General features: G+C 63.9%; 50 protein-coding genes and 1 tRNA gene (1 of these 51 cut by a window edge). 24 read left to right on the top strand and 27 right to left on the bottom strand.

Annotated elements, in window-relative coordinates; genetic code table 11:
- Positions 1–676, bottom strand: partial view of an ABC transporter permease gene (locus FJW05_RS14320; protein ID WP_140633092.1) — the 5' portion only. It extends 146 nt beyond the left edge of the window; the window shows 676 of its 822 coding nt (coding positions 1–676); its start codon is at positions 674–676; its stop codon lies off the left edge, out of view.
- Positions 673–1,590 (bottom strand): ABC transporter permease, encoded by a 918-nt coding sequence (locus tag FJW05_RS14315; protein WP_140544275.1) that lies wholly within the window; start codon positions 1,588–1,590, stop codon positions 673–675. The genes FJW05_RS14320 and FJW05_RS14315 overlap by 4 nt, the downstream gene beginning before the upstream one ends.
- Before the next feature lie 290 nt (positions 1,591–1,880).
- Between FJW05_RS14315 and FJW05_RS14310 the strand changes: the two genes are divergently transcribed.
- A complete protein-coding gene (locus FJW05_RS14310; RefSeq protein ID WP_140633089.1) occupies positions 1,881–3,299 on the top strand; it encodes an aminotransferase in 1,419 nt (472 codons plus the stop codon).
- Positions 3,300–3,350: 51 nt separating this feature from the next.
- Here the strand turns inward: FJW05_RS14310 and FJW05_RS14305 are convergent, their stop codons facing one another.
- A complete protein-coding gene (locus FJW05_RS14305; RefSeq protein ID WP_140633086.1) occupies positions 3,351–4,553 on the bottom strand; it encodes an aromatic ring-hydroxylating dioxygenase subunit alpha in 1,203 nt (400 codons plus the stop codon).
- A gap of 476 nt (positions 4,554–5,029) precedes the next feature.
- Here FJW05_RS14305 and FJW05_RS14300 point away from each other — a divergent pair, with 476 nt between their 5' ends.
- The gene (locus FJW05_RS14300; protein ID WP_246673425.1) at positions 5,030–5,539 is read left to right on the top strand and encodes a hypothetical protein; all 510 of its coding nucleotides are present in this window, start codon (positions 5,030–5,032) and stop codon (positions 5,537–5,539) included.
- Positions 5,540–5,712: 173 nt separating this feature from the next.
- On the opposite strand, the gene FJW05_RS14295 is transcribed toward FJW05_RS14300, so the two are convergent.
- Entirely contained in the window at positions 5,713–7,815 is a 2,103-nt protein-coding gene (locus FJW05_RS14295; protein ID WP_181164946.1) for a sensor histidine kinase, read from the bottom strand.
- 153 nt (positions 7,816–7,968) lie between these two features.
- A complete protein-coding gene (locus tag FJW05_RS14290; RefSeq protein ID WP_246673423.1) occupies positions 7,969–8,697 on the bottom strand; it encodes a response regulator transcription factor in 729 nt (242 codons plus the stop codon).
- A gap of 93 nt (positions 8,698–8,790) precedes the next feature.
- Between FJW05_RS14290 and FJW05_RS14285 the strand changes: the two genes are divergently transcribed.
- Entirely contained in the window at positions 8,791–9,492 is a 702-nt protein-coding gene (locus tag FJW05_RS14285) for a response regulator transcription factor (RefSeq protein ID WP_140633083.1), read from the top strand.
- A 75-nt stretch (positions 9,493–9,567) separates the two neighbouring features.
- On the opposite strand, the gene FJW05_RS27440 is transcribed toward FJW05_RS14285, so the two are convergent.
- Positions 9,568–9,732 (bottom strand): hypothetical protein, encoded by a 165-nt coding sequence (locus FJW05_RS27440; protein WP_181164944.1) that lies wholly within the window; start codon positions 9,730–9,732, stop codon positions 9,568–9,570.
- A 35-nt stretch (positions 9,733–9,767) separates the two neighbouring features.
- Positions 9,768–10,130, bottom strand: a complete 363-nt coding sequence (locus FJW05_RS14280; protein ID WP_246673421.1) for a hypothetical protein — start codon at positions 10,128–10,130, stop codon at positions 9,768–9,770.
- A gap of 314 nt (positions 10,131–10,444) precedes the next feature.
- Between FJW05_RS14280 and FJW05_RS14275 the strand changes: the two genes are divergently transcribed.
- On the top strand, positions 10,445–10,900 hold the full coding sequence (locus FJW05_RS14275) for a L,D-transpeptidase (protein ID WP_140633080.1): 456 nt from the start codon (positions 10,445–10,447) through the stop codon (positions 10,898–10,900).
- A 139-nt stretch (positions 10,901–11,039) separates the two neighbouring features.
- Here FJW05_RS14275 and FJW05_RS14270 read toward each other — a convergent pair whose 3' ends face one another.
- Both FJW05_RS14270 and FJW05_RS14265 read right to left on the bottom strand, forming a co-directional pair.
- Positions 11,040–14,123, bottom strand: coding sequence for an efflux RND transporter permease subunit (locus FJW05_RS14270; protein ID WP_140633077.1), 3,084 nt, complete (start codon positions 14,121–14,123; stop codon positions 11,040–11,042).
- A complete protein-coding gene (locus tag FJW05_RS14265; RefSeq protein ID WP_246673420.1) occupies positions 14,120–15,421 on the bottom strand; it encodes an efflux RND transporter periplasmic adaptor subunit in 1,302 nt (433 codons plus the stop codon). Before FJW05_RS14265 ends, FJW05_RS14270 begins: the two co-directional genes overlap by 4 nt.
- Before the next feature lie 144 nt (positions 15,422–15,565).
- Between FJW05_RS14265 and FJW05_RS14260 the strand changes: the two genes are divergently transcribed.
- From FJW05_RS14260 to FJW05_RS14250, 3 genes are all read left to right on the top strand, one after another.
- Positions 15,566–16,099 carry a TetR family transcriptional regulator gene (locus FJW05_RS14260; RefSeq protein WP_140544291.1) on the top strand — a complete coding sequence of 178 codons (534 nt, stop codon included), beginning with the start codon at positions 15,566–15,568 and terminating at the stop codon, positions 16,097–16,099.
- 151 nt (positions 16,100–16,250) lie between these two features.
- The gene (locus FJW05_RS14255) at positions 16,251–17,861 is read left to right on the top strand and encodes an inorganic phosphate transporter (protein ID WP_140544293.1); all 1,611 of its coding nucleotides are present in this window, start codon (positions 16,251–16,253) and stop codon (positions 17,859–17,861) included.
- Positions 17,862–17,945: 84 nt separating this feature from the next.
- Positions 17,946–18,974 (top strand): transporter, encoded by a 1,029-nt coding sequence (locus FJW05_RS14250; protein WP_140633074.1) that lies wholly within the window; start codon positions 17,946–17,948, stop codon positions 18,972–18,974.
- A 180-nt stretch (positions 18,975–19,154) separates the two neighbouring features.
- On the opposite strand, the gene FJW05_RS14245 is transcribed toward FJW05_RS14250, so the two are convergent.
- Together FJW05_RS14245 and FJW05_RS14240 are read right to left on the bottom strand one after the other, a co-directional pair.
- Positions 19,155–20,315 carry a patatin-like phospholipase family protein gene (locus FJW05_RS14245; protein ID WP_140544297.1) on the bottom strand — a complete coding sequence of 387 codons (1,161 nt, stop codon included), beginning with the start codon at positions 20,313–20,315 and terminating at the stop codon, positions 19,155–19,157.
- Positions 20,308–21,096: an acetoacetate decarboxylase gene (locus FJW05_RS14240; RefSeq protein ID WP_140633071.1), complete on the bottom strand. Its 789-nt coding sequence runs from the start codon at positions 21,094–21,096 to the stop codon at positions 20,308–20,310. The genes FJW05_RS14245 and FJW05_RS14240 overlap by 8 nt, the downstream gene beginning before the upstream one ends.
- 241 nt (positions 21,097–21,337) lie before the next feature.
- Between FJW05_RS14240 and FJW05_RS14235 the strand changes: the two genes are divergently transcribed.
- The 6 genes from FJW05_RS14235 to FJW05_RS14210 all read left to right on the top strand — a co-directional run bounded on the left by FJW05_RS14235 (position 21,338) and on the right by FJW05_RS14210 (position 28,074).
- The gene (locus tag FJW05_RS14235; protein ID WP_140633068.1) at positions 21,338–22,126 is read left to right on the top strand and encodes a 3-hydroxybutyrate dehydrogenase; all 789 of its coding nucleotides are present in this window, start codon (positions 21,338–21,340) and stop codon (positions 22,124–22,126) included.
- Between the two features lie 175 nt (positions 22,127–22,301).
- Positions 22,302–23,117, top strand: coding sequence for a sulfurtransferase/chromate resistance protein (locus tag FJW05_RS14230; protein ID WP_140633065.1), 816 nt, complete (start codon positions 22,302–22,304; stop codon positions 23,115–23,117).
- Entirely contained in the window at positions 23,117–24,505 is a 1,389-nt protein-coding gene (gene chrA / locus FJW05_RS14225; protein WP_140633062.1) for a chromate efflux transporter, read from the top strand. The genes FJW05_RS14230 and chrA overlap by 1 nt, the downstream gene beginning before the upstream one ends.
- 469 nt (positions 24,506–24,974) lie before the next feature.
- Positions 24,975–25,544 carry a sigma-70 family RNA polymerase sigma factor gene (locus FJW05_RS14220; protein WP_140633059.1) on the top strand — a complete coding sequence of 190 codons (570 nt, stop codon included), beginning with the start codon at positions 24,975–24,977 and terminating at the stop codon, positions 25,542–25,544.
- Positions 25,531–26,460: an anti-sigma factor gene (locus FJW05_RS14215; RefSeq protein WP_140633056.1), complete on the top strand. Its 930-nt coding sequence runs from the start codon at positions 25,531–25,533 to the stop codon at positions 26,458–26,460. The genes FJW05_RS14220 and FJW05_RS14215 overlap by 14 nt, the downstream gene beginning before the upstream one ends.
- Positions 26,461–26,667: 207 nt before the next feature.
- Complete coding sequence (locus FJW05_RS14210) at positions 26,668–28,074, top strand: NAD(P)-dependent oxidoreductase (RefSeq protein ID WP_246673418.1); 1,407 nt, start codon at positions 26,668–26,670, stop codon at positions 28,072–28,074.
- A 43-nt stretch (positions 28,075–28,117) separates the two neighbouring features.
- On the opposite strand, the gene FJW05_RS14205 is transcribed toward FJW05_RS14210, so the two are convergent.
- Positions 28,118–28,194, bottom strand: a tRNA-Arg gene (locus FJW05_RS14205).
- Between the two features lie 86 nt (positions 28,195–28,280).
- Entirely contained in the window at positions 28,281–29,444 is a 1,164-nt protein-coding gene (locus tag FJW05_RS14200; RefSeq protein ID WP_140633050.1) for a M20 aminoacylase family protein, read from the bottom strand.
- Between the two features lie 220 nt (positions 29,445–29,664).
- On the opposite strand from FJW05_RS14200, the gene FJW05_RS14195 reads away from it, so the two are divergent.
- Together FJW05_RS14195 and FJW05_RS14190 are read left to right on the top strand one after the other, a co-directional pair.
- Positions 29,665–30,831, top strand: a complete 1,167-nt coding sequence (locus FJW05_RS14195) for a D-alanyl-D-alanine carboxypeptidase family protein (protein WP_140633048.1) — start codon at positions 29,665–29,667, stop codon at positions 30,829–30,831.
- Between the two features lie 8 nt (positions 30,832–30,839).
- Entirely contained in the window at positions 30,840–31,946 is a 1,107-nt protein-coding gene (locus FJW05_RS14190; RefSeq protein ID WP_140633045.1) for a GTP-binding protein, read from the top strand.
- Here the strand turns inward: FJW05_RS14190 and FJW05_RS14185 are convergent.
- From FJW05_RS14185 to FJW05_RS14165, 5 genes are all read right to left on the bottom strand, one after another.
- Positions 31,943–32,212 carry a sulfurtransferase TusA family protein gene (locus FJW05_RS14185; RefSeq protein ID WP_140633042.1) on the bottom strand — a complete coding sequence of 90 codons (270 nt, stop codon included), beginning with the start codon at positions 32,210–32,212 and terminating at the stop codon, positions 31,943–31,945. The two genes, FJW05_RS14190 and FJW05_RS14185, sit on opposite strands and share 4 nt — an antisense overlap.
- 50 nt (positions 32,213–32,262) lie before the next feature.
- Positions 32,263–33,561, bottom strand: coding sequence for a murein L,D-transpeptidase family protein (locus FJW05_RS14180; protein ID WP_140633039.1), 1,299 nt, complete (start codon positions 33,559–33,561; stop codon positions 32,263–32,265).
- A gap of 221 nt (positions 33,562–33,782) precedes the next feature.
- A complete protein-coding gene (locus FJW05_RS14175; RefSeq protein ID WP_140633036.1) occupies positions 33,783–34,733 on the bottom strand; it encodes an acetyl-CoA carboxylase carboxyltransferase subunit alpha in 951 nt (316 codons plus the stop codon).
- A gap of 99 nt (positions 34,734–34,832) precedes the next feature.
- Positions 34,833–35,747, bottom strand: coding sequence for a site-specific tyrosine recombinase XerD (locus FJW05_RS14170; protein ID WP_140633033.1), 915 nt, complete (start codon positions 35,745–35,747; stop codon positions 34,833–34,835).
- A 35-nt stretch (positions 35,748–35,782) separates the two neighbouring features.
- Complete coding sequence (locus tag FJW05_RS14165) at positions 35,783–35,935, bottom strand: hypothetical protein (RefSeq protein WP_042643428.1); 153 nt, start codon at positions 35,933–35,935, stop codon at positions 35,783–35,785.
- 190 nt (positions 35,936–36,125) lie between these two features.
- Between FJW05_RS14165 and FJW05_RS14160 the strand changes: the two genes are divergently transcribed.
- The 3 genes from FJW05_RS14160 to FJW05_RS14150 are packed head-to-tail and all read left to right on the top strand — an operon-like array spanning position 36,126 to position 38,784.
- Positions 36,126–36,755, top strand: coding sequence for a shikimate kinase (locus FJW05_RS14160; protein WP_140633030.1), 630 nt, complete (start codon positions 36,126–36,128; stop codon positions 36,753–36,755).
- Positions 36,752–37,891: a 3-dehydroquinate synthase gene (gene aroB, locus FJW05_RS14155; RefSeq protein ID WP_140633027.1), complete on the top strand. Its 1,140-nt coding sequence runs from the start codon at positions 36,752–36,754 to the stop codon at positions 37,889–37,891. Before FJW05_RS14160 ends, aroB begins: the two co-directional genes overlap by 4 nt.
- Entirely contained in the window at positions 37,888–38,784 is an 897-nt protein-coding gene (locus tag FJW05_RS14150; protein ID WP_140633024.1) for a transporter associated domain-containing protein, read from the top strand. Before aroB ends, FJW05_RS14150 begins: the two co-directional genes overlap by 4 nt.
- Positions 38,785–39,188: 404 nt before the next feature.
- Here FJW05_RS14150 and FJW05_RS14145 read toward each other — a convergent pair whose 3' ends face one another.
- The 3 genes from FJW05_RS14145 to FJW05_RS14135 are packed head-to-tail and all read right to left on the bottom strand — an operon-like array spanning position 39,189 to position 44,045.
- Positions 39,189–40,736: a SpoVR family protein gene (locus FJW05_RS14145; RefSeq protein WP_140633021.1), complete on the bottom strand. Its 1,548-nt coding sequence runs from the start codon at positions 40,734–40,736 to the stop codon at positions 39,189–39,191.
- 29 nt (positions 40,737–40,765) lie between these two features.
- Positions 40,766–42,076 (bottom strand): YeaH/YhbH family protein, encoded by a 1,311-nt coding sequence (locus FJW05_RS14140; protein ID WP_140633018.1) that lies wholly within the window; start codon positions 42,074–42,076, stop codon positions 40,766–40,768.
- A gap of 19 nt (positions 42,077–42,095) precedes the next feature.
- The gene (locus FJW05_RS14135) at positions 42,096–44,045 is read right to left on the bottom strand and encodes a PrkA family serine protein kinase (RefSeq protein WP_095767435.1); all 1,950 of its coding nucleotides are present in this window, start codon (positions 44,043–44,045) and stop codon (positions 42,096–42,098) included.
- A gap of 276 nt (positions 44,046–44,321) precedes the next feature.
- Here FJW05_RS14135 and FJW05_RS14130 point away from each other — a divergent pair, with 276 nt between their 5' ends.
- Positions 44,322–45,128, top strand: coding sequence for an alpha/beta hydrolase (locus FJW05_RS14130; RefSeq protein ID WP_140633015.1), 807 nt, complete (start codon positions 44,322–44,324; stop codon positions 45,126–45,128).
- A gap of 4 nt (positions 45,129–45,132) precedes the next feature.
- Here the strand turns inward: FJW05_RS14130 and FJW05_RS14125 are convergent, their stop codons facing one another.
- Positions 45,133–45,435: a BolA family protein gene (locus FJW05_RS14125; protein WP_095767436.1), complete on the bottom strand. Its 303-nt coding sequence runs from the start codon at positions 45,433–45,435 to the stop codon at positions 45,133–45,135.
- A gap of 157 nt (positions 45,436–45,592) precedes the next feature.
- On the opposite strand from FJW05_RS14125, the gene FJW05_RS14120 reads away from it, so the two are divergent.
- The 4 genes from FJW05_RS14120 to FJW05_RS14105 all read left to right on the top strand — a co-directional run bounded on the left by FJW05_RS14120 (position 45,593) and on the right by FJW05_RS14105 (position 50,295).
- Positions 45,593–46,216, top strand: coding sequence for a J domain-containing protein (locus tag FJW05_RS14120; RefSeq protein ID WP_140542547.1), 624 nt, complete (start codon positions 45,593–45,595; stop codon positions 46,214–46,216).
- Positions 46,217–46,341: 125 nt separating this feature from the next.
- Positions 46,342–47,328 carry a cobaltochelatase subunit CobS gene (cobS, locus tag FJW05_RS14115; protein ID WP_140633012.1) on the top strand — a complete coding sequence of 329 codons (987 nt, stop codon included), beginning with the start codon at positions 46,342–46,344 and terminating at the stop codon, positions 47,326–47,328.
- 55 nt (positions 47,329–47,383) lie between these two features.
- Positions 47,384–49,282: a cobaltochelatase subunit CobT gene (cobT, locus tag FJW05_RS14110; protein ID WP_140633009.1), complete on the top strand. Its 1,899-nt coding sequence runs from the start codon at positions 47,384–47,386 to the stop codon at positions 49,280–49,282.
- A complete protein-coding gene (locus FJW05_RS14105; protein ID WP_140633007.1) occupies positions 49,279–50,295 on the top strand; it encodes an esterase-like activity of phytase family protein in 1,017 nt (338 codons plus the stop codon). The genes cobT and FJW05_RS14105 overlap by 4 nt, the downstream gene beginning before the upstream one ends.
- Before the next feature lie 51 nt (positions 50,296–50,346).
- On the opposite strand, the gene FJW05_RS14100 is transcribed toward FJW05_RS14105, so the two are convergent.
- The 5 genes from FJW05_RS14100 to rpmB form a co-directional block, all read right to left on the bottom strand.
- Positions 50,347–51,150, bottom strand: coding sequence for a hypothetical protein (locus FJW05_RS14100; RefSeq protein WP_140633004.1), 804 nt, complete (start codon positions 51,148–51,150; stop codon positions 50,347–50,349).
- 220 nt (positions 51,151–51,370) lie between these two features.
- Positions 51,371–53,146 carry a GtrA family protein gene (locus FJW05_RS14095; RefSeq protein WP_140633001.1) on the bottom strand — a complete coding sequence of 592 codons (1,776 nt, stop codon included), beginning with the start codon at positions 53,144–53,146 and terminating at the stop codon, positions 51,371–51,373.
- Positions 53,147–53,260: 114 nt separating this feature from the next.
- Positions 53,261–53,935, bottom strand: a complete 675-nt coding sequence (locus FJW05_RS14090; RefSeq protein WP_140632998.1) for a hypothetical protein — start codon at positions 53,933–53,935, stop codon at positions 53,261–53,263.
- 29 nt (positions 53,936–53,964) lie between these two features.
- On the bottom strand, positions 53,965–54,645 hold the full coding sequence (locus FJW05_RS14085) for a queuosine precursor transporter (RefSeq protein WP_140632995.1): 681 nt from the start codon (positions 54,643–54,645) through the stop codon (positions 53,965–53,967).
- Between the two features lie 113 nt (positions 54,646–54,758).
- The gene (rpmB, locus tag FJW05_RS14080) at positions 54,759–55,055 is read right to left on the bottom strand and encodes a 50S ribosomal protein L28 (RefSeq protein ID WP_095767449.1); all 297 of its coding nucleotides are present in this window, start codon (positions 55,053–55,055) and stop codon (positions 54,759–54,761) included.
- Positions 55,056–55,311: 256 nt separating this feature from the next.
- On the opposite strand from rpmB, the gene FJW05_RS14075 reads away from it, so the two are divergent.
- Positions 55,312–56,100: a DUF3108 domain-containing protein gene (locus tag FJW05_RS14075; RefSeq protein ID WP_140632992.1), complete on the top strand. Its 789-nt coding sequence runs from the start codon at positions 55,312–55,314 to the stop codon at positions 56,098–56,100.
- Positions 56,101–56,115: the final 15 nt, after the last annotated feature.

The raw sequence follows: 56,115 nt of genomic DNA, 5'->3' as shown, positions 1-56,115 counted from the left end.
GGCCCCAGATGTAGATCGGCAGCGTCGCCTCGGTGCCGGTGAGGAAGAAGGCGATGATGAATTCGTCCAGCGAGATGGTGAAGCAGACGAGCAGGCTGGAGATGATCGCCGGCGCGACCATCGGCAACGTCACGCGCCGGAAGGTGCCGAACGCACTCTCGCCGAGATCGGCGGAGGCCTCCTCGAGGCTGCGGTCGAAACCCTCGAAGCCGGAGGTCAGCACGGTCATCGAATAGGGAATGCAGACCAGGACATGGCCGAGCACCACGGTGAACAGCGACAGGTTCAAGCCCAGCTGCAGCATGACCAGCAGCATCGAGATGGCGACGATCACCTCCGGCAGCACCAGCGGCGCCATAATCAGGCCGTTGATGGCGCGGCGGCCCGGGTAACGGTAGCGGGTGATCGAGCGGGCCGCGAGGATGCCGAGCACCGTCGACAGGATCGAGGCGGAGACGCCGACGATAAGGCTGTTCCAGGTAGCGTCGATCAGCGCCGGCGTGCGCGGCAGGTCCTCGTACCAGTGCAGCGTCACGCCCGAGAGCGGGAATTTGGGCGTTGCCGCGGTGTTGATCGAGAAGATCGGCAGGAAGATCACCGGCAGGTAAAGAAACAGCAGATAGAGAACGGCATAACTCGACAGCCAGTCGGGCAGGTAACGTCTGATCGCCGTCATCGTGCCAGCCTCTGCAGGGCGCGGAAGACCAGCACAGTGGCGCCGGCCATCAACGAGACGATGATCATCGTGGTTACGGAAAGTGCTGCACCCAGCGGCCAGTTCGACGCCTTGCCGAATTGCGCCTGGATGGCGTTGGCGATCATGACGCCGTCCTTGCCGCCGACGAGCTTCGGCGTGACGTAGTCGCCGACGGTCGGGATCATGACGATCAGCGCCGCCGAGATGACGCCGGGCGCCGACAGCGGCAGGGTGACGCGCAGGAAGGAGCGCAGCGGCCCGTCACCGAGATCGGTCGCCGCTTCGACCAGGGTCCGGTCGACCTTCTCCAGCGACACGAAGATCGGCAGGATCGCGAAGGTCGCCCAGGCATGGGTCAGCGTGATGATGACGGCGGTGGAATTGTAGAGTAGCGCCGTCGACGGCTCGTCGATGATGCCGAGGCCCATCAGGCCGGAGTTGAGCACGCCGTTGTAGCCGAGGATCACCTTCCACGACATCACGCGCAGCAGGTAGCTGGTCCAGAACGGGATGGTGATGAGGAACAGCCACAGGCTCTTGTGGCGGCCGCCATGGAAGGAAATGAAATAGGCGATCGGATAGGCCAGAGCCACGGTGAGCAGGCTGACGGTCAGCGAGATGTAGAGCGAGCGCCAGAGCAGGTCGCGGTAAATCGGCTCGGTCAGCGCGATCCGGTAATTCTCCAGCGTGAACGTGTGGTCGATGGTGAGGTAGTTCTGGGTCCAGAAGGAATGGGCGATGACGACCAGGATCGGCAGGACGAGGAGAATGAGGGCGTAGACGAAGGTGGGACTGATCAGGGCAAAGCCCTGGACGGCTTCCGACTGCAGAAGGGGACTTCGTCTCGATCCCGCCATGCGCAACGGGGGCGACCCTTCCGCGGCAACCGTCATTGCAACGCTCCGGGCGTGATTTCGGTAGCTGGCTCGGACTGTCCCGCCATGCGCCTTCCCATTCGTGGCGCCGGCTGCCTGTTCCCGAATTATGCTTGGAGCGCGATCGCTCCTTGGCTTGCCGGCTTTCTTTCATCATGAGCGCATCCGCCGATTGAAATCAAGCGCTATTTCTGCGATATTGATTGAACGGATATTCAAAATGAAGTGATGAAAAGCCGAATTTCCATGGTTTTCCATATCGTTGATATCCGACGAAAATCTGACAACCCTGGCGATGCGAGGCGAAAATGGCGGCTCAAAGCAAAATCAAGGCAAGCGAACTCATCGATGCCGGCGATGACGACGCGGTCGAGCTCGCCAAGCGCCATCTCTTGCAGCCCTGGCCCTATGCCGGCTCGGTCGGCAACGAGGCGCGCGCGCTGATCGGCGAGGGTCACGGCATCTACATCACCGACGCTTCCGGCAAGCGCCTCATCGACGGCCCGGCCGGCATGTGGTGCATCAATGTCGGCCATCGCCGCGAGGAGCTGGCCAAGGTCATGTACGACCAGGCGATGGCGCTCTCCTACAACACGCCTTGGTATACGATGAACGCGCCCTCGGCCGAGCTTGCCCGGCGCATCGCCGATGCGGCACCTGGCGACCTCAGCCACACCTTCTTCACCACCGGCGGCTCTTCGGCGGTGGAGACGGCGCTGCGCTTCATGCAGTTCTACAACAATGTGCGCGGACGGCCGGAGAAGAAGCTGATCCTCAGCCGTGGCGGCGCCTATCACGGCTCGACCTATCTGTCGGCCTCGCTCAACGGCCGGCCGCGTGACCGCGACTGGATGGACGGCGCCGACGATCTGGTGGTCAAATTGTCCTCGCCCGACCCGTTCCGGCGGCCGAAGGAGATGAGCATCGCCGCCTTCGCCGATTTCCTGGTCGACCAGTTCCGCGACACCGTCGCGCGCGTCGGCGCGGAGCGCATCGGCGCCTTTGTCGGCGAACCGGTGCAGGCTTCCGGAGGCGTCATCGTGCCTCCGGACGGGTACCTGAAGCGTATCCGCGAGATCTGCCGCGAGAACGACATCCTCTATGTCTCGGACGAGGTGGTGACCGGCTTCGGACGGCTCGGCCATGTCTTTGCCTCCGGCGACGTGTTCGGCATTGACCCGGACATGATCACCTTCGCCAAGGGCGTCACGTCGGGCTATTTCCCGCTCGGCGGCGTCATCATCTCCGAGCGCCTGCTCGAAGAGTTGCGCCGCTCCAACCATCCCGATGCGCTGTTCGGCCATGGGCTCACCTACACCAGCCATCCGATCGGCTGCGCGGTCGCGCTGAAGAATCTCGATCTGCTGGAAGAGGGCGTGCTCGCCCACACGCGTGAAATCGCGCCCTATTTCCAGGCGCGACTGAAGACGCTGGAAGAGCTGCCGCTGGTCGGCGAGGTGCGCGGCGTCGGGCTGATGGCTTGCGTCGAATGCGTCGCCGACCGCGACAGCAAGGATCCGCTGCAGCTCGACAAGAATGTGGGCAAACGCATCGATGCGCATTGCCACGAGCTAGGGCTTCTGGTGCGGCCGCTGATCAATATGTGCGTGATGTCGCCGCCGCTGATCATCAGCCGCGAGCAGGTCGACGACATGGTGGCGATCCTGCGCGAAGGCATTTCGCGGACTATGGATGACCTCAGGAAAGAGGGTGTTTGGCGGGGGTGATTGGCCAATCTCCCCCACAAGGGGGGAGATCAGCAGTTCCGGCGCCTCGCTCTACCCCCTCGACCGCAGCGCGTCGTTCAATCCCCAAATGTCCTTTTCCTCGGGCGCCGTCTCCAGGTTCAGAACCGGGATCTGCCTGCGCAGGTGGTCGTGGTGGGTGCGCACGCCGTATTCGAGGTCGGAGAGGTAAAAGCCCTCGAAAGCTTCCGACAGCATGGATTCGTTCGACCACACCGAGAGCTGCACGTCCTCGCTCATCGTGTCGCGGTCGATGCGATAAGCGAGGTAGCGGGCCGCTGCCTGTTGGCGCGTCTCGTTCTTGTAGCGGTAGATGGCGCCGCGCAGCAGCGTCTCGCCGGTCGACAGCGGGAACTCCTGATAGAACTGGACGGATTCCGGCATGATCGACAGCGCGTTGTTGGGAAAGATGCCGTAATAGATCCAGGCCTTGCGCAGATGCTCCGGCAGATGCGTGGCCTCAGGCCCGAGCTTGATGTACTCGCGAACGCTCCAGCGCCGTCCGGCGTACGGATTATAGGTGGCGAAGGATCGCGACACGCCATTGATAAAGGGCTCGTCGAAATAGGTCGCGCCATAGAGGTCCTGCAACGCAGGGTGCGCCATGGCGACGTGGTAGCCTTCATTGTCGACGTCGCGCACCGACTTCCAGTTGACGGGCGATTTCTGGGTCCAGATGCCCCAGGACGGGACCATGTCGGCGACATTGTAATGCGCCATCTCGGCCTCGATCGGCTTCAGCAGCTCGGCCACCGAAGGCTGCGGGCCGCCCTTGCGGAAGCGGATGAAAATGAAGCCCATCCAGATTTCGAGGTCGAGCGGCATCAGGCCGAACTCGGTCTTGTCGAGCTCGGGAAAGGAGCGCGGACGGGCAGCACCGCGCAGCGTGCCGTCGAGATTGTAGACCCAGCCATGGAATGGGCACACCAGGGCGTTCTTGCAGGTGCCCTTGCTGTCGGCGACGACGCGGCTGCCGCGGTGGCGGCACATGTTGTTGAAGGCGCGCACGACGCCGTCCTTGCCGCGCACGATCAGGGCGCGTTCGCCGACGACATCCATGGTCAGATAGTCGCCCGGTTTAGGCACGTCGGAAACATGGCCGGCGATCTGCCAGTGGTTGCGGAAGACATATTCCTTCTCGAGCTCGAGAAGGGCGTTGGAATGGTAGCTCCACCCCGGCAAACCCCGCCGGTCCCAATCGTTGGGGATCGCCACGTCACGGAGGTGCGGGTTCATGGATATGCTCTGCTTTTTGTTGAATGCTCATTCAATATAAGCATATTTTGCATTGAAATGCAATGGCTTGTGGAAATGTGCAAATTCGATGGCGGCGAATCCGGCCCCGCCCGAGCTGGAAAAATCCCGGAAAATCCGGGTCTTAATCGAGGAAGCGGAACGGCAATTCAGAAGGCGGATACCCGTCTCGGAGAAGGCCTGTTTCGATGGTCACGGGCGTGCGTAGACAGCGGCGGAGCGCTCGATTCAGGCGTTGCTGTGTGAGGCTGTTTACAGTCGGGCCGGCGCGGCAGGCGCATATCTGCGCTGACCATTTCGATGGCCGCTCGAATGGTTGCCTCGGATTGAGAAGGCTGGCGCGTCCGGCATCTGTTTCAATCCTGTTACACAGGCAATCATCGCCGACCATCCGGCAGTTACCTGGTGCGATTATGTTCGTTTCATAGCAAAAAGAAAGATAACGAAGGGAACAACCGATGTTCGCGAAAGTTCGCGCCGCTGATGCCAACCGCCGCCTGGGCGCCCCGGAACGCAATGACCGCCGGCCGAAGCTTGCGCTGCGGCAGCGCGCCAGCGACCATCCGATGGCGATGTTCATGCTGATCGGCGCCTGCGCCTTTGTCGCCATGTTGGCCGCGCCTGCCTCAGGGCCGGCTTTCGCCTCGATCAATCCGCCGGCCAATGTCGTCGAGGGCGCGCAGACCACGCTCAAGACCGCCCGTCTGCCGGAATCCACGATCGACTTTGCCTGCAAGGGTCAGAACTGGGGCGCCGAGAGCCTCGAGTGCCTGCGCGCCATCGCCGAGCAGTCCGGCCAGCACAGGGAGCGCGCGGTGCGCATGATCGCCAACGCCGCGCCGCTCACCAACACGCCGAACGTTTTTTTAAGACCTCCCCTGAGCGCGCCCTCCTGCGCTCCAGTCAGGCTCCCGCCGTGGAAATCGGTCGGGAGCCTCTTTTTTTCGACCCTGTCCATATTCGGGTGAGGCCGGCCTGCGAACGATGCATTCCTCCGCTTCCGGTACTCGCGTACCTTAAGTACGCTCCGTTCCGGTTCTCGGAATACACCGTTCTCGGCTCAGCCTGACCCGAATCTCGACAGGGCCTATGGCGGTGCGAGCTCAAAGCTCGGCCACGCCTCTTCAGTTGCGATCTCAGCCTAGATATGGGCGCCGTTGTCGGCGGCGGCTTCGTCGGCAATGGTCGAGAGGATGCCGCGGACGTCGAGCGTCGAGAATGGCTTTTCCAGGATGTGCGGGCGCTGCTGCGGCGGCAGCGCTTCGATTTCCGCCTTGGCGCCGATCAGATCGCCGGTGACCAGCACGAAGCGCTGCGCCAGCGCGGGCCGCTGAGAAAGCAGTTCGCGGTAGATCGCAATGCCGCTGATGCCCGGCATGCGCAGATCGGAAAAGACGATGTCCGGCGGCATATAACCGTTCAACACGTCCGCCGCCGATGTCCAGCTTGCCACGACGCGCGACTTCACGCCCATCAGCTCGAGTATGTCGGACAACGAGCCGGCGACGTCTGGCTCGTCGTCGATCACCAGCGCATGGCGCAGCCCGCTCGAACGCGCCGGACCTTCGCCGGGCGCGGCGCTGCCGCCCGCGATCGCCGGCAACTGCACGACGAAGCGCGCACCTTGCGGCTCGACCTCCTCGAACCAGATGTTGCCTTTGTGACGCTCGACGATCGATTTCGAGATCGACAGGCCGATGCCGGTGCCGACGCCGACCGGCTTCGTGGTGAAATAGGATTCGAAGATGCGCGAGCGGATCGCCGCGGGGATACCCGGGCCGTTGTCCTCGACGGAGAAGCCCGGATTGTCGTGCTCGTTGCGGAACGTCCGCACCTTGATGCGCCGCTCGCCGGCGATGCCTGCAAGCGCATGCTGGCTGTTGATGAGGAAGTTCGCCGCGACCTGCGTGACGTGGTCGGCGTCGGCCATGGCAAGCAGCGGCCCGCCCGCGAAATCGGTGTCGATGATGATGCCGCTGGAGCGCGCGCCATAGGCGGTGACTTCGAGCGCCGAGCGCACCACCTGGTTGAGATCGGTCTCGGCCTGCTCGGTCGGGTGCAGGCGCACCATCGACAGGAAGCTCTTGACGATGCGGCCGCAACGCTCGGCGGCGGCGCGCACCTTCTCGGCGCGGACCTTGGTCTGCGGATCGCCGGCGAATTCGTGCAGCAGCGTCGACTGCGCCACAACCACCGCCAGCGGGTTGTTGAGCTCATGCGAGACGCCGGCAAGCAGCGAGCCCATCGCCGCCATCTTCTCGTTCTGGTGCAGCTTCTCGCGCTGGCGGTTGATCTCTTCCTCGGCCTGCAGCTTTTCGCGCAGGTCGCGGATCGAGCCGAAGATCAGGCGGCGGTCGGCAACGCGCATCTCGGTCGCCGTCAGCTCGATCGGGAAAATCTCGCCGGCAGCGTTCTGCGTGACGGTCTCCAGCCGCTGGCCGACCATCGGCGCGCCGCGGCCAGCCATGTATTCGGCGCCAGAGGCATAGCCTTTGCGGTAGTATAGCGGAACGATGGTATCGAGCAGGTCCTTGCCAAGGATTGCGCTGCGCTGGAAGCCGAACATCTTCTCGGCGGCCGGATTGAATTCGATGATCGAACCCGTCTCGTCGATGACGATGATGGCGTCCAGTGAGGCCTGCAGCATGGTGCGGCGGATCACTTCACTGGCATGCGCCTCCGATGGCGAGCGCTCGATGGCATCGCCGATCGCCAAAGCGATGATGTGCAGCGTCGCTTCTTCCTCATCCGTCCATTCGCGCTCAGCGATGCAGTCATTGATGGCCAGCGTGCCCCAAAGGTGGCCATGCGCGAACACGGAGACAGACAGGAACGACTTGATGTTCTGCTTCTCGAAATCGGCCCGCAGGAAACCCTCGAGGTCGCGCGTGTGGCCGGAGAAAATCTTGCCTTGCCGCTCGTCTTCCTGCAATTGCTCCAGCAGCGAGTCCGAGTTGATGATCGACTGCATGATCACCGTGGGCGAGGCCAGCTCGCCGCCGAAGTCAGGGTCGATCCAATAGGCGGCGACGGGCTGGGCGAAGCCTTCGCCCGGCAATTCACGCAGGCGGAAGAGAATGCCGCGCTGGCAATCCATCTTGCGGCACATCGTCCCCAGTATGTCGTCCATCTCGCGCTGCCAGTCGCCTGCCTCGCGCAGGCGGCGCACGACATGGACAGCCGCCATCGCGGCGCCGCCGGGACGCGAGCCATGCATATCGGGGCGTGCTGCATCAGCAGTCATGGTCATCCAAGGCCCGGACGTCGGTCGTTCAGAGCGTCCCTTCGTTCCACGGAAACGGCGAACCGCTCTACCGCTTTGTTTTGACGCAATTCCGGACGGAAGGCTACGGCCAAGGCGCCGAGCCTAGCCGTTTCACGCCATTCCCGGAATGCTCTAGTTGGCGTCGCCGCTCGGCAGCGAGAAGATATAGCCTTCGCCGCGCACCGTGCGCAGGAATTTCGGATTGGCGGGGTCGGCCTCGATCTTCTTTCGCAACCGCATGATGCGGATGTCGACCGCGCGCGAGGATTCCGGATCCTCGACGAAGCCGATCGCTTCCGAAATCGCCGCTCGCGTCAGAAGCCGGTTGGCGCGGGTAAGAAAAACCTCGAGCACGTCGAACTCGCTCTTGGCCATCTCGATGACCGCGCCATTGGCGCCGATGACCAGACGGCCGTCGAAATCGGCCTGGAAGCCGCCGAAATTCACGAAGCGGCGATTGCCGGTTTCTGCCTTCGCCGCCTGCGGCTCGGCCGGCTGCGGCACGCGGCGCAGCACGCTGCGCACCCGCGCCAGCACCTCGCGCAATTCATACGGCTTGACGATATAATCGTCGGCGCCGAGCTCCAGCCCGACGATGCGGTCGAGCGCGGTGCCGGCGGCCGTGGCGTAGATGACGCCGATCTGCGTTTTCGAGCGCAGCCAGCGGCCGAGCGACAGCCCGTCCTCGCCAGGCATGGCGATGTCGAGGATGGCGAGGTGGAAGGACTGCGCCTCGAACTGCGCGCGCGCGGCGGCCGCATTCTCGGCTGTCACGACGTCATAGCCGCTGGCGCCGAGATATTCGGCCACAGCCTCCCTCAGATCCGGTTCGTCCTCGACGACGATGATGCGTGCCTTCACGACGAGCTCGCTCCCGCTTTCAGCGGAAAGTAGATTGGGTATAAACATGATGTCCAGCACTCATCTCGAGTTGTCTGTGGCGGGGTGAAGAAAATGGCCGCACGATCCGTCATTGCGCTTGTGTCCGTCGCCGAGGTGGTGGCCAAAAATCTCGCCGACCATCTCGAACGGCGCGGGCACGATGTGCGCCAGGCGCGCCAGCCCTGGGAGGCGGAGACGCTGCTTTCGGCCGGCGGCATCGATGTCGTGGTCGTCGGCGACGACGTCACCCAGGCCGAGGGCCGCGAACTGCTCAGGCGTTACAGCAGCCAGGGCGGGGGTGGCGAGGGCGGTCCCGACTTCATCCTGATCTGCCGGCCGCGCGACCTCGTCGACAAGGTGCTGGCGCTCGAGCTGGGTGCCGCCGACGTCATCGAAAGCCCGCTCAACGTGCGCGAGCTTGCCGCGCGCATCGGCGGCCTGCTGATGAGACGCGGCAGGGCCGGCGGCGAGCTGATCGTGCTGGAAAACGCCACCGTCGACCTGCGGTCGGCCATGGTGATGCATCACTCGGGCGCGGAGGAGCAGCTTTCCCCGGGCCAGGTGGCGCTGCTCAAGCTGTTCCTGGCCAGCCCGCGCAAGGTGCTGACGCGCGACGACATCATTGCCGCGGCGCCGGCCGAGAATGCCGACGCATTCGACCGTTCGATCGATTCGCGCATCGTGCGGCTGCGCCGCAAGCTCGACACCGAGACCATCACCACCATCAGGGGCGCCGGCTATCGTTTCGATCCGCCGGTTCCACGCAACGAGTAAGCTTTGATCAGCGAGGCTTTTGAGCATCGGATTCCCCAAAGCGGTGGTCATTCTGGGTCCGACAACGCCTGGCGTTCAGCGCACGACGATAACCGAGGGTCCAGTTGGAACGTTCGCGCTGACTGTTATCCCGGCCTGGGCGCGCTCCTTTAGCAATACAGTCGCAAGAGCGGCAAAGCCCAGCAAACCCTGCGCGTAAAGCAGCGCGGAAAGCACCGAGGCGGCAAATTTCGTCTTCATCTCTTCAAATCCCCAATCTCGAAATCGTCGGTGCTTCAGGAAACTCCCGAAGCGCCCGCGCCGCTGACGGAGCCCCCCGCTGCGGCGCGGGCCTTCGGTCCTCTCGGCAGCAAGTAGCCGGAGGGGCCGCGCGTCCTCATCAACCGGAGGCCGACCCGCCAGAAGGCCTTCAGCCGGTGGACGCGCAGGCTGGACAAAATCCAGACCGTGGCGATGAACAGAGCCATGTGCAGCGTCGAAACCTCGCCGGAAGTCATCGCCGCCAGCGTCGTCGCCGGCTTGCTACCGAGCCGGCGCCGCCGAGCACGATCGCCGCGACGCTGATCCTGGGAAGCCAGGAGCGGAGTTTCGATTTCCTGCCCACTTTCGTTTGCGGATGTCTGTTCCCGTTGCGTCAAATCTGACGCCGGCCTGTATCCAAATCATGCCGCCGGAGACGCACTTTGTTGCAAGTCGGTTTCGAAAATGAGCCCAAGTCTTTCATATGCGGACGAAATGAACTTTCGTTTTTGGCTTAAGCCGATTGTACGACGCCTGACCGCCACGTCTCGAAGAGATCCGCGGTATCGTTCAACTGGTCCCGTTGTTAATTTGTGGAAACGAATTCGAAACAGAAACGAGCATCAAGCGAAATAGGTCTGAAACGGACGAGCACGATAAGAGCCCATCGAAATTGAAGCCGGACACAACGGCAAAAAACAGAGGGATCGTCATGCACTGCGCCAATTCCGCCAAGCTCATCAACATCACCGCCGCCGCGCTCACTGGCGCGGCGCTGCTCTTCGGCGCCGGCAACGCCGCCCACGCCAACCAGATCGTCGCCAAGGTTTCGCTGTCGCAGCAGATCATGGAAGTCACGGTCGATGGCCGTCCGACCTACACCTGGAAGGTGTCGACCGGCGACAAAATGCACATCACGCCGACCGGCTCGTTCAAGCCGACCCGCCTGCATGAGATGTGGTATTCGAAAAAATACGACAACGCACCGATGCCGCATTCGGTGTTTTTCAGCGGCGGCTACGCCGTCCACGCCACCTATGCCATCAGCCGTCTCGGCCGTCCCGCTTCGCATGGCTGCGTGCGGTTGCATCCCGATGCAGCGGCCGATTTCTATCAGTTGGTCGAGGTGTTCGGCCCCGGCAACACCAGCATCGTCATTGTCAAGTAAGGCTTGGCCAAAGTAACCGGCTGGGTAAGAGTAGCAGGCAGGTTGCCGCCTTCCAAGATCGCGAAGCTGTGAGGCAGCCGCCAACAAAAGAGGCCGGAATTTTCCGGCCTCTTTTGTTTTTTTCGCTTCGGTTGCCGTCTCAGCTCGGCAGCGCCGGCATCAGATTCGGATCGGGCTTCTCGGCGAGATGCGGCAGGTCCTTGCTGGCGATGAAGGTGTAGAACATCGGCACGACGAAGAGCGTGAACATGGTGCCGACAAGGATGCCGGTGAAGATGACCAGCCCCATCGAATAGCGCGCGGCTGCACCGGCGCCGCTGGAGACGATCAGCGGCACGACGCCGAGCGCCATTGCCGCCGTGGTCATCAGGATCGGCCGCAGGCGCACCTTGGCCGAAGCGATGATGGCGTCGCGGCGCCGCATGCCATGGATTTCACGCTGCTGGTTGGCGAATTCCACCAGCAGAATGCCGTGCTTGGTAATCAGGCCGATCAGTGTGATCAGGCCGACCTGGGTGTAGATGTTCAGCGTCCCCAGGCCGATGTTGAGCGGCACGATCGCGCCGAAGATCGACAGCGGCACAGCCATCATGATGATAAGCGGATCACGGAAGCTCTCGAACTGGGCCGCCAGCACCAAGTAGATGACGATCACCGCCGCCGCGAAGGCGATCAGGATGGTGTTGCCCTGTTCCTTCTCCTGCCGCGACTGGCCGGAATAGTCGACGAAGAAGGTGTCGGGCAGGGTCTCCTTAGCGAGATCCTCCAGCACCTTCAGGCCGTCGCCGGTGGTCACGCCGGGCAGAGGCAAGGCCGAGATCGTCGAGGAGTTCAGCTGGTTGAACTGCTCGATGGCCGCCGGCGAGGCATTGGTCGAGATCTTCACGACCGCCGACAGCGGCACCATCTTGCCGTCGACGCTGCGCACGAAATACTCGCCGAGCTTGTCGGGATTGTCGCGGAATTCCTGCGGCACCTGCGGGATGATGTCGTAGCTGTTGGAGTCGCGGTCGAACTGCGCCACTTCGGAGCCGCCCACAAGCAGCGTCAGCGTGTTGCCGATATCGGCGATCGGCAGGTTCAATGCTGCCGCGCGCTCGCGGTCGATCGTGACGGTCACCTGCGGCGCATCGTAGGACATCGAGTTCTGCACGACGATGAAGCGGCCGGAGGCCTGCGCCTTGCTCTTGATCTTCTCCGCCTGCTCGAAGACCTCCGAGGGAGCTCCGGTGGAGCGCACCACCATGGAAATCGGCAGGCCGCCGCCGGAGCCGGGCAGCGTCGGCGGCGCGAAGACGAAGGCTTCGACGCCGGCGACCTTGGCGAGGCGGCCCTGAATGTCGGCCTGGAGCTCCTTCGAACTGCGCTTGCGCTCTGCCCAGTCCTTGAAGGCGAAGCCGACGAAGGCGCCGTTGGTCGCGCCGCCGAAGGCAACGGCGGAGAATTGCGCCCTGGTCTCTGGAATGTCCTTCACCAGGCCAAGCATCTGGTTGACGTAGGCCTCGGTGTAATCCGATGTCGCATAGCGCGGCGCGGTGACGATCGAGAGCAGGAAGCCCTGATCTTCTTCCGGCGCCAGCTCGGTCGAGGTCTTGGTGAACATGAAGCCGGTCAGCGCGACGAGGGCGATGACGATGATCAGCGTCACCGGGCGGTTCCTGAGCGAAGCTGTGACCGCCCGTTCGTAGACGCGCTCGACGCGGCTGAAGGTTCCATCGACGATCCGCTGGAAGCGGCCGTGCTGGCCCGGCTTCAGCAGGCGTGCGGACATCATCGGCGTGATGGTCATGGCGATCACGCCCGACAACACCACCGAGCCGGCCAGCGTCACCGCGAATTCGCGGAACAGCGCGCCGGTGAGGCCGCCGGTGAAGGCAAGCGGGGCGAACACGGCGGCCAGCGTGATGGTCATCGCCACGATGGCCGTCGCGATCTCGCGCATGCCGTTGAAGGCCGCCTGCATCGGCGACATGCCGTCTTCCTCCATGTGGCGGTGGATGTTCTCCACCACCACGATGGCGTCGTCGACGACAAGGCCGATCGCCAGCACCATGGCCAGCAGCGACAGAAGGTTGATCGAATAACCGACCGCAAACAGGATGAAGCAGACGCCGATCAGCGACAGCGGGATCGTCACGATCGGCATCATCACCGAGCGGAACGAGCCCAGGAACAGGAGGATGACCACGATGACGATGGCGACCGCCTCGCCGATGGTCTTGAACACTTCCTCGATCGAGGCGCTGATCTGGCCGGTCGCGTCGTAGACGACCTCGATCGTCATGCCTTTCGGCAGCGTCTCCTGGATCTGCGGCACGAGCCGGGTGACCGCGGCCGCGGTCGTCAACGGGTTGGCCGCAGGCGTCGGGAAGATGGCCAGGAAGGTTCCCGGCTTGCCGTTGAAGCTCACCCTGGTGTCGGTGTTTTTCGCGCCGAGCTCGACATGCGCGACATCGCGCAGGCGCACCACCTGGCCATCCGTCGAGCGTATCGGGAGCTGGGCGAAGGCCTCGGGCGTCTGCAGGGTCGAATGCACGGTGATCGAGGAGACGACATATTCGTTCTGGGTGTTGCCGGGCGCCGACAGGAAGTTCGAGTTGTTGATCGCGGTCAGCACGTCCACGGCGGTGGCGCCGCGGGCGGCAAGCCTGATCGGGTCGATCCAGACGCGCATGGAATATTCCTGGGCGCCGAAGATCTGGACGTCGGCGACACCTTCCACGGTCGAAATGCGAGGCCGGATGACGCGCTCGATATATTCGGTGAGCTGCTCCTTCGTCATGTTCGGGTTCTGCATCGAGATGTACATCATCGCGAACTGCTGGCCGGTGCCTTTGACGATGACCGGATCCTTGGAGGCGTCCGGCAAGGTGCCGCGCACGCCCTGGACCTTCGACAGCACCTCTGCCAGCGCGACGTCCGGATTGGAGCCGAGCTTCATCTGCACCGTGACCGTGCTCGAGGACGGACGGCTGGACGAGGTGACGTAGTCGATGTTTTCGGTCGAGGCGACGGCGCGCGCGATCGGGGCCGATATGAAGCCCTGGATCAGGTCGGCGCTGGCGCCGGGATAGGCCGTGGTGATGGTGATCGCCGTCTCGTCAACCTTGGGATATTGACGGATCGACAGGCCGAAGATGCCCTGGAAACCGAGCAGCAGGATCAGGCAGGCCAGCACCGTCGACAGCACGGGCCGGCGGATGAAAAGGTCGGAAAAGCTCATTGCTGAACCTGTTTGTTCGCCGATTTGCTGGGGTCGATGGTGTTGTCGACGGCAACCGACATGCCGTTGAAGAGCCGGTTCTGGCCGGCCGTGACGACCTGGTCGCCAGCCTTGAGGCCCTCGACGATCTCGACCATGCCGTTGTTGCGGCGGCCGAGCTTGACGAAGACCTGCGAGATGGTGAGCGCAGGCTGCTGCGCGGCCTCGGCCGGCTTGGCGGCGTCGCCGGCCGCTTTGTCGGCCGGCTTCGCGTCCGCCGGCTTTGCGGCGTTGTCGGCTGGCTTGGTGGCGTCCGCCTGCGGTTTGGCGGCATCGCCGGCCGCCTTGTCGGCGCCGGCCTTCTGCTCATCCGGCTTCGCCGGCGCAGCAGCGGCAGCGGGCTTCGCCGGCTCGACCACGAAGACATAGTCGCCATAGAGACTGGTCGTCACCGCCGTCTGCGGCACGGAGATGACATTGTTTTCCTGCGGCAGCTCGACACGGATCTGGACGAACTGGCCAGGCGTCAGCTTGCCTTCCGGATTGGCGACCTCGCCGCGAATCGAGACCAGCCGGCTGGCGGGATCGATCTTGGGGTCGATGCCGCGAATGGAGCCGGCAAAGGACATGTCGGCGAGATTGGTGCCGAGCTTGATTGTCTGACCGATCTTGAGCAGCGGCAGCTGCTGTTCGGGTACGGTGAAGTCGACCCGCATCGTGTCCAGGTCCTGGATCGTCACCACCGCGTTGCCTGGCGCCAGATACTGGCCGATGTCGATCTTCGGGATACCGACGGTGCCGCCGAAGGGCGCGGACAATTGCTTCTGATCGAGCACCGCCTGCAGCTTGTTGACCTGCGCGGCCGAGGCGTCCGCCGCAGCACGCGCGGCGTCAAGCGTCGCGTCGGTGCCGACGCCGCGCCGCTGCAATTCGATCGCGCGGGTCAGCGCCGCCTGGTCCGAGGCGGCCTGCGCCTTCTGCGCCACCAGATCGGCTTTCTCGACGGCATCGTCGAGCTGCACCAACACCGCGTCGGCGGCGACCTTCTGGTTGGCGTGGAAAAGGATGTCCCTGACGATGCCGCTCGTCTCGAGGGTGAGATCGACGCCGCGCACGGCATTGACGGTGCCGATGGCCTCGATGCCGGGGGTCCATACCGAAGGCTTGACCGTCACTGTCGAGACCGTCGCGGCCGGCGGCTTCATGGTGGCGAAATACTGCTTGATGCCGGCATCGCGCATGAAGTTGAAGCCAACGATGCCGACGCATACCAGGGCAAGCAGCAGCAAGAATCCGGCGATGATGAAAAAGCGCTTCACGGGCAGTCCCCTCGAGCCGGCAGCCGGCAAAAACAATCGATGCCGGGACACATATCGACGATAAGTCCCGATTTCAAATGGCGCGCCTTACTGTACCGGCTGGACGGTCTTGTCAATTCCGCCTAGGCTAATGTAGGGGAAGCAATGAGAGTACCCAGGGCGAACTCACGCGAGAAGATACTTGCCGCCGCCGCCGATGTGGCGCGCGAGGCTGGTCCGGGAAGCCTGTCGCTCGAGGCGGTCGCCAGCCGCGCCGGAGTGTCGAAAGGCGGCCTGCTCTACAATTTTCCGACCAAGGCCAAGCTGATGCAGGGCCTGGTCGAAAGCTATCTCAGCGATTTCCAGAAGGCGCTGGAAACACGCGCCACCGAGGCCGGCGACGAGAGCGTCCTCTCAGCCTATATCAAGCTGTCGGCCGACGACTGCGAGCGGCCGAAACCCTCGGCGTCGTGGATGTTCTCGGCGATCGCCGAAGATCCCGATTTTCTGACGCCGATCAAGGCCTTCAAACGCCAGCTGTTCGAACGCCTGAAGGGAGAGACGGACGACCTCGGCTCATTGCTGGTCTGCTATCTCGCCATTGAGGGGATGCGCAGCATGAACCTGTTTGATTCAGACGTGCTGTCCGAAGACGAGCGCAGGCTTCTGGTGTCCTCGCTCCTGAAGATAGCCGGATAGCTCACCAAACAGTTTGGTGGCGACCAAGCGGCTTGGTAGTGACCAAGCGGTTTGGTGGTGACCAAACGGTTAAGAGCGTCACACCAGCTTCATCCTAGGGACATAGCGTCCTCACCGGTTCTTTGCTGCAATGCAAAAGGAGTGGGACACAATGGTGGACGTAGTTTCGAGTGAGGCGGGGATCCCGAGACCGGATCATCCCCTGGAACAATCGGGCGGTGCCAAATGGTTCCTGCCGGCTTTCGGCGTGCTGGTGCTCGTCGGCATCGTCTATGTCGGCTATGCGCTCAGCCAGGATCTGGCCATCGCCAAGACGGTGCCCTGGATCCTGCTCGGCATCGCGCTTCTGATCGCGCTGGGCTTCGAGTTCGTCAACGGCTTTCACGACACCGCCAACGCGGTCGCCACCGTCATCTACACGCGCTCGCTGCCGGCCGAATTCGCCGTCATGTGGTCGGGCGTCTTCAATTTCCTCGGGGTGCTGACCTCGAGCGGCGCGGTGGCCTTCGGCATCCTGTCGCTGCTGCCGGTTGAGCTCATCCTGCAGGTCGGCTCGTCATCCGGCTTCGCCATGGTGTTCGCCCTTCTGGTCGCCGCGATCCTGTGGAACCTCGGCACCTGGTTCCTCGGCCTGCCGGCTTCGAGCTCGCACACGATGGTCGGCTCGATCATCGGCGTCGGCCTCGCCAACCAGTTCATGGCCCCGGCCGGAAGCGCCACCAGCGGCGTCGACTGGGGGCAGGCGACCAATGTTGGCATCACCTTGCTGGTCTCGCCGATCGTCGGCTTCTTCGCCGCCGCCATCCTGCTCTATGCCATGAAGCTCCTGGTGCGCAATCCGGCGCTCTACGAAGCGCCGAAGGGCAATGCGCCGCCGCCATGGTGGATCCGTGCCCTGCTGATCTTCACCTGCACCGGCGTCAGCTTCGCGCACGGCTCCAATGACGGCCAGAAGGGCATGGGACTGATCATGCTGATCCTGATCGGCGTGGTGCCGACGGCTTACGCGCTCAACCGCACGCCCGACATCAACTATCTCGACGCCTACAAGTCGGCCTCGGTGTCTGTCGAGCAGGCTCTTGGCAAGTACGTCAAGCCTGGCGTCACCGTCGCCGATGCCAATGCCGCCAAGGCTGCCGTGCAGGAGGCCGTGCGCAGCAAGAGCTGGAACGATCAGACCACGATCGCGCTGCAGACCTATATCCACAACACCACCGCCGGGCTGCAGCCTTACGCTTCGGTTGACAACGTGCCAACCGACCTGGTCAGCAACGCGCGCAACGACATCTACCTGATCGGCGAAGCGCTGAAGCTGATCGACAAGAAGAAGCTGCTGCCGATGCAGGACGCCGATCTCAAGGCGGTGACCGACTACCACAAGGCGGTCGACAACGCGACGAAGTTCATTCCGCTCTGGGTGAAGATCGCGGTGGCGTTGGCGCTCGGCCTCGGCACCATGGTCGGCTGGAAGCGCATCGTCGTCACCGTCGGCGAGAAGATCGGCAAGAGCCACCTGACCTATGGCCAGGGCGCCGCCGCCGAGCTGGTCGCGATGATCACCATCGGCATGGCCGACCGTTTCGGCCTGCCGGTGTCGACGACGCATGTGCTGTCGTCTGGCGTCGCCGGCACCATGGCAGCCAACGGCTCCGGCCTGCAGTGGTCGACCGTGCGCAACCTGCTGCTGGCCTGGGTGCTCACGCTGCCCTGCTCGATCGCGCTGGCCTTCGTGCTGTTCGTGATCCTCCGCCACGTTTTCTGAGCGGCGGTTCATGCCTGATCGCCAACATCGACGGCGCCGGTTTCGGCGCCGTCTTGCTTTCGAGCATGTGATTGAGTGGCAGCCATGAATGACGCATCGCATCTGACGCTGCTTGCCTGGGACGACAGCCGGCACCATGCGCCCGGCCTGATATGGGCCTATCGCGGCAAGGCCGATGCACCGGCCGAGCCGATCGCGCCAAAGGATATCGAGGCGGTCCTTGCCGAGCCGGATGGCTGGGTGTGGCTGCATGTCGACCTTATCGACCAGCGCGCCCATTCCTGGATCAGCCATGCCTGCGCGCTGCCGCAATCGGCGCATGCGATCCTCGAAGGCCATGAGGACAGCATGGCGCTGGCGCATGAAAAGGGTGTCGTGCACGGCATCGCCGCCGATCTGCATGGCGAGATCGGACGGAGGTCGACCACCATCGGCCGGCTGCATTTCGCCGTGACGGATCGGTTGCTGGTGACCGGCCGGCGCCATTCGCTGGCCGCAGTCGAGGACGTCAACAAGACGCTTTCGGAAGGATTCAAGCCCGCCTCGGCCTTCGAGCTATTCGCCGCGATCGTGCTCGCCTTCTGCAGGAGCGCCAGCGAACGCCTGGCGCGGGCGACCAAGCAGTTGGACGAGGTCGAGGATCATCTGGTCACCGAGCGGCTGGCCGACGAGCGGCGCCGGATCAAGGACGTGCGTCGCCTAACCGTCTCGCTGCACCGTCCGATCTCGGCGCAGGTGGCGCTGTTCCTGGACGAGAACCGTGCCGGCTGGGAGCTGTCGGCGGGCGCCCACGAGATACTGGGCAAGCTGTCGGCACGCCTCAAAAGGCTCGACCGCGAAGTCGTCATGGTCAACGACCGGGCAAGGCTGCTGCAGGAAGAGGTCGCGGCCGAGTTGGCGGACGAATCCAACCGCAGCCTGAAGGCGCTGGCGGTGATGAGCGCGCTGCTCCTGCCGGGAACGCTGATCGTCGGCATCTTCGGCATGAACACCGAAGGACTGCCGCTGACCCACACGCATGGCGGCTTCCTGCTGGCGATGCTGCTTGCGGGCGGCGCGACAGGCTTGTTCTATTGGCTGCTGCTGCGAGCCGGCGCCGATCTCAAGTTTTAGGTGTGTCGATATTCAGGTGAGGCCGGCCTGCGAACGATGGCTTCCTGCGCTTCCGGTGCTCACGTACTTCAAGTACGCTCCGCTCCGGTTCTCGGAAACCACCTTGTCTGGTCGCTGCGCGCCCGTCTTCGACTCCGGCTCGGCCTGACCTGAATCTCAACACACCTGGAGGCGTGACCGTCAGGTCGGGTCTTCGCGGTGCAGGTCGTGGATGGTGACGCCATCGGCATTGTCGGGCAGCATCAGCCACTTCTTGTGGCGCAACGTGCGCTCGGTGTCTTCCAGGCCCATCTCCCAGTGCTCGCGCATCGAGGTGCCGGAGAACTCATAGTCCTTGGCGTGGCCTTCATAGCCTTTGTGCTGGTAGATCAGGTGGACGATGTTGACGACGCCGGCGTCGGAATAGTCGGCTATCAGTTCCTTCTCGCCGTCCTTGAGCTGGTCCGGCGGCACGCGCTTCAGCGCGTCGAGCAGCTTCATCTTGAGTGCATGGATGCGCTGGAAGTTGTCGGTGTTCTGGCGCGTGCGGCTGGAATACATGATGTCCTTGTGGCGCGACAGGACGTCGGCCAAGCCGCGCGGCAGCACGCCGCGGGCGCTGAACAGATCGACCTGGAACACCAGCGAGGAGCGGTCCTCCTCCTGGTCGAGCAGATATTGCAGCGGCGTGTTGGAGACGATGCCGCCGTCCCAGTAATACTCGCCTTCGATGCGGATCGAGGGGAAGGCCGGCGGCAGCGCGCCGCTCGCCATGATGTGCTCCGGCCCGATGCGCACCTTGTCGGTGTCGAAATAGACGAAGTTGCCGGTCCTGACATTGACCGCGCCGACGCTCAAGCGCTTCTTGCCGTCGTTCAGCACGTCGAAGTCGATCAGGCTCTCCAGCGTGTCCTTGAGCTCGGCGGTGTCGTAGAAGCTGGTGGCGCCTTCCGCTCCCGACAGCTGGAACCAGGGGTTCGGGCTGCGCGGCTTGAAGAAGCCCGGCTGGCCCATCGTCATGGTCATCAATGACGAGGTCTGGTTGCGGATATCGCGATAGATGTCGCCTTCAGGCGTATAGGCCCAGATCTTGCGGCCCGAGATCGTCTGCCAGAACTGCTCCAGCCGCTGCAGGCGGCGGCTCGGCTCGTTGCCGGCGATGATCGAGGCGTTTATGGCGCCGATCGAGACGCCGGAAAGCCAGGTCGGCTCGCAGCCGGCATCGGCAAGCGCCTGATAGACCCCTGCCTGATAGGCGCCGAGTGCGCCGCCGCCCTGGAAGACCAGGGCGATGCGGTCATATTGCGCAGTGATTTCCTGGATGGTGGCGGCGGCCGCCTTGTTGCGGGTACGCTCAAGCACCGGCTTTCTCCAGCTCCTTCGCGCCGGCAGCCGATCGGCCGCGGTCCGCGAGATAATCATGCACGACTTCGCCGAGACCCAGCGTCAGATCGGCGGTGAAGTGAACGGCCGAGACGATGTCGAGCACAGGCAACTTGGCGACGTCGGCCATGACATGCGGCCGAAGGTCGAGCGCGGCGGGCGCCGTCCAGGCTTCCTTCAGCGTGATGTCGGTGAGATAGTAGCGGACCAGCTCGCAGATGCGCGGACTGCCGTCGACATGCGGGATGATCTTGATGAGGAAGTTGGGCGCGGCGAGCGAGGCGAGCACCTGGTCGTGGTCGGCTTCGCGGTGCTTGTAGCCCATGGTTCCGGTGGCGCAGAGCACGCTGCCATAATGCAGCGTGCCGACCACGACCTCGCCCTCATGCACGATCTTGGGGTTGGCGAGCTTTTTCGGGAAACCCCAGAGCTCGCGGCCGCCGGCGATCGGCGCGTCGTCGTCGAGATACATGGAATGCACGTAGCCGCCGTGCTGGCCCTTGTAGCGCACCGGGATGACCTGGCCGGTCTCGGTGTAGTCGCCGAAACCAGTCGAGTCCGGCATGCGGATGAACTCGTATTTGACCAGCGGCTCGTCGATCTCGAGCGGCGCCGGCACGACGGCTTCCAGCGCCTCGCGCGTCGTGCGGTAGGTGATGATGATGTATTCGCGGTCGAAGAAACGATAAGGGCCGGGCGGGAAGGACGGGTTGGTGAGCGGCATGGCATAGGCGCGCTTCACGACATCGGCGATTTCCATGGCTGGTGCCCCGGTAAGGTTTGAAATGACCCCGCGCGAATGCGCTGGCAAATATGTTGCATGGCAGCATGACAGTGCCGTGTCAGCCCGGCGACACGCTGCCACGGAGCCGGCAAATGGCGCTGCCGCGCTGTAATCGAGCCGACACATGGCCGTGCCATTGTCGTGCTGCATTGCACCAACTATCTGCTCTTCTAACTCTTGCGTTGATAAGTCCCTCCCACCTCTTGCGAGATCTCCCATGGGTTCCCTGTCTTCGAAGAATGCGCTCGTCACCGGCTCGACCAGCGGCATCGGCCTCGCAATCGCGCGTGCCTTCGCCGCAGAGGGCGCCAACGTGACCATCAATGGCCTGGGCGACGCGGCGGCGATCGAGCAGGAGCGAGCCGGCATCGAAAAGGATTTCGGCGTCAAGTGTCGCTATTCGGGCGCCAACATGATGGACGGCGCCGCCGTCACCGCCATGGTCCACGAGGCCGAGGCGGCGTTCGGCAGCCTCGACATCCTGGTCAACAATGCCGGCATCCAGCATGTCGCGCCGATCGAGGAATTTCCCGACGACAAATGGGAAGCCATCATCCGCATCAACCTTCTGGCCGCCTTCTACGCCATCAAGGCGGCGGTGCCCGGCATGAAGAGCCGCAAATGGGGCCGCATCATCAACACGGCTTCGGCGCATGCGCTGGTCGCCTCGCCGTTCAAGTCGGCCTATGTCTCGGCCAAGCACGGCATCGCCGGCCTGACCAAGACGGTGGCGCTGGAAGTGGCGCAGGACGGCATCACCGCAAATGCGATCGCGCCTGGCTATGTCTGGACGCCGCTGGTCGAGAAGCAGATTCCCGACACGATGAAGGCGCGCGGTATGACCGAGGAGCAGGTCAAGCACGACGTGCTGCTTGCGGCGCAGCCGACCAAGGAATTCGTCACCGTCGAGGAGCTGGCGGCGCTGACTTTGTTCCTGTGCTCGGACGCCGCCAGGCAGATCACCGGCACGACCCTGCCGATGGATGGCGGCTGGACGGCGCAGTAAGGCCATCCGCCACTTCAGGTAAAGCGAGGGGCGGAGCTTCCGCCCCTGGCATTTGAATTCTTGACAATCGCGGGGGACCGTTCCAGCATTCCGGCAAGGGGTTCCCCGCGACGACCCCGTGAGGCGTCAGCCCAACGATCGCGTCCAAACTCTCTTTGTTCAGGAGGTGGACGCCATGCCGTCAACAACCGCAATCACCGTTCCGCAGCTTTCCCGTCTCGTCGGCTTGCCCGATGCGCCTTGCCTAGTCGATGTGCGCATCGACGAGGACTATCAAGCCGATCCGCGCCTGTTGCCGGCGTCATCCCGGCGCGATTTCAGGACCGTCTCAAGCTGGGCGTCGGAATTTTCGGGACGCAAAGTCGCCGTGATCTGCCAGAGGGGGCAGAAACTGTCGCAAGGCGTTGCCGCGTGGCTGCGCCACGAAGGCATTCCGGCGGAATCGCTTGAAGGCGGCTTCGAGGCCTGGGTCGCCGCCACAGCGCCCTTGGTCAGCGCCGACGCGATCCCGCCCCGCGCCGAGAAGGGGCGTACGGTATGGGTCACGCGTTCGCGGCCGAAGGTCGACCGCATCGCTTGCCCCTGGCTGATCCGCCGCTTCGTCGATCCCGAGGCGGTTTTCCTGTTCGTCGATCCAGCCGAAGTGCCTCTTGTGGCGGACCGCTTCGGCGCGGTGCCTTTCGATATCGAAGGCGTGTTCTGGAGCCATCGTGGCGATCGCTGCACATTCGATACGATGATCGAGGAGTTCGGGCTGCGCGTCGAAGCGCTCGACCGCCTGGCGCTGATCGTGCGCGGCGCCGATACGGCGCGCCTCGACCTCGTGCCGCAGGCGGCCGGGTTCCTCGCCGCCTCGCTCGGCCTGTCGCGCATGTTCCGCGACGACCTCGAGCAGCTCGAATCCGGCATGCTCCTCTATGACGCCTTCTTCCGCTGGTGCCGCGATGCCGCCGACGAGACGCACAACTGGCCGGCAGGAGGCAAGGCGTAATGACCGCACTCGCCAAGAACGACGCCGCGCCGTTGGTCGATGTCCCGACCGCGCCGAGTTTTCGCGAGGCGACGCGGCTGTGGGCCAAGATCGGCCTGCTGTCCTTCGGCGGGCCGGCCGGGCAGATCGCGCTAATGCACAAGGAACTGGTCGAGGAGCGCCGCTGGATCGGCGAGGAGCGGTTCCTGCACGCGCTCAACTACTGCATGCTCCTGCCTGGGCCCGAGGCCCAGCAGCTTGCCGTCTATATCGGCTGGCTGCTGCATCGGACGGCAGGCGGTCTCGTCGCCGGCAGCCTGTTCGTGCTGCCGGGCGCGCTGGTCATGCTGGGCTTGAGCAGCTTCTACATGCTTTACAACGACGCGCCGGTCGTCGAGGTGCTGTTCTTCGGCGTCAAGGCGGCGGTGCTGGCCGTCGTCGTCGAGGCGGTGATCCGCATCGGCAAGCGGGCGCTGAAGAACCGTGCGATGGTGGCGATCGCGGTGGCGGCCTTCCTCGCCATCTACGTCGCCAGAGTGCCGTTCCCGCTGATCGTGCTCGCAGCCGGGCTTATCGGCTGGGCCGGCAACCGCTTCGCGCCGGCGCTGTTTTCCGCCTCGGCGCATGGCAAGAATGCCGCCGGGGCCGAGACCAGGGGCGCGGTCGACCTGATGTTCGAGCGCGGCGAACTCGGCCACGCCATGCCCAAGCGAGGGCATGCCATCCGCACCGTCGCCATCTGGTTGCCGGTCTGGCTGGGGCCGGTGGCGCTGGTCGCTGTGCTGGCGGGGCCGGGCAGCGTGTGGACGCAGATCGGCGGTTTCTTCAGCCTGATGGCCGTGGTTACCTTCGGCGGTGCCTATGCGGTTCTCGCCTATGTGGCGCAGGCGGCGGTGACCTCGTTCGGCTGGCTTTCGCCCGGACAGATGGTCGACGGGCTGGGGCTTGCCGAAACGACGCCCGGGCCGCTGATCCTAGTGCTGCAATTCGTCGGCTTCGCCGCCGCCTATCGCCATGCCGGCGCGATCAATCCTTTGCTTGCCGGATCGCTCGGGTCGGCGCTGACGCTGTGGGCCACCTTCGTCCCCTGCTTCTTCTGGATATTTTTAGGCGCGCCCTACATCGAGCAGCTGCGGCAGAACAGGGCGCTCGCGGCTGCGCTCGGCGCGATCACCGCGGCGGTGGTGGGCGTCATCATGAACCTTGCGCTGTGGTTCGCGCTGCATGTCGCCTTCGGCAAGGTCGCAAGCGTTGGCTGGGGCGTGGAGGTTCCGGTCCTGTCCTCGCTCGACTGGCGCGCCGCGCTGCTGTCGGTTGGGGCGATGGTCGCGATGTTCAGGTTGAAGCTCGGCATGCTGCCGACGCTGGCGGGATCCGCGCTGGCGGGGCTTGCGCTGCTGGCGCTGTAGGCCCGCACGCCGTTCGATCAAGTTAGCGTGAACGAAAAAGCCGACCGGCCGGGAATAAAACGCCCGGTCTGCGGGTCTCCAGGGCATGCGCCATTTGTGCGCAACAGCAGGAGACCGACCATGAAGCGGCGCGAAGACAAATACGCACGTGAACAAGGCGAAGGCGTCAGCCGCCGGCGTCGCCTGGAGCGGATGAGCCGGGCGCATCCGCTCCGGGCGATACCGCCCCGCCGCCGGCCGTGATCCCTGCCGATCGCAACCATCGAGATCCACGACCATGACGGCGACCGCCCCGTTGCAGCCAGCGATGCGCCGTCCTCTTCCGAGGCACGCCTTGCTTCCGAGACACTTGACTCCGGTGACACCAATGCCTTCTCCTCCCTCGAAGCAGGCGCCATCGCCTGCGGTCGCGATCTTCGCCCGCACGAGCAGGGACAGATCGTCGCCTCCCGCTGAGGGCGGCAAACCCATGGCGGGAGCGCCCGACGGCGGAACGGTGTTGAGCGAAAAGATGCTGGCAGCGCGTTTTGCCGAAGTGGTGCTGCCGCATCTTAGCGATGCGCTGTCGCTTGCCCGCTGGCTCACGGGCAATCAAGCCGACGCCGAGGATGTGGTGCAGGAGGCCTGTCTCAAGGCGCATGCGGGCATTGCCGGGTTCGCTGGGGGAAACCCCCGCGCGTGGCTGCTCACCATCGTGCGCAACGCTTCCTACACATGGATGGCGCGCAACCGCCCGCGCAGCGTGGTCGCCGTCGGCGACCTCGCCGATCTCGACGACGTGTCGCCGCCGCCCGACACTGACGCGGACAGCCCGGAGGCGGCGCTGATCGCCAAGGCCAATTCGGCGGCGGTGGAAGCGGCGATCGCCAGGCTGCCGGACGCCTTCCGCGAAACACTTGTGCTGCGCGACATCAACGGTCTCAGCTACCGCGAGATCGCCGCCATGCTCGGCGTGCCGCAGGGCACGGTGATGTCGCGGCTGGCGAGAGCCCGCGGCCTCTTGATAACGGAACTTGGAGGGCGCCATGAGCCCGCATGAAAATCGCCCGCGTGAGGATGGATTGCCGCAAGACCCGCAGGATATGAAGCTGATGATCCACGCCCTTGTCGATGGCGAGCTCGATGCCGCGGCCGCCCTGGCGATCGAGCGGCGCATGGCCGCCGATCCGGAGCTTGCCGCCGAACATGCGCGCCTGGTGGCGCTGCGCGGCGCTGTCGCCAATGTGCCGCGCCCCACCGTAAGCGACGATTTCCTGGCGCGTATCGCGGCGATTGCCGAGGTGAAGGATCCTGAGGTTGCGGAGGCCACGCAAGCTGAATCCGTGACGGTCAAAGCGCAGCCGTCCGCGCCGCAACAGCAGCAGAGCAATGTCGTCGAGATGCGGCCGCGCGCGGCACGCTGGTTCAACTCCTTCGACTGGCGCCAGATGGCGGCCTCGATCGTGCTGACAGCGTTTCTGGCCAGCGGCGCGACGCAGTGGTTGGCGACGGCGGACAATGGGGCCGACAGCTTCGCCGTGGCTGTCGCCAACGGCCATCGCCGCAGCCTGCTCGCGGCGACGCCGGTCGACATCGTCTCGTCCGACCGCCACACGGTGAAGCCATGGCTCGACGGCCGCGTCGGCGTCTCGCCGGCGGCGCCCGATATGGCCAAGGATGGTTACGCCCTGCTTGGCGGACGCGTCGAGGTGATCGGCGACAGGCCGATGCCGGCTCTGGTCTACCGCCATCACGAGCATCTGATCACGCTGGTGGCGGAGCCACGGCAGAACGAGGCCAAATCGGTGCCGGTAGCGGACGATCTGTCGGCAGGCGGTTTCCTGCTGGTCCACTGGACAGACGACGCCTTCTCCTACTGGGCGATCTCGGATGCCGAACGCCCTGCGCTCGACGATTTCGTCGCCCGCTTCCGGGCCGCGATCATCGCCAATCCGGCCGCCGGCAGCCCGGGCTGAGCATCACGGCAGGTGTAGCCGCCTTCGATCGGAAGGTGGACGCCGGCGATCATCGAGGCGGCACTTGAACGCCACCAGCGGTCGAGCGCGGCAGGTCCAAATTTCCGGGCAGATCTCTCGCTTGCGACCCGGATATGCCGCTTCGCGTCGGTCCATCGGATGACGGATTGGAGTAGTTGGAGGGAGCTGCAGGGGAAACCGCGCTCCATGACATCAGCCAATATTCTGATTTGCGACTTTGTCGGCCTCCGCTTTGGGGCGGACGACAATCCCGATCACAGCGAGGTCAAGGCTTATATCGAAGCCAAGGGTGGCGTGTTCCACCAGACAGGCATCGCCGCAGCCGGCGCCCTTGACCCCGGCAAGCTGCATTTCTTCTACCAACCTCAATTGAGCACGCGCGACGAATTGTTGGCCGAGGCGGGCGACGGCCGCTACGACGCCGTCATCGCCGCCGCGACGTTCATTCCGGCGGAGACCAGGTTCCGCCTCGGCGGCGTGCGCATCGGCGCCGGCACCGGCAATATGGGCTCGGCATCGTGGGGTGGGGGCAGCGGCGAAGGCGGCGAAGCGCCGTTAATGAACACGCCGGGCATCAACAGCCGCGCCACCGCGCAAATGGCCATGAAGGCGCTGCTGAAAGTCAGGCCCAATCTTCCCGTGGACAGGCTCAACGCCCTGGTCGCCGGTGGGCAATTCGATACCGGAAAAGACCTGCGGCATTACCCGACCGAGAAGCTCGAAGGCAAAAGACTGGCGGTGATCGGCTACGGCAATATCGGCCGGGAATTCGCCAGGCTCGGCCAGGCCTTCGGCATGCGGGTCGCCATCCATGCGCGGCCACGTCACCGCAAATGGATCGAGCTGGAGGGCTTCGACTACGCCGCGACCATGGTGGACGCCGCGCGCGGCGCGGACGCGCTTTCGGTCCATCTTGGCCTGGGTGCTTTCGATGCCGGCCAGCAACGTTACGCCAACGCCGGGCTGATCTCAGACGGGGTGCTTTGCGCACTCAATCCAGGCGCCGTGCTGATCAACTACGATCGCGGCGAGCTGGTCGATGTCGCAGCGCTGGAGCGCGCGCTGGAATCGGGTCGCGTTTCCCACGCAGCGATCGATGCCGATCTTTTTACCGACGGGGCCGCGCTTTCAGGGCCGATGCTGCCTTATCTGAAGCTGGTCGAGCGTTATGGCCAGCGTCTGGAACTTCTCCCGCATGCCGCGGCCGACACGGACCATCCCTCCCGTGTCGCGGGCGCCAAGCAGGCGATCGATCAGATCTACGCCGCCGTCACCGAGCACCGAGTCTACAATCTGAAGGGATCGCTGCCTCCGGGTTTCGTCGACATGGGAGCGAAGGTCCCGCCCGGTATCGGCGGCATCAATCCCCAGCATCTGGCGGCGCTGGCCGACGATCAAAACGCGGCCGCCGATCTCGCCCAGTCGAGCGCCGTCGTCGCCGCGTTCTGGGAACGCGTCCTGGCTGCGCCCGAACAGGAAAGACCGGCGCTGATCGCTTCCGGAGGCGAGACATTCGCCGAGGCCGCGAACCGCCTCTCCACACATTTGCGCAGGCACCATCTTTCGGGGCCGTTCTCACAAGGATCGACCTGACACCCACCATGCGGCGACTTGCTCGCCAAGCCATTGAAAAGCATGGTGATCCCGACAGGAATCGAACCTGTGACCTACAGATTAGGAATCTGCCGCTCTATCCTACTGAGCTACGGGACCACGCGGCCCGACACATAAACGCTTCGGGCCGGTTCGCCAAGAGGCGAGAAGGCGATGGGAACGCTGTCGCCTTCGCCTGCGTGCGCTCAGGTGGCGAGCGCGGTCTCGGCCAGCTTCACCCAATAGCTCATGCCGTGCGGGATGACCTCGTCGTTGAAGTCGTAGGCCGGGTGATGCAGGCCGGCCGAGTCGCCATTGCCGATGAAGATGAAGGCGCCGGGGCGGGCTTCCAGCATATAGGAGAAATCCTCGCCGCCCATCACCGGCTGGATGGCGCGGTGGACGTGGCTGTCGCCGGCGACGTCGGCGGCGATATCGCCCGCAAACACGGTTTCCTCGGCATGGTTGAAGGTGACAGGGTAGTTGGCGTCGTAATCGACCTCGATGGTGGCGCCGAAGGCGGAGGCGAGGCCGGCGCAGAGTGCGCGAATGCGCTCTTCCGATTTCTTGGCCACTTCTTTCTTCAGCGTGCGCACGGTGCCGGCGATCTCGGCGCTTTCGGGGATGACGTTATAGGCGTCACCGGCGTGGAACTTCGTCACCGACACCACAACGGACTCGACCGGATCGGTGCTGCGCGAGGCAATGGTTTGCAGCGCGCCGACCAACTGGCTGGCGATGACGATCGGGTCGATCGTGCCGTGCGGCATCGCGGCATGGCCGCCGCGGCCCTTGACGGTGATGGTGAATTCGGCGGTCGCGGCCATGATCGGGCCGGGCTTGATGGCGAACTGGCCGACCGGCAGGCCCGGCATATTGTGCATGCCGAACACCTTTTCGATGTCGAAGCGCTCCATCATGCCGTCCTTGACCATTTCGTTGCCGCCGCCGCCGCCTTCCTCTGCCGGCTGGAAGATCACCGCCACGGTGCCGGCAAAATTGCGCGTCTCGGCCAGATATTTGGCGGCGCCCAAGAGCATGGCGGTGTGGCCGTCATGGCCGCAGGCATGCATCTTGCCGCGCACGGTCGAGGCCCACGGCTTGCCGGTGATCTCGTCGATCGGCAGCGCGTCCATGTCGGCGCGCAGCCCGATGGTCGGGCCATCGCCCTTGCGGCCGCGGATGATGCCGACGACGCCGGTCTTACCCAGTCCCGTCACCACCTCGTCGCAGCCGAAGGCCGTCAGCTTCTCGGTGACGAAACCGGCAGTCTGGAAAACGTCGAAATTCAATTCCGGTGTCTGGTGCAGATGTCGTCGCCAGCCGGCAACTTCTTCCTGCATTTGCGCGGCGCGGTTCAGAATCGGCATGGTCGGTCCATCTCTTGGTTGACTGGCGGCAGTCGGTTCAGAGCCACTGCTCGGCAATTGTGAATATATGGCACTTTGCCATTTTGGCGTCACATAGGGTAAATAGCACCGCAACAATGCGGCTCGGGATCGAGGGTCGGCCCGCATTATGCTGGCGATGGGTAACGAAATCTTACGGAGCCAGCGGCGATCACGGCAAGAGGCGATTTCGGATTTGATCATGCGGCAAAGGCATTTCCTCAACCTGCTGCTGGCAGGCGCGCTGGCGCTTCCGGTGCTTGCCGGCACTGCGCGCGCCAATCCGGTCGTGCTTTTCGACCTCAAGAGCGGCGCTGTGCTGGAGCACCAGGACGCGTTCAAGCGTTGGTATCCGGCCTCGCTCAGCAAGCTGATGACGGCCTATGTCGCCTTCCGCGCGATCCAGGCCGGCGAGGTGGCGCTCGATTCGCCGATCAAGGTGACGAAGCACTCGGCCGGCGAGCCGCCGAGCAAGATGGGCTTCAAACCGGGTTCGGTGATGCGGCTCGACAATGCGCTGAAGATGATGCTGGTCAAGTCGGCCAACGACATAGCCATGGCAGTCGGCGAGAATATCGGCGGGTCGCAGGCCGCATTCGCCGAGCGCATGAACGCCGAGGCGGCCCGGCTCGGCATGGTGGGCACGCATTTCGTCAACCCGAACGGACTCTATTCGCCGGAACAGTATACGACCGCGCGCGACCTTGCCGTGCTGGTGACGGCGTTGCGCGATGATTTTCCGCAATATGCCCCGTGGTTCTCGATCGAAGGCCTTGCCGTCGGCAAGAAGGCGCTCCCGAACTACAATCTCCTGATCGGCCGCTATCCGGGCGCCGACGGCATGAAGACCGGCTTCGTCTGCCCGTCCGGCTTCAACATGATCGGCTCGGCGACGCGCAACGGGCGCACGCTGGTCGCCGTGGTGCTTGGCGAGAAATCGGCGATCAGCCGCGCCGAAGCGGCGGCAAAGCTGCTCGACCAGGGTTTTGAGATGCCGGCGGCGGGTTCGACCACGCTGGCCGCTCTCAAGCCCTATGGCGACACGCTGTCACCCAACGACATGCATGACGAGATCTGCGCGAAAAAGCCGAAGGCGGAGCAGTCGGAGGCGGCGCCCGAAGTTGCCGCAAAGGATAAGCCGAAGTCGCCTTACCAGGTGAAGCTCGCCCACCCTACGCTCATCGCGGTCGGCCTCGGCGGCGCCACGGGACCCGCGCCTAAGGCCTTCGTCGACCAGACCGACCAGAACTATGCCGATGTGCCGCTGCCGATCTGGCGGCCGGACAGGCCGGCGCCGCCCGGCGCCGAGCCGCTGGCGACCGCCGCTGCCGGAGCGCAGGGCGACCAGCCCGTCAAAGCCGCCAATTAGGCAAACCAATGAGCAGCTTTCCCATTCCCGTTTCGGTGCTCACCGGCTTTCTCGGCGCCGGCAAGACGACGCTGCTCAATCGGCTGCTCAAGGATCCGGCGCTTGCCGATACGGCGGTGATCATCAACGAGTTCGGCGAGGTGGCGATCGACCATCTGCTGGTGGAGCAGGCGTCGGACGGTATCATCCAGCTTTCCGACGGCTGCCTCTGCTGCACGGTGCGCGGCGACCTGGTCGATACGCTCGCCGATCTGGTCGACCGGCTGCAGACCGGCCGTATCGCGAAATTGGCCCGTGTCGTCGTCGAGACGACGGGCCTGGCCGATCCGGCACCGGTGCTGCAGTCGATCATGGCGCATCCGGCGCTGGTGCAGGCGTTCCGGCTCGACGGCGTCATCACGCTGGTCGACGCCGTCAACGGCGAGGCGACGCTCGATACCCATGTCGAGGCGGTGAAGCAGGCGGCGGTGGCCGACCGCATCGTGCTGACCAAGACCGATCTTGCCGGCGCGGCCGAGGTCGAGGCGTTGCGGGCAAGGCTCAAGCAGATCAATCCGGGCGCCGTCGTGCTCGATGTCGACGAGGCCGGCGCCGCGGCGCTGTTCAATTGCGGCCTCTATGATCCTGAAACCAAGTCCGCCGACGTGCGGCGCTGGCTTGGCGAAGAGGCCGCGCACGACCATGATCACGACCATCACCGCCATGACGGCGACCATGATCCTCACCACCATCATGAGCATCGCCACGACACGCGCGTGCGCTCGCACTCGCTTGTCCATGACGGCCCGGTGCCGTTCTCGGCGATCGAGATGTTCCTCGACCTCCTGCGCTCGACGCATGGCGAGAAACTCCTGCGCATGAAGGGCGTCATCGAACTCGCGGAGGATCCCTCGCGGCCGCTGGTCATCCATGGTGTGCAGAAGATCCTGCATCCGCCGGCGAGACTGCCGGCCTGGCCCGACGGCCAGCGCGGCACCAGGCTGGTGCTGATCACGCTCGACATGCCTCAGGACTATATCCAGCGGCTGTTCGCCGCCTTCACCAACAAGCCGTCGATCGACACGCCGGATCGCGCGGCGCTGCAAGCCAATCCGCTGTCGATTGCCGGGCTTTAAGCTGAAGCAAGCAGATCGGCCGCCCTGCCGCGCTCGACCAGGAAACGGTGGCCGCCAGTGACGGCCGCCGTATCGAGCAGCTGGTGGCCGGCATCGGCGCAGAAGGCCGGGATGTCGATCACCGCCAGCGGATCGGTGGTTTCGAGCCACAGCCGAGCGCCGGGTCGCATCGCAGCCAGCCGCTTGCGGGCCTTCAGCACCGGCAACGGACAGTTCAGTCCCTTGAGATCGTAGATGGCGGGCGGCTTTGCCTTTTGTTCATGCATGTCGTTATCCCAAAACCGCCTTCCACTTTTGGGCGACATGCATAAAAATCTCAGCCGCCGAACATGCCGAGAAGCTTCTTCTTCAGCTTCGACACGGTGCCCTGGTCGGCGTCGGCGGCGGCCTGCGTTTCCTGCGCCGGCTGGGCGGGCGCGGCTTCGACGCCAGCGGTGACGACCGGTTGCTGCGCCGCCTGCTTGGCGGCCTCCTTCTCGGCCAGCGCCTGCGCCCTTGCCTGTGCCTTGGCGACCTTGGCCGCCTCGATCGCGGCCAGGCGCTGCTCTTCGGCCTTGCGCTTGGCTTCCTTTTCCGCGTCGGCTGCCGCCATCTTGCGGCCGAGCGGGGAATCGATGCGGCCCATGCGGGTCGTTTCGGTCACCGAGCCGTCGGAATTCAGCGACGGCGGGTCGATCGGCACACGCTCGCCGCGGGCGCGGCGCTTCGACCAGTCGGAAACGATGCTGGCTTCCTTGACGCCGGCAATCGTCGGCTTCGGCGGCGGCGTGCTCGAATTCACGGCCGAATTGAAGGCCGCGTCGTAGCTCTTCTCGTAATTGGCATAGGCCATCCTCAGCGAATCCGGCTGGGTCATCGCGGGGCAGGGGCCGGTCGGGTCGAAGGTCGTGCCTTCGGGCGCGACCTGGTTGAAGACGTAGCGCTTCTCGCAGACGTCGACCTTCGGCGGCACCTTGGTGATCTCGAAATTGTCGTAGCCGACCTTCAGCATCTTCCAGAACTCGTAGTTCGGGTCGTTGCGGTAGCGCGCCATGTTGGCGGCGGTCATGCGGAACGGAAAGGCCTGGATCTGGAACTCGGTCTGGCCGCCCTGGAAGGCGTCGCGGCCGAAGGCATAGATCTGCTCGATCTGGGCATCGGTCATCGAATAGCAGCCGGACGACGAACAGGCGCCATGAACCATCAGGTTCTGACCGGTGCGGCCATTGGCGCGGTCATAGGCGTTGGGGAAGCCGATGTTGAAGGACAGGTGGTAGTTCGAGCGCGGGTTCATCTGCGAGGGACGCACCGTATAGAAACCTTCCGGCGCCTGGCGGTCGCCCTCGGTGTATTTGGGGCCGAGCTTTCCCGACCATTTGCAGATGTCGTAGGTGGCGACAAGATCGTAGCGGCCGTTGGTCTTGGCCTTCCAGATCTCGAGCTTGCCTTCCTCCTTGAAGATGCGCGCCATCACCGAGGAGGTGCGCACCATGCCCTTGGCCCTCATGTCGGCGAGGATCTTGTCGGGCAACGGCTTGTTGGCCTCCGGCGCGAAGTCCTTCATCGACGAATCGTTGCAGCCGGCGATGCCGATGGCGGCGATCAGGATTCCGGTGCGGGCAAGCTTGGCAAACATCGATACGGCTACGTCTCTTCTCTCGGGCCAACGGCTGTCGGCATGGCCGGGCCCATAGGCTGAACACCAGTGGACCGTAAGCCCGTTAACCTTGAAAATTCCTTACCGCAAGCCTTGGCAAACCCCTCGCGGCGATTTCCATTGAGCCGAATCCGGCGGCATTTTTGTGGCGGAATTGCTTATTCCGGCCACAGTTGAACGTCTTGCCGCGACTTGAGAGGTCAGAGGCTGCGGCCCATCGCCAGGTATTTCTCGCGGCGCTGCTCGCGGAAATCGGTGTTGGCGCCGGCGAAATCCTTCATCGTCCTGGCGATGAGGTCGCCGGTGGACGCAATCACCGTTTCCGGCGCGCGCTGGGCGCCGCCCATCGGCTCGGGAATGATGGCGTCGATGATCTTCATCTCGAGAAGGTCCTGCGCGGTGATCTTCATGTTGGTCGCCGCGTCCTTCGAGCGCGTGGTGTCGCGCCACAGGATCGAGGCGGCGCCTTCGGGCGAGATCACCGAATAGATGGCATGCTCCAGCATGTAGACGCGATTGGCGGTGGCGATCGCGATGGCCCCGCCGGAGCCGCCTTCGCCGATGACCACCGAGATCGACGGCACTTTCAGCGAAAGGCAGGCCGAGGTCGAGCGCGCGATCGCTTCGGCCTGGCCGCGCTCCTCGGCGCCGACGCCGGGATAGGCGCCGGCTGTGTCGACCAGCGTCAAAAGCGGGATCTGGAAGCGGTCGGCCAATTCCATCAGCCGCACCGCCTTGCGGTAGCCCTCTGGCCGCACCGAGCCGAAATTGTGCTTGATGCGGCTTGCGGTGTCCGAGCCCTTTTCTTGGCCGATGATCGCCACCGGCTCGCCGCGAAAACGCGCGAAGCCGCCGACGATCGCCTGGTCGTCGCCGTAATTGCGGTCGCCGGCCAAAGGGGTGAAATCGGTGAACAGCGTCTTGATGTAGTCGACGCAATGCGGGCGGTCGGGATGGCGCGCGACCTGTACCTTCTGCCAGGGCGTGAGCGCCTTGTAGAGGTCGCGCAAAGCGTCGCGCGAGCGCTTTTCCAGCCTGCTGATCTCTTCGGCGACATCGACCGCCTCGCCGTTCTCGGCAAGCTTCTTCAGCTCAAGGATCTTGAGCTCCAGATCCTGCACCGGCTTTTCGAAGTCGAGGTAGTTGTACATGCTTGGGCGGACCGATCCGTCGGAAGGCAATGGCTGGCGGAACCGCTGAAATGCCGGCTCCGGGCGGTGGAACGTCGCCCTCACATAGCGATATGAGGCCTAGTCGGCAAGCGGGTGATGATCGTTGACCAGCCGCACCAGCCGCTCCTCCAGCACGTGGGTGTAGATCTGCGTGGTCGAGATGTCGGCATGGCCCAGGAGTTGCTGAACGGCTCTGAGATCGGCGCCGTTCTGCAGGAGATGGCTGGCAAAAGCATGGCGAAGCACATGCGGCGAGATTTTTGCCGCTTCTATCCCCGTCCGCGCGGCCAACCCTTTGAGATCGCGGGCGAAAACCTGCCGGGAGAGATGGCCGCTGTCGGAAGAGGCTGGAAACAGGAACGGGCTCTCGGCAAAGGCCGGCCGCTCGGCCCTTGCGGCGAGCCAGGCGCGCATGGCGGCGCGCGCCTTGGCCGAGAGCGGCACCATGCGTTCCTTGTCGCCCTTGCCGCGCACCATGAAGAAGCGATCGTCGCGCAACGCCACCGTCACCGGCAGGCCGACCAGTTCCGATACGCGCAAGCCCGTTGCGTAGAGCACTTCGACCAGCGCGTGCAGGCGCAACGCGGCCAGCCTGTCGCCGTCCGGCCCGGATCCTCCGGCTTCCTGCGCAGCCCGGTCGAGCAGGCGCCCGGTCTCGGCTTCGCTCATCGTCTTCGGCAGCGGCCGGCCCTTGCGCGGGCTGTCCAGCGTGCCGGTAGGGTCGTCGCCGCGCAGCCCTTCGGCATAGAGGAATTTGAAGAACTGGCGGATGGCCGACAATTTGCGCGCCTGCGAGGTCGGCGCGAAGCCGCGCGCGGCGATGTCGTCGAGATAGGCGCGGATGTCGGCCGATCCCGCGCCCGCCAGTCCGCCCTTGATCGCTTCGGAAGCATCCTCCAGGTCGCGGCGATAGGACGAAAGCGTGTTTTCGGCCGCGCCTCGCTCGGCGCTCATCATCTCGAGGAAGGCTTCGATGCGGGCGGCGCTGTTCATCGGGCCGGGATCAGCTCTTTGTCGGTTTTAGCGGGTCAGTTCTTCTTCGGGTTGAGCTTTTCAGCCGGAATGCGGATGCTCATTTCCGCCTTTTTCGGCTCCACGAACATCGCCAGCGCGAACATCGCGCCATAGGCAATGCCTGCAAGAACCGCCAGCGTCACGACGAAGCGAAACAAAGTCGGCATTCAATTTTCGCCCGTCTTGTTGTTCTGCGTTTCCAAAGCCCTGTGCCCTTATGGGACGCCAATCCGGCCAATTCAAGCACGAAGGATTCCGGTGAGCAGGAGGTTTTGCCGGGGAAGCTTCGAGGCCGTTTGTCCGGCCGTGCTTGACGCAAACAGGCTTTTGATGTCGATACGGCGCAAAGAGGCCCCGATGAACGCTCTGCCACCAAATCCGACGGACGAAGGCCGCGCCGCGCTGATCGAACGGCTCGGAAGCCGGTCGATCGTCTTCGTCGGACTGATGGGCGCTGGCAAGACCGCGATCGGCCGCAAGGTGGCGACGATGCTGTCGCTGCCCTTCATGGACAGCGACCAGGAGATCGAAAGCGTCTCGCGCATGACGGTGCCGGAGTTGTTCGAGCGCTATGGCGAGCCGGAATTCCGCGCGCTGGAGCAGCGGGTGATCCTGCGTCTGCTGGAGAACGGACCGCAGGTGCTGTCGACCGGCGGCGGCGCCTTCATGAACGCGCAGACGCGCGAGGCGATTTCCGCGCATGGCGTATCGGTCTGGCTGAAGGCCGATCTGGACCTGTTGATGGAGCGCGTTTCGAAGAAGCAGAACCGGCCGCTCTTGAAGAATCCCGATCCGCGTGGCGTGCTGGAGAAGCTGATGGGCGAGCGCTATCCGGTCTATGCCATCGCCGACCTGACGGTGCCGACACGCGACGACCGCAAGGAGATCATCGCCGGCGAAGTCGTCGCGGCGCTTTGCGCCCATCTCGGCATCGACGCGATCGCAACGGGCGCTACAAGCGCCACAACTGACGAGGTTCAGTCGTGAGCGAACCGGTGAAGGTCGAGGTCGGGCTCGGCGACCGCGCCTATGATATTCTGATCGGCTCAGGATTGCTGGCGCGTTCCGGCGAGGAGATCGCACGCCGGCTTCCTGGTACCCGCGCGGCCATCGTCACCGACGAGAATGTCGCCGCCGCGCATCTCGACACGCTGAAGGCTGGGTTGGACAAAGGCGGCATCCAGTCCGTTGTCATCACGCTGCCTGCGGGCGAAAAGACCAAGAGTTTCGTCCATCTGGAGGAAGTGGTCGACGGCGTGCTCGCGGCAAGGCTCGAACGCCGCGACGTGGTGATCGCGCTCGGCGGCGGCGTCATCGGCGACCTTGCCGGTTTTGCTTCCGGCATCGTGCGCCGAGGCATGAATTTCGTTCAGATACCGACCTCGCTGCTGGCGCAGGTCGATTCTTCCGTCGGCGGCAAGACGGGCATCAACAGCGCGCGCGGCAAGAATCTCGTCGGCGTCTTCCACCAGCCCAGGCTGGTGCTTGCCGACACCCAGGTGCTCGATACGCTGCCGATCCGCGAGTTCCGCGCCGGCTATGCCGAGCTTGCCAAATACGGGCTGATCGACCGCCCGGCCTTCTTCGCCTGGCTCGAACGGAACTGGCGGGATGTTTTCGCCGGCGGTCCGGCGCGGGTCGAGGCGATCGCCGAAGCCTGCCGCGCCAAGGCCGACGTCGTTGCCCGCGACGAGTTCGAGACCGGCGACCGCGCCTTGCTCAATCTCGGCCACACTTTCGGTCATGCGCTCGAAGCTGCCACGCAGTATGATGGGAGCCGGCTCGTCCATGGCGAGGGCGTCGCCATCGGCATGGCGCTGGCGCATCGTTTTTCGGCGCGTCTCAACCTGGCGAGCCCGGACGACGCGGAGCGCGTCGAAGCGCATCTGCGCGCCGTCGGCCTGCCCTGGCGGATGGCCGATATTCCGGGCGAGCTGCCGGACGCCGAGGCGTTGCTCGGCTTCATCACCCAGGACAAGAAGGTTTCGCGCGGCGCGCTGACCTTCATTCTGACGCATGGCATCGGCCAAGCTTTCATCGCCAAGGACGTGCCGTCGTCGGAAGTGCTCTCCTTCCTCAAATCGAACCATCCGGGATGGCTCGAGGTGAGCCATCCCGGATGAACGGCGCCGGCTGGATCGTCGCCGCCGTCCTTGCCGCCATCGTGCTTTTGGCGCTTTTCTTCCGCGCCCGATTGCTTGCCGCTTGCGGCTATGCGCTGCGGCCGATCGAGCCGGCGCAGCGGTCCGAGCGCAACGGCAAGGATGAAGACGGCGACGAACCTCGCCGCGAGGGCGCGGCTGCCGGTGAGGAGCGCAATCGGCTCGAGGGCCTGTTCGATCTCGACGAGCTCGAAGTGTCGGATGTCATGGTCCACCGCACCAATATGCGCTCGGTCAATGCCGACAATGCGCCGGAGGCGGTGGTGCGCGAGATCCTGCAGAGCCCGCACACCCGCATGCCACTGTGGAAGGGCTCGCTCGACAACATCGTCGGCGTGTTGCACGCGAAGGATCTGCTGAGGGCCCTCAACGAGGTCGGCAACGATTTTTCGCGGATCGACGTCATGAAGATCGCGGCCAAGCCGTGGTTCGTGCCGGACACCACCACCTTGCAGGAACAGCTCAACGCCTTCCTGCGGCGCAAGGCGCATTTCGCCATCGTCGTCGACGAGTATGGCGAGGTCGAAGGGCTGGTGACGCTGGAGGATATCATCGAGGAGATCGTCGGCGAGATCGCCGACGAGCACGACATCGACATGCAGGGCGTCAAGAAAGAGGCCGACGGCTCGGTCGTGGTCGACGGCACGGTGCCAATCCGCGATTTGAACCGCGCGCTCGACTGGGACCTGCCGGACGAGGAAGCCACGACGATCGCCGGCCTCGTCATTCATGAGACGCAGTCGATCCCGGAGGAAAAGCAGGCCTTCACCTTCCACGGCATGCGTTTCGTGGTGATGAAGCGCGAGAAGAACCGCATCGCCCGATTGAGGATACGTCCCGCCAGCGAGGGCTAGAGCACTAACACGGAAATCTTGACTGGTCGGCTATGTCGCGTTGGCAGGCGGTATGCCTTGGAGGTTGGCCGAAACGGTCCGGCCTCGTCATCCACGGGCGGAGCAAGGAGCGCAGCGACGCGCACAGACCCGAGGATCCATGCCGGGATGCATGAGCGCTGCTGCGGTGCAGAACTCTGCTCCGCTGCGTTCTTCGATCAAGGTCACGGAATGGATTCCAGGGTCTCCGCGACGCCGCTTTGCGGCTGCTCCGCCCTGGAATGACGAGGTTGGAAGGCTTCAGCCAATCACCCGCGTTTGCGCTGATCTCACCGAGGCGAACGGTGAAAATCTTGCCGCCCGACAACCTGTAACCTTTCAAAACCCGTACGCCGAAGAAAATCAGGCGGTCTCAGAGATCCGGCTCAAAGTTCCTTGGTCCAACGCTCGCTGAGCATCGCGCCGGTACCGGCATCGATTGCCGCCAGGCTGACATCATAGCCCCATAGGTTGCGGATATGGCGCAGCGTCGCGTCGCGGCTCTGGCCCTCGAGCATGACGCCATCCTTGACCACGTGCTGGAGCCGCAGATGCCGGTCGCCGAGCAGGTCGACGTCAACCACCTGTATATCGGGACGGTTGGCGCCGATATCGTAGCTTTGCGCCAACGCCGACCTTATCTTGCCATAGCCGCGCTCATTGTGAATCGAGGCCACCTCATAGTGCGGCTCGTCGGCACCGTCGGCCAGCACGAAGAGGCGCCATTTGCGGATCAGCCTTGGGCTCAGATACTGCCGGATGAAGGATTCGTCGCGATGGTTGGCCCAGGCGTCGAGCAAGGTGTCGCGCCAGTCGCCGCGGCCGGCGATGTCGGGAAACCAGTCGCGGTCCTCGGCGGTCGGCGCGGTCGAGATGCGCTGGATATCCTGCATCATGTCGAGACCCAGCGCATAAGGATTGATGCCGGAAAAGCGCGGGTCGTCATAGGCCGGCTGGAAGACCACGTTCGAGTGGTTGCGCAGGATTTCGAGCATGGCGCCTTCGTTGATGCGGCCACGGTCGAACAGCATGTTCATGAGCGTGTAATGCACGAAGGTCGCGCAACCTTCGTTCATCACCTGGGTTTGCCGCTGCGGATAAAAATATTGCGCGATGACGCGCACGATCCTGACGATCTCGCGCTGCCAGGGCTCGAGGACGAGACTGTTCTTCTCTAGGAAATAGAGCAGGTTCTCCTCCGGCAGATTGAGCGATTTCTTCCGCTCGGCCGCGTCGTCGTCAGCGGCTGTTTTGGTATCGTCGCTCTCTTGCGAAGGCGGTAGTGTCCGCCAGAGATCGTTGAACGAACGCTCCTCGTATTCCAGGCGCTCGCGCAGCCCTTCGCGCTGCTGCTCGGACGACAGTCTCGGCGGCCGATGATAGCGGAACACACCCTGCTCCATCAGCGCGTGGGCCGAATCCAGGATTGCCTCCACGGCTGCCAGGCCATGCCGTTCCTCGCATCGGGCTATGTAGCTCTTGGCAAAATCCAGATAGCTCAGGATGCCGCCGGCGTCCGTCCATTGCCGGAAAAGGTGATTGTTCTTGAAGAAATGGTTGTGTCCCAGCGCGGCATGCGCCGTCACCAAAGCCTGCAGGGCCATGGTGTTTTCTTCCATGAGGTAGACGATGCAGGGATTGGAGTTGATGACCAGTTCATAGGCCAGACCGCGTGCGCCCTTACGGTAGAGCAGTTCGTTATAGAGGAAGTGCTTGCCGAATGACCAATGCCGGTACATCAGCGGCATGCCCACCGACGAATAGGCGTCGAGCATCTGCTCGGAAGAGATGATCTCCATCTGCACCGGATAGATGTCGAGGCGAAGCTCTTCGAGGCCGATCGCTTCGATCTCGTCATAGACCCGGGACAGCTTGTTGAAATCCCAGTCCGACCCGGAAAACAGCAATTCGGATTTGCGCGCTTGGCTGACCATCGGCCTATGTCCCCTTCGAGCCTCAGTCCTCAAGCGCTCTTGCGCAGATCAGGTTGCCTGGCGAAGAGCTCGCGGAAGACCGGGTATATGTCGGCCGGCGCGGCGATGCGCCTCATCTGGAAATTCGGCCATTTTCCGTCGACGGCGTTGTAGGCGCGCCAGAGCGATGTGCCGTTCTCGGTCGAGCCGAAAATGTGGCTTTCCCGCTCGTCGATGATCTCCACATAGGCGAAATACTGGCAAAGCCGCATCAGCTTGCGGTCGAGCAGTTCTATGCAGCGCTCGGAATCGGTGGCGAAATTGTCGCCGTCGGAGGCCTGGGCGGCGTAGATGTTCCATTCGGCGACCGGATAACGTTCCTCGATGATGCGGTGCATTTCCTCGAGCGCGGTGGAGACGACCGTGCCGCCGCTTTCGGTGTGGTAGAAGAACGTATGCTCGTCCACCTCCTTGGCTTCGTGAGTGTGGCGGATGAAGACGACCTCGGTGCGTTCGTAGCGCCGTGTCAGAAACAGATGCAGCAGCACGAAGAAGCGTTTGGCCAGATCCTTCTCGCGCTCTCCCATCGAGCCGGAGACGTCCATCAGACAGAACATCACCGCGCTGGCGTTCGGCACCGGCTGCGGATCGAAGCGGTTGAACCGGATATCGACCGGATCGACATAGGCAATTCGCCTGCGCCTGCGCTCGATCCGGTCGAACTCCTCGCGCAGGGCAGCGAGGCGTTCGCTCATCGCCGCGCTTGCCGGCTTCGCTTCAAGCTCGGCAATCTGCAGGGCGATTGCGTCCAACTCCGCCTGCTTGGGACGCCTGAGCGCGATGCGGCGCCCATGGCTGTTGCGCATCGTGCGTCCGACATTGATGTTGGTCGGCGCTCCGCTTGCCGTGAAGCCTGCCCGTCTCGGCTTGAAGCTCAGTATCTGCTTGAGATTGAGCTTGACCAGATCCGGCAGTTCGAGGTCCTCGAAGAAAAGGTCGAGCACTTCCTCGCGTGACAGCACAAAGCGGAAGTCGTCTTCGGATTCCGTGGTCCCTGGAGCCGATCCGTAGCCTCCGCCGCCGCCCGGTTTGGAGATAAGATCGCCAGGGCTGAATGTCCTGTTGCCGGGCAGGATGTGCTGGCGCCTGCCGCTTTCCTTGTCGTCGCCGAAGGTGGGTTCGCTGGTGCCCTTGCGAGGCATCGGCACGGCATGCTCGCGGTCAATGTCGGCGATACGACCTGTCCGGACGTGGTCGCGGATGCTGCGCTTGAGATCATCACGGGCGCGTCGGAGGAAGCGCTGGCGATTGCCCAGGCTCTTGTCCTTCGGGTTCAGGCGGCGGTCGATGAAGATCGGCATGGAACCGTCCCGGCTTTGCTCAACCCGCCTTGTTCACGCGCATGTACCAGTCGACCAGCCGGCGAACCTGCCGCTGGGTGTAGCCGCGTTCCACCATACGCTGCACGAATTCGTTGTGCCGCTTCTCCGTGACGCTGTCCTGCTTGGAGCCGAAGCTGATCACCGGCAGCAGGTCCTCGACCTGGCCGAACATGCGCTTCTCGATGACCTCGCGAAGCTTTTCATAGCTCGTCCAGGAGGGATTGCGGCCATGGTTGCGCGCCCGGGCACGCAAGGTGAATTTGACCACTTCGTTGCGGAAGTCCTTGGGGTTGGCGATGCCGGCCGGTTTTTCGACCTGCGACAATTCCTTGTCCAGCACCTCGCGGTTGAGGATTTGGCCGGTGTCGGGGTCCTTGTAGTCCTGATCCTCGATCCAGGCGTCGGCATAGGCGATGTAGCGGTCGAAGAGGTTCTGACCGTACTCGCTGTAGGATTCCAGATAGGCCTTCTGGATCTCATGGCCGATGAACTCGGCATAGCGCGTCGCGAGTTCCGACTTGATGAATTCGAGGAAGGCGGCCTCCGTTTCCTTCGGGAATTGCTCGCGCTTGATGGCCTCCTCGAGGATGTACATCAGGTGCACGGGATCGGCTGCCACCTCCTTGGTGTCGTAGTTGAACGTCTGCGACAGGATCTTGAAAGCAAAGCGCGTGCTGACCCCGGTCATGCCCTCGTCGACGCCGGCGGCGTCGCGATACTCCTGGACCGACTTGGCCTTGGGGTCGATCTCCTTGAGGTTCTCGCCGTCATAGGCGCGCATCTTGGTGTAGAGCGGTGAGTTCTCGTGCTCGGCAAGGCGGGTGGAGACGGTGAAGCGGCTGAGGATGTCCAGCACTTCGGGCGCGCAGGGGCTGTTTGCCAGCTCGCTCTCGCGCAGCAGCTTCTCGTAAATGTGCCTCTCCTCGGTAACACGAAGGCAATAGGGAACCTTGACCACGAGGATGCGGTCGAGGAAGGCTTCGTTGTTCTTGTTGTTCTTGAACTGCTGCCATTCCGATTCGTTGGAATGGGCCACGACGATGCCCTGATAGGGGAAGGCACCGAAATTCTCGGTGCCGTTGTAGCTGCCTTCCTGGGTTGCCGTCAGCAATGGGTGCAGGACCTTGATGGGCGCCTTGAACATCTCGACGAATTCGAGCAGCCCTTGGGTGGTCCGGTTGAGGCCGCCGCTGTAGGAGTAGGCGTCCGGGTCGGACTGGCTGAAGTGCTCCAACTGCCTGATGTCGACCTTGCCGACCAGGGCCGAGACATCCTGATTGTTCTCGTCGCCGGGCTCGGTCTTGGCGATGGCGATCTGGCGCAGCCGCGACGGCATCAGCTTGACCACGCTGAATTTGGAGATGTCGCCCGACAGTTCGTCGAGGCGCTTGGCCGCCCAGGGCGAAATCAGTCCGTTCAGGCGGCGGCGGGCGATGCCGTATTTGTCCTCCAGCAGATCGCCCATGCGATCGGGATGGAAAAGCCCGAGCGGCGATTCGAAGACCGGGCTGATCTTGTTGCCGACCTTGAGCGTGTAGATCGGGCGCTCCTCCATCAGCTTCTTCAGCCGTTCAGCCAGTGAGGATTTGCCGCCGCCGACCGGGCCGAGGAGATAGAGGATCTGCTTGCGCTCCTCGAGGCCCTGCGAGGCATAGCGGAAATATCCGGCGATACGCTCGATCGTGTCCTCCATTCCGTAGAAATCGGAGAAGGAGGGATAGACCTTGATGGTGCGGTTGGAGAAAATGCGGCCGAGCCGCTCGTCCTTGCTGGTGTCGACCAGGTTCGGCTCACCGATCGCCTCGACCATGCGCTCGGGCGCCGACGCATACATGGATTTGTCTTCGCGGCAGGCCAGGAGATATTGCTGCAGGCTGATCTCTTCCTGAGCCGCGTTGGAATAAATCTCCGAAAACAGATCGAAGACGTCTGATTGGTTCTCTCGCATGGTGCTTTGCCTCGGAGCCGGTGGGCTGCCAATCGGCTCATCGCTGCATCAACTGCCGGAAAGCACTGTTTGTTCCCTTCACATGAAGGATAGCGCATGCAATCTGGCATTGACCCGGGGGATACCCGATGCGGCCGAAAATGCTCGCCCGAGAAATACGTGGTGATTGCCGGCGGAGCTTCAAGGTCCTGATTTGGTTTGCTACCCACAAGTTGTCATTATTGATCCAATCGAGGTGCGCGGCGCGCTTGCGCCGCAACCTGGCCGGAGATGACGATGATCGATCGACGCGGCTTCATCGCGGCATCCCTGGGGGCGCTGCTGCCGGCAGGTGCGTCAGCCGCCAGGCGTCCGGGTCGGCAGGCGCCGCAAACCCTCGATTACGGTCCGGCCAAGCTCGACATCTACGCGCCGGACGACGCGAACAACTTGCCGGTGGTCTTCTTTGTCCATGGCGGCGCCTGGCGGTTCGGCAAACGCGGCCAGGTCGGCTCAAAGCCGGACTTCCTGCTCGCCAATGGATTCGTGTTCGTCTCGATCGATTACCGCATGCTGCCGGAAGCCGATGTCGCCACCCAGGCCGGCGACGTCGAAAAGGCCTATGGCTATGTGCGCGCCAACATTGCCCGATACGGCGGCGATCCCAGTCGCATTGTCGGCATGGGCCATTCGGCCGGGTGCCACCTTATCGCCCTGACCGGCATGCGCGGCGGGTTGCCCGGTGTCGCCGCGCTGATCCTGGACGATACCAGGGCCTATGATCTTGTGGCGTTATCCAGGAATGGCGGCATGGTGGGCGTCTATGCGCGTGCCTTTCCCGACCCGACACAATGGGCGGCGCTATCGCCGTCGACCCATGTCGACGGCAGGAAACATCCGCCGACCTTCATCGCCTACGCGCGCGCGCCCGGGCGAGGCGAAGCGTCGAAGGCTTTCGCGGGACGCCTGCGCGCCACCGGCGCCAAGGTCACGCTGTTCGACGGCAGCGCCTATACGCATATGTCGATCAATCGCGATTTCGGCCAGGACGGCGACGCCCTGACCGCGGCTGTGTTGGCCTTCCTCAAGGCGAGCGTCGGCTGAGAGCTTACCAGCGCGTCTTCTCGCCGGGTGCCGCCGGCTCGATCGCCAGCGCATGCACGCCGGCCTTCAGTTCGTCCGCGAGCAATTCGTTGACGGCACGGTGGCGCTCGATGCGAGCCATGCCGGCAAAGCTCGGCGAAACGATGCGAACGCGAAAATGCGTCTCACCGGCGCCGTCGAACGTCGCGTGGTGGCCGGACTCGACGTGATGATGACCGGCGTGAAGGTGGCTCTCATTGATGACGGCAAGCCGTTCGGGCGAAAATGCCGCTTTCAGCTTGTTTTCAATTGTCGACTGTATGGACATCCGGGTTTCCCTTCCCCATTTGACGGCATAGCCGCATTTTGTTGACGGCGTAGCCGCAAAATCTTGAATTTCGACCGCTTTTAAGCCGCGATTCAGCGGTTAGGGCGATCATCGGCGAAATGTCAATTCTTGTTTCGCATATGCGAACAGCCCATAAATGGGTGAGATGAAAGCGTATCCCAAATATTTCGAGAAAATTCGAATTCGGCCGGAGAAGGACGCGGAGCTGAAGTCGCGCGCGCCGATCTGCCAGTGGGACGGCTGCAACGAAGCCGGCACGCATCGCGCGCCGGTCGGGCGCCTCAAGGAGGGCGAGTATTTTCGCTTCTGCTTCGACCATGTGCGCGAGTATAACAAGGGCTTCAATTACTTCTCCGGCGTGTCGGACACAGAGATCGCCCGCTTCCAGAAGGAGGCGCTGACCGGCCACAGGCCGACATGGCGCATGGGCGCCAATGTCGGCGGGACACGCTCGGCGCCGGATTTCGCGCAGCAGCGTTCGGGGCGGGCCGGCTACTACAACCGCATGCGCGATCCCTTCAACCTGTTCAGCGGCGGAGCACGCGAGCCGCGCGAGCGCAAGGCAAAGCCACTTGAGGCCAAGGCGCTGGAAACGCTTGGCCTTGACACAAAGGCGACTGGTCAGGACATCAAGGCGCGCTATAAGGAACTCGTTAAGCGTCACCATCCGGATGCGAATGGCGGCGACAGAGGTTCGGAAGACCGGTTCCGCGATGTGCTGCAGGCCTATCGCGTGCTCAAGCAAGCAGGATTGTGCTGAGCGGCCCCACGGTACCAAGTCGTTTTTCCAACTTTCATAAGGTTGGAAAAGGCTCTAAGACCGCCCCCGGACAAAATTGATTGCCGGCGAAACGCGGCGTTTCGCCCGTGGAGACGTTGATAGTGATGAACAAGGTCGATCGCGACATCGCCAACCTGCCCGACACGACGGTGTCGGTGAAGGAGAAATTCGGCTTCGATTCCAAGATGGTCGTTCCCGCCTATTCGGCGGCGACGGAGCATGTACCGGACATCGACCCGGATTATCTGTTCGACAAGGCGACGACATTGGCGATCCTCGCCGGCTTTGCCTACAACCGCCGCGTCATGGTGTCGGGCTATCACGGCACCGGCAAGTCGACGCATATCGAGCAGGTCGCGGCACGGCTCAACTGGCCCTGCGTGCGCGTCAATCTCGACAGCCATGTCAGCCGCATCGACCTCGTCGGCAAGGACGCCATCGTCGTCAAGGAAGGGCTGCAGGTCACCGAATTCCGCGACGGCATCCTGCCTTGGGCCTATCAGCACAATGTGGCGCTCTGCTTCGACGAATATGATGCCGGCCGTCCGGACGTGATGTTCGTCATCCAGCGCGTGCTGGAATCGTCGGGCCGCCTGACCCTGCTCGACCAGAGCCGGGTCATCCGCCCGCACCCTGCATTCCGGCTGTTCGCCACCGCCAACACGGTCGGCCTCGGCGACACCACGGGGCTCTATCACGGCACTCAGCAGATCAACCAGGCGCAGATGGACCGCTGGTCGATCGTCACCACGCTCAATTACCTGCCGCACGACAATGAAGTGAACATCGTGCTGGCCAAGGCAAAGCACTATCGCGACAGCAAGGGCAAGGACATCGTCAACAAGATGGTACGCGTCGCCGATATGACGCGTTCGGCTTTCATCAATGGCGACCTGTCGACCGTGATGAGCCCGCGCACCGTCATCACCTGGGCCGAGAACGCCGAGATATTTGGCGATATCGGCATGGCGTTCCGGCTGACCTTCCTCAACAAATGCGACGAGCTGGAGCGTTCGGTGGTGGCCGAGTTCTACCAGCGCGCCTTCGGCGAGGATCTGCCGGAGAGCGCCGCCAACGTGGTGCTGGGGTAGGCGCGCGGCTGAAAAGGCCTCCAGCCTTTCAGCATGAATCGCGCAGGGAATGATCATGGCGGGTCCAGGCGACAACACGCGCAACAAGCCGAAGAACGGGTCTGAAGCCGACAGCTTCAAGCGCGCGGTGACCGTGTGCATGCGCGCCGTCGCCGGCGACAAGGACCTCGAGGTCGGTTTTGCCAAGGACCGGCCGGCTTTGGCCGGCAACCGCGCGCGCCTGCCCGAACTGCCGAAGAAAGCGTCCCGCAACGACATTGCGATCACGCGCGGCCTGGGCGATTCCATGGCGCTGAAGCGCGCCTGTCACGATCAGCGCATCCACAACAGGCTGGCGCCGGAAGGCAAGCTGGCGCGTTCCATCTTCGACGCCGTCGAGCAGGCGCGCGTCGAGGCGATCGGCAGCCGGGCCATGCAGGGCGTGGCCGACAATATTGGCTCGATGCTCGAGGACAAATACGCCAAGGCGAACCTCGTCGACGTCAGGGACAAGGCGGACGCGCCGCTCGAGGAAGCGATTGCGCTGATGGTGCGCGAGAAGCTCACCGGACGTTCCGTGCCGAAGAGCGGCGAGCGGCTGGTCGATCTCTGGCGTCCCTGGATCGAGGAAAAGGCGAGCGGCGAGCTGGACGGCCTGTCGGCCAAGCTCGAGGACCAGCAGGCCTTTGCCCGCGTCGTGCGCGACATGCTGGTTTCCATGGAAATGGCCGAGCAACTCGGCGACGACCAGGAAACCGACGACTCGGAGGAAAACGAAGAGAACGAGCAGCAGGGCGAGGAACAGAGCGAGGAAGGCGGCGAGGAGGATTCAGGTTCCGAGCAGTCGCAGTCGGAAGATGCCGAAGCCTCCGCCGACGACGAAGAGTCGGCCGAGACCGAAGCGACCGACGCCACCTCCGAGGACCTGTCCGATGAGGACGACGCCGACGCCGAGACGCCGGGCGAGGCCAAGCGCAACGACAATCCGTTCCTGAACCTGCCGAAAGAGATCGATTACAAGGTGTTCACCACCGCCTTCGACGAGACGGTAGGCGCCGAGGAGCTGTGCGAGGAAGAGGAGCTCGACCGGCTGCGCGCCTTCCTCGACAAGCAGCTCGCCAACCTTTCCGGCGTCGTCGGGCGGCTCGCCAACCGGCTGCAGCGCCGGCTGATGGCGCAGCAGAACCGCTCTTGGGATTTCGACCTGGAGGAAGGCTATCTCGATCCGGCCCGCCTGGTGCGCGTCGTCATCGACCCGATGCAGCCGCTGTCCTTCAAGCAGGAGCGCGACACCAAGTTCCGCGACACGGTGGTGTCGCTGGTGCTCGACAATTCGGGCTCCATGCGCGGGCGGCCGATCACCGTCGCCGCGACCTGCGCCGACATCCTGGCGCGCACGCTGGAGCGTTGCGGCGTTTCGGTGGAAATCCTCGGCTTCACCACGCGGGCGTGGAAAGGCGGGCAGGCGCGCGAGAAATGGTTGAAGGATGGCAAGCCGCCTAATCCCGGCCGGCTCAACGACCTGCGCCACATCATCTATAAATCCGCCGATCATCCGTGGCGGCGCGCGCGGCGCAATCTCGGGCTGATGATGCGCGAGGGCCTGCTCAAGGAAAACATCGACGGCGAGGCGCTGCTATGGGCGCATAACCGGCTGATCGGCCGGCCCGAGCAGCGCAAGATCCTGATGATGATCTCGGATGGCGCGCCGGTCGACGATTCCACGCTGTCGGTCAATCCGGGCAATTACCTGGAACGCCATCTGCGGGCGGTCATCGAGTTGATCGAGACGCGCTCGCCGGTCGAGCTGCTGGCGATCGGCATCGGCCACGACGTCACGCGCTATTATCGCCGCGCCGTCACCATCGTCGATGCCGAGGAACTCGCCGGCGCCATGACCGAGCAGCTCGCCTCGCTGTTCGGCGAGGAAAGCGCGCGCGACACGCGGCGCGGCGGATTGCGACGCGCCGGATGATCCTTTCGGGGCGGTGTGCGCGGCGGACGCTTTTCGCCTGCGTGCTGGCCTGCGCATCGCCGGCAGTTGCCGTTCCGGGAACTCCCGTCGAAACAATCGAGATTTCGGCGCGGCCGATCAGCCAGTTCCATATCGGCCGCGACGAGACGCGGTTCGGCCCGCTTGAATTCGTTGGCGGGCTGGAGATGACTTCGCAGGCGCGCGATTTCGGCGCGCTGTCGGCCTTTCGCTTTCTGAAGCCGGGCAGCGATTTCATCGGCGTCACCGACACCGGCTTCTGGTTCTTCGGCACGATCACCCATGACGCCGACCGACGTCCGTCCGGCGTTTCGAACTTCCGCCTGCAGCAGATGGTCGACGCTTCGGGCCGGCCGATCGACCGGAAATGGGAGGCCGACGCGGAAGGACTCGCGGTCAGGGACGGTATCGCCACCGTCGGCTTTGAGCGCGACCAGCGCGTCGCCCAGTTCAAGATCGATCCCGACAATATGAAAGCCCCGGTCAGGCAGCTCGACTATCAGGTCCCCGCCGAGGAGCTGCGCCAGAACCGCGGTTTCGAGACCGTCACCCATGCCAACGCTTATGGGCAGCACGCGGGCGGCCTGATCGTGGTCTCGGAGAGGAGCCTCGACGAAGCTGGCAACGTCTATGCCGCCATCATCGAGGGGCCGCATAAGGGCGTCTTCACCGTCAGACGCGACGGCGATTTCGACGTAACCGAGGGCGCCTTCCTGCCGGACGGCGATCTGCTGCTGCTGGAGCGCAGTTTTTCGATCGCGCGCGGGGTGAAGATGCGGCTGCGGCGCATCTATGGCGAAAGCGTCGAGAAGGGCGCGGTCGCCGACGGGCCGGTGCTGATGGAGGCCGATATGGGCTACCAGATCGACAATATGGAAGGGCTCGACGTCTGGACCCGCGACGACGGCGCGCTGATGGTGTCGCTGATATCCGACGACAACCATTCGATCCTGCAGCGCAACCTCTACCTGGAATTCATCCTGCACCAGGATTGACGACGGCTGGCCGGCATGGATTCAGCCGTGCCGACGGCGGGCGCCGAGAGATTACCGGCCGACGTGGCGGACTTCGTTCATCACGAAATTGGCCGCGCGCTTGCTCCGGTTGCGGATCTTGAGCGTCGCGGTGTTGTCCACGAAATAGGTGTGAAGGATGCTGTCGCGGGTGCGGACTTCCGGTCCGACGGTGTCGACCGCGTGCCAGGTGTCGGTGCCGACCGCAAAGGCGTAGCCGGTGTTCGGCGAAAACGACATCCGGTGCGAATTCTCGAAACGCCCGTCCGGCATGCGCTCGGCGAAGCGGGTGCCGATATGGTTGATCGAGTCGTCCTCCGGCAGGTAGAACTGGACCGTGATCCCTTTCCATTTCGTGTCGGTGTGGAAGCCGATCTTGTAGCCCGCCACGTCGCGCGTCAGCATCGGCACCGGATACATGCCGACCTTCATGAAGTCCGAGCCGAACCGGCGCTCCAAGCCCGGGGCAAGGCGGCGCATGAATGCGTCCTTCAGCTGCGGCGCATGCAATGCCTTGCCAACCAGGGACCAAATCGCCCGCTTCTCCTGCGGCAGATGGCGGATGTATTCGGGGTAGAGGTCGATCTTGATGCGCGTCGGGGTGCCGTCGGCCTTGATATTCACATTGTTGCGCCCCTTGAGCGCACGATATTCGCGCGCCTCCGGCATGGCGGCGCGCATGCGCTGATAAAGGTCCGCCGGGAAAACATCGGTCATTTCCAGATGCCAGAAAGGCTTTTCCACAAAGGCGGCGCGGTTCACGGCGTCCACCATGTGGGAGATAATATGCTGCAGCGTGGCTGATGCTGGCGCCGCCGCGCCCTCTATGGCCGACATGGATGTCTTCTCCCCAAGCTAAAACCCCGAATTCAAATTTCTTGAATACATATATCGCCGCCCGAGCGAAATGCTAACCAAAGCACAGGCTGGACTGCAACGATTCACGGACTGATTTCGATAGCGGTTTTCTAAATCACGCAGTGAAATTGCATCAGCGCAAAGCAGCTGTGTTGCGAGGGGCGCTGTCGACGATGCTGATATGGCCGCGGGCCGATATTCAACGGACCTTGTAGATCTCGATCGGCTTTCCGGCGGTAGACTGGTCCAGTTCGAGCCATTCCGGCAGGTCGCCCCGCAGCAACGCCGCGACAAAACCCTTCGGCGCGTCCAGAGCCAGCGATATCTCTTCCGTGTTGCCGCGGCAGATCGCGACTAGCCCGACATGCTCGCGTTCGATGACGGCGCGGGCGGCGTCCGGCGTCCCCATGAATGCGTCGAGCATGGCGAGATTGCCGCCGACATTGCGGTGGTAAGGGCCGGCCAGCGCCCGGTGGCCGGTGAACGTCAATATTCCTGAGCCGAGATTGGACGAGGCAAGCACCGTCGTCGCGGGCATCGCGGCAAGATCGTGGAAGTCGCCCGGCTTGCCGCAGGTCACTGCATGGTCGGGGTCGGAATTAACCCGCTGCGGCGCCTGCTGGACCACGGACTGCGCCGCCACCGCGACCCCGGCCCACGTCGCGTTGAGCGAGACCAGCCACGCCATGACGATGCCGGTGGAAAGGCGCCACGAGGGCGCGGCGTTCGCCCGCAGGCGGATTCTCGCGATCCAGGCCGAGAGCGGCAGCACGGCGAAGGCGACGGAGAATGTCGAGCCACGCACCTGCCAAAGGCTGACGCCGAAGGCGGCGACGAGCAGGATGGCGGCGAGCACCTCGGCGCGGCGCAGGCGACGGGTTCGGAGCTGAAAGCCGACCAGCAGGATCGCGATGAAGGGGGTCACATAGCGCGCCGCCATCAGCTTCGGCTGGTGGATGGCGACGCTCCAGAAGGGCTGCGCTTCGACCACGTCGGCCAGCCAATAAATGCGGATACGTTCGTCCATGCCTGCATAGGGCGATGCCAGGCATTGCGGGAAGAACACGACCACAACGACCGCGACCACCGCCATCAGCGCCAGCATCGAAACCAGCCGCGCCCGGCGGCTGGATGCGGCAAAGGTACTGGCGATCACGAGGCCGAAGCCGGACAATGCGGCAACGGCGAACTGGAAGGAGGAGAAGGCGTCGCATTGGGCCACGCCCCAGTCGGCCGGCCGGATGGTCGCCACGAAGACCAGGGAGGCGATGCCGGCAAATCCGAGGCCGAAGCCTCGCGCCGTGACGCGCTCCTTGTCGTCGAGGATGAACAGGACAGCGGCGCAGATGCCGAGCACCGCCACATAGGGAGCGGTCTCCATGCCGACCGCGAGCGTCAGGCCGGCGCAAATGCCCGACAGAAGGGCAGCGGGCCGCCAGGAGGGCACTTCCATCAGAAGCCAGAGGCTGGCCGCGGTCAGCAACAGCTGGACGTTGTGGTGATCGATTACCCCCGGGCTGTAGATCACCAGGAAGAACAGTGCCGCCGTCGACAGGATGATTGCCGGCATCGCAACATTCGCAGCGGCAAAGCGCTGCGAGGCGCGCATGAGCACGAATATGGTCAGCCCGTAGAGGAGCGTCGGCCAGATGATCTGCGCGGCGCGCTCGGCGGTGGCGGGGCCGGTACCCAGCGCATCGAAGGCCATAATGATCAGCGCGAGCGGCGCGTCCACCAAGCGCGACCAGTGCATGACGAAGCCGCCCGAGGCCCCCATCCTGTATTGGTGGAGATCGAACCAGCTTTGGCCGCCGAGCAGGTCGCGAACCTCGACCAGCCGCAGCATGCTGTCATTGTCGGCGCCGTAGTCGCCAAGGGTCGGAAAACCGGAAACGGCGTTGATCGTCAGCACCACCAGCGTAGCGCACAGCGCAAGCAGAAGGTCGTTTTTCCAACCGGTGCCTGGCATGGTCATGCTGGTCGCGATGCCCTGAAGAATTTTCGCGATCCTGCACGATCGGGCGTAACAAAGCGTAAAGCCGCCGCGGCTGTGGCGGAAAGGGTCATGCCTGGTTGGCTGCGATCCAGATCACAGCCCCTTGGCTGCGATCCAGATGACGTGGCGGGCGCCGCGCTTGCCGTTGGCCCGCGTGTTGATCTCCTCGACCGCGAAGCCGGCCTGTTTCAGCCGCCGGGTGAAACCGCCGTCCGGTCCCTGCGACCAGACCGCCAGCACGCCGCCGGGCCTCAACGCGGTGCGCGCGGCCGCAAGGCCGGTGGCGCCATAGAGCGTGTCATTGCCCTTGTGGACGATGCCTTCGGGACCATTGTCGACATCGAGCAGGATCGCGTCCCAGGCGGCTTTCTCCGCCCCTATCACCTGGCCGACATCGGCCTCGCGAATGGTGACGCGGGGATCGTCGAGGCAGCCACCGAAGATTTCCGCCATGGGGCCGCGTGCCCAGGCGACGACCGCGGGGACGAGTTCGGCAACGGTGACGGCAGCATCGCCATTGAGCGCGGCGAGAGCGGCGCGCAAGGTGAAGCCCATGCCGAGCCCGCCGATAAGGATGCTTGGCCGCTCGCGTCCGGCGATACGCTGGCAGGAAAGCCTGGCCAGCGCTTCCTCGGAGCCGCTGAGGCGGCTGTTCATCAGCTCGTTGGTGCCGAGCATGATCGAGAATTCAGCGCCGCGCCGCTTCAGGCGCAGTTCCTGGCCGCCATCGGGCGTGCGGGCGGAGTCAAGCTGAATCCAGGGGATCACGGCCTGATTCCACTTGCTGGGCTCATGGCCTAGAACGCGACTGCCGGCTGGCTCCAGCGCGCAGCGAGCAGCCGGTAGGGGATCAGCGCCACCACGGCGATGATCAGCTTCACCGAAAGGTCGCCGAGCGCCCAGGAGACCCAGCGCATCGTCTCGACCGGCAGCACACCCATCAGCGGCGCGGTCTCCAGCGCGAAGCTGTCGTTGGGACCGGCAAAGGCGAAGGCGGCGGCGAAGGCGACGCCGAAGAAGACGACGGTGTCGAAGATGGAGCCGACCAGCGTGCCGACGATCGGCGCGCGCCACCAGCTCTGCCGGCGCAGCCGGTTAAAGACGGCAACGTCGAGCAATTGCGCGGCGAGGAAGGCAGCTCCCGAGGCGGCTGCGATGCGCACCAGCCGGTCGGCGGCGGTCTCGAACTCGATCAGCCCATGACGGAACAGGAAGGGCGGGATCAGGATCGAGCAGGTCACCGCCGTCATGAAGCCGACGAACACCACCTTGCGCGCCACGGCCGGGCCATAGCGGCGATTGGCGAGGTCGGTGACCAGGAATGAGAAAGGATAGGTGAAGGCGCCCCAGGTCAGCAGGTCCGCCAGCGACAAGCCGCCGACTTGGCCCTGCATCGGGAACTGCACGAGGATGTTCGACGCCACGACGACAAACGCCATGGCGGCCACGAAGGGCAAATATCGCGTCAGGAAATACATTTTTTTATCCTGGGTAATGGAACCAGCCGAGCGTCATGCCGACGCTCGCTCCTGTTTCGAGCACCGGTCTGGCCGGGCTCGAGGCGGTCGTCCCCCGCCTGAAAGCTGCTGCTTTAAGCGGCCGACTGCTCGGCCAGCTTCTTGGCGATCTGCTTCTTGAGCAGACGGGCGCGCTGCGACAATTCCTTGACGTCGGCCTTGGCCAGGAAAGCGTCGAGGCCGCCGCGGTGCTCGACCGAACGCAGCGCGTTGGCCGAAATGCGCAGGCGAACATTCTGGTTCAGCGCTTCGGAAATCAGCGTCACATTGACCAGGTTCGGCAGGAAGCGACGCTTGGTCTTGTTGTTGGCGTGGCTCACATTATTGCCGGTCTGGACTGCCTTGGCAGTGAGTTCGCAGGTGCGGGACATCTTGTCTAACCTCAGTTCTAAGCCTGCCAAACCATTCTGCCCGCGCCGGGCGGCGCGCGGTCTCGGTCAGGCGGCCTTTGGAAAAGTTGGCGTTCCATAGTGGCATTTCACCACTGCGTCAAGCTCCGGCACGCGCCCCGTTGTCAGGCACGCTCCATATAAAGGCCGGATTTCACAGTATAAGCCCATCGCGAAGGGAAATGCCAGGCTGGAGCCTCTGCGTTCCGGCCGAACCGCCAGGGATCAGTCAGCCGCCATGCTCCGTCCTTCCCATGCATTCGCCGCCCTGCTTTCCGTTGCCGTGCCGGCACCGAGCTTCGCCGCCGCGCCTCAGTCCTTCAGGGGCGAGTATACGGTGTCCTTTCTCGGCCTTTCGATCGCCAGGGCGACTTTCTCCAGCCGATACCAAGGCGACAGCTATGCCATCGACGGCACCGTCTCGGCCGCCGGCCTCGGCAAGTTGTTCGACGACACGAAAGGCACGATTTCCTCGAAAGGCACCATTTCCGGCAAGCAGATGCAGCCGCATGCATTCCGGGCCGACTATACGTCCGGCAAGAAGGCCTCGATGGTCGACATCCGCTTCAACAACGGCGCCGTCACCTCCACGCAAGTCGTTCCCGCGCCAAAGAAGCGCGATCTGAAGAGCTGGGTGCCGCTCGGCGATAGCGACCTGAAATCGGTGCTCGATCCGATGGCCGCGACTGTGATCCACGCCGACAGCCTGGATAAGGTCTGCGGACGCACGGTCAAGTTCTATGATGGCGAGATGCGCGCCGACCTGACCTTGACCTATGCCTCCAAGGGTTCGATCTCGGTGCCGGGCTACAAGGGCGGCACGGTGACCTGCAAAATGGGCTTCGAGCCGGTGGCGGGCTATCGCAAGGGCCGCAAGGCTTTGAATTTCCTGAAGAACAAGAGCCGCATGCTGGTGACGTTTGCACCGCTCGGCCAATCCGGCATATATGCGCCGATCCGTGCCACGGTCGGGACCCAAATCGGCCCGCTGACCATCAGCGCGAGACGGTTCGAGGCGGTAAATTAGGACAGGCGCCACCGC

This window comes from Mesorhizobium sp. B2-9-1, from assembly GCF_006439455.1.
Taxonomy (GTDB): Bacteria; Pseudomonadota; Alphaproteobacteria; order Rhizobiales; family Rhizobiaceae; genus Mesorhizobium.
The sequence above is the reverse complement of the archived record's forward strand: the minus strand, read 5'-3'. Positions and strand labels throughout refer to the sequence as shown.

What these genes read in the sequence shown, in the direction of transcription:
- FJW05_RS14195 (WP_140633048.1), top strand. Translation starts at nt 29,665, where the DNA reads ATGCGGCAAAGGCATTTCCTCAACCTGCTGCTGGCAGGCGCGCTGGCG.
- FJW05_RS14285 (WP_140633083.1), top strand. Translation starts at nt 8,791, where the DNA reads ATGGCCGCACGATCCGTCATTGCGCTTGTGTCCGTCGCCGAGGTGGTG.
- FJW05_RS14200 (WP_140633050.1), bottom strand. Translation starts at nt 29,444, where the DNA reads ATGCCGATTCTGAACCGCGCCGCGCAAATGCAGGAAGAAGTTGCCGGC.
- FJW05_RS14165 (WP_042643428.1), bottom strand. Translation starts at nt 35,935, where the DNA reads ATGCCGACTTTGTTTCGCTTCGTCGTGACGCTGGCGGTTCTTGCAGGC.
- FJW05_RS14085 (WP_140632995.1), bottom strand. Translation starts at nt 54,645, where the DNA reads ATGTATTTCCTGACGCGATATTTGCCCTTCGTGGCCGCCATGGCGTTT.
- cobT (WP_140633009.1), top strand. Translation starts at nt 47,384, where the DNA reads ATGGCGGGTCCAGGCGACAACACGCGCAACAAGCCGAAGAACGGGTCT.
- FJW05_RS14120 (WP_140542547.1), top strand. Translation starts at nt 45,593, where the DNA reads ATGGGTGAGATGAAAGCGTATCCCAAATATTTCGAGAAAATTCGAATT.
- FJW05_RS14310 (WP_140633089.1), top strand. Translation starts at nt 1,881, where the DNA reads ATGGCGGCTCAAAGCAAAATCAAGGCAAGCGAACTCATCGATGCCGGC.
- FJW05_RS14260 (WP_140544291.1), top strand. Translation starts at nt 15,566, where the DNA reads ATGAGAGTACCCAGGGCGAACTCACGCGAGAAGATACTTGCCGCCGCC.
- FJW05_RS14190 (WP_140633045.1), top strand. Translation starts at nt 30,840, where the DNA reads ATGAGCAGCTTTCCCATTCCCGTTTCGGTGCTCACCGGCTTTCTCGGC.
- FJW05_RS14215 (WP_140633056.1), top strand. Translation starts at nt 25,531, where the DNA reads ATGAGCCCGCATGAAAATCGCCCGCGTGAGGATGGATTGCCGCAAGAC.
- FJW05_RS14300 (WP_246673425.1), top strand. Translation starts at nt 5,030, where the DNA reads ATGTTCGCGAAAGTTCGCGCCGCTGATGCCAACCGCCGCCTGGGCGCC.
- cobS (WP_140633012.1), top strand. Translation starts at nt 46,342, where the DNA reads ATGAACAAGGTCGATCGCGACATCGCCAACCTGCCCGACACGACGGTG.
- FJW05_RS14170 (WP_140633033.1), bottom strand. Translation starts at nt 35,747, where the DNA reads ATGAACAGCGCCGCCCGCATCGAAGCCTTCCTCGAGATGATGAGCGCC.
- FJW05_RS14250 (WP_140633074.1), top strand. Translation starts at nt 17,946, where the DNA reads ATGAATGACGCATCGCATCTGACGCTGCTTGCCTGGGACGACAGCCGG.
- FJW05_RS14135 (WP_095767435.1), bottom strand. Translation starts at nt 44,045, where the DNA reads ATGCGAGAGAACCAATCAGACGTCTTCGATCTGTTTTCGGAGATTTAT.
- FJW05_RS14315 (WP_140544275.1), bottom strand. Translation starts at nt 1,590, where the DNA reads ATGACGGTTGCCGCGGAAGGGTCGCCCCCGTTGCGCATGGCGGGATCG.
- FJW05_RS14100 (WP_140633004.1), bottom strand. Translation starts at nt 51,150, where the DNA reads ATGTCGGCCATAGAGGGCGCGGCGGCGCCAGCATCAGCCACGCTGCAG.
- FJW05_RS14140 (WP_140633018.1), bottom strand. Translation starts at nt 42,076, where the DNA reads ATGCCGATCTTCATCGACCGCCGCCTGAACCCGAAGGACAAGAGCCTG.
- FJW05_RS14210 (WP_246673418.1), top strand. Translation starts at nt 26,668, where the DNA reads ATGACATCAGCCAATATTCTGATTTGCGACTTTGTCGGCCTCCGCTTT.
- FJW05_RS14175 (WP_140633036.1), bottom strand. Translation starts at nt 34,733, where the DNA reads ATGTACAACTACCTCGACTTCGAAAAGCCGGTGCAGGATCTGGAGCTC.
- rpmB (WP_095767449.1), bottom strand. Translation starts at nt 55,055, where the DNA reads ATGTCCCGCACCTGCGAACTCACTGCCAAGGCAGTCCAGACCGGCAAT.
- FJW05_RS14180 (WP_140633039.1), bottom strand. Translation starts at nt 33,561, where the DNA reads ATGTTTGCCAAGCTTGCCCGCACCGGAATCCTGATCGCCGCCATCGGC.
- FJW05_RS14270 (WP_140633077.1), bottom strand. Translation starts at nt 14,123, where the DNA reads ATGAGCTTTTCCGACCTTTTCATCCGCCGGCCCGTGCTGTCGACGGTG.
- FJW05_RS14145 (WP_140633021.1), bottom strand. Translation starts at nt 40,736, where the DNA reads ATGGTCAGCCAAGCGCGCAAATCCGAATTGCTGTTTTCCGGGTCGGAC.
- FJW05_RS14240 (WP_140633071.1), bottom strand. Translation starts at nt 21,096, where the DNA reads ATGGAAATCGCCGATGTCGTGAAGCGCGCCTATGCCATGCCGCTCACC.
- FJW05_RS14075 (WP_140632992.1), top strand. Translation starts at nt 55,312, where the DNA reads ATGCTCCGTCCTTCCCATGCATTCGCCGCCCTGCTTTCCGTTGCCGTG.
- FJW05_RS14305 (WP_140633086.1), bottom strand. Translation starts at nt 4,553, where the DNA reads ATGAACCCGCACCTCCGTGACGTGGCGATCCCCAACGATTGGGACCGG.
- FJW05_RS14295 (WP_181164946.1), bottom strand. Translation starts at nt 7,815, where the DNA reads ATGACTGCTGATGCAGCACGCCCCGATATGCATGGCTCGCGTCCCGGC.
- FJW05_RS14160 (WP_140633030.1), top strand. Translation starts at nt 36,126, where the DNA reads ATGAACGCTCTGCCACCAAATCCGACGGACGAAGGCCGCGCCGCGCTG.
- FJW05_RS14235 (WP_140633068.1), top strand. Translation starts at nt 21,338, where the DNA reads ATGGGTTCCCTGTCTTCGAAGAATGCGCTCGTCACCGGCTCGACCAGC.
- FJW05_RS14150 (WP_140633024.1), top strand. Translation starts at nt 37,888, where the DNA reads ATGAACGGCGCCGGCTGGATCGTCGCCGCCGTCCTTGCCGCCATCGTG.
- FJW05_RS27440 (WP_181164944.1), bottom strand. Translation starts at nt 9,732, where the DNA reads ATGAAGACGAAATTTGCCGCCTCGGTGCTTTCCGCGCTGCTTTACGCG.
- FJW05_RS14125 (WP_095767436.1), bottom strand. Translation starts at nt 45,435, where the DNA reads ATGTCCATACAGTCGACAATTGAAAACAAGCTGAAAGCGGCATTTTCG.
- FJW05_RS14230 (WP_140633065.1), top strand. Translation starts at nt 22,302, where the DNA reads ATGCCGTCAACAACCGCAATCACCGTTCCGCAGCTTTCCCGTCTCGTC.
- FJW05_RS14130 (WP_140633015.1), top strand. Translation starts at nt 44,322, where the DNA reads ATGATCGATCGACGCGGCTTCATCGCGGCATCCCTGGGGGCGCTGCTG.
- FJW05_RS14095 (WP_140633001.1), bottom strand. Translation starts at nt 53,146, where the DNA reads ATGACCATGCCAGGCACCGGTTGGAAAAACGACCTTCTGCTTGCGCTG.
- chrA (WP_140633062.1), top strand. Translation starts at nt 23,117, where the DNA reads ATGACCGCACTCGCCAAGAACGACGCCGCGCCGTTGGTCGATGTCCCG.
- FJW05_RS14105 (WP_140633007.1), top strand. Translation starts at nt 49,279, where the DNA reads ATGATCCTTTCGGGGCGGTGTGCGCGGCGGACGCTTTTCGCCTGCGTG.
- FJW05_RS14275 (WP_140633080.1), top strand. Translation starts at nt 10,445, where the DNA reads ATGCACTGCGCCAATTCCGCCAAGCTCATCAACATCACCGCCGCCGCG.
- FJW05_RS14255 (WP_140544293.1), top strand. Translation starts at nt 16,251, where the DNA reads ATGGTGGACGTAGTTTCGAGTGAGGCGGGGATCCCGAGACCGGATCAT.
- FJW05_RS14220 (WP_140633059.1), top strand. Translation starts at nt 24,975, where the DNA reads ATGGCGGGAGCGCCCGACGGCGGAACGGTGTTGAGCGAAAAGATGCTG.
- FJW05_RS14185 (WP_140633042.1), bottom strand. Translation starts at nt 32,212, where the DNA reads ATGCATGAACAAAAGGCAAAGCCGCCCGCCATCTACGATCTCAAGGGA.